We start from the raw sequence: 57,671 nt of genomic DNA, 5'->3' as shown, positions 1-57,671 counted from the left end.
GCGAGCGGGGCCGTCGTCGCACCGGCGGTGTCGTTGGCCAGCAGATCGACCTGGACGGTGCGCCCCGGAGCGGTGCGCAGGTCGTCGTCGCGCAGCACGGCCCCGGTGTCGGAGACCAGCGCGGTCAGCGTGCTGGTGGCGGTGGTGTCGTCGGCGTAGGAGCCGCTCCCCGTCAGCGAGACCTGGCTGCGCAGGCCGTTGCGGGCGCCCTGGACGGGATCGAAGGTCACCAGGCGGGAGTCCACGTCGATCTCCCAGGTGCCCTGGTCGGGTATGCGCAGCTCGCGCCCGCTGTCGTCGAGCTCCGCGCCGTCCGGCAGGTCCTTGTCCGAGAAGCGCAGCGAGTCGGCCTGGACGTAGTGGGAGGCGTCCATGGGGTCGAAGCCGATGGTGTTGCCGCCGGCACCGACCTCGGTCTGGTCCAGCATCGCGGGATACCCGGGGCTCAACGTGGCCACGCCTGCCGTGTTCCCGTCGTCGTCGCGGCCGGTCACACCGATGGGGTCGGCCTCGGTCACCCCGTCGTCCTCGGGGGTGAAGCGGACGCGCTGGTCCGAGCGGTCGAGGGTCCAGGTGCCCTGGCCCGCCACCTTCGCACGGGTGCCGTCATCGGTGACGGTGACGGCCCCGGAGCCCTTCGCGCCGTCGCCCGCCGCACCGCCGTCCGAGGTGGTCGCGCCGTCTCCTGCGTCGTCCGCGTCCTGCCCGCTGCCCTGGTCGCCGCCGGCCTGCTCCTGGCCGCCCTGCTCCCCGGTCGCGCTCCCGGAGTCGGACCCGCTCCCGGAGCCGCCGTCGGATCCGCTCGCATCGGAGCCGTCCGAGGTCTTGATGCTCTCCAGCGGGACCAGACGCAACGTCGAGGCATCGACGTCCTCCTGGTCCTCGCCGACCGCGAAGTCGACGGGGTCGCCATAGGCGGAGGCGCGCACCATGTCGGTGAGCACCGGGGTGCTCAGGCCGACGACGCCGGTGCTCAGGATGGAGCCGTCCTTCGACTCGGTGACGAAGCGGGCGGGCTCCGGCGAGCGGCCCAGGTGCCCGGAGGAGGGGATGAAGGTGAGCGAGCTGTTGTCCGGGGAGAGCTGCCAGATGCCCTCGTCGGCGACGAACAGGCGTCGCCCGTCGCCCGACAGCGAGCTGCCGGCGGGCATCGTGTCCAGCAGCAGCCGGATCCGCGCGGTCCCCTCGGGCACCAGCTTCCCGTTCAGCGGCAGGCTCACGGTGGTGCCGGCGGGGGCGGTGACGTCCTTCTCGGTGACGGCGCTGGGATCGACCTCCAGGTCGACCGCATGGGAGCGGACGCCGTTGGTGGCCTCCACGGTGATCGCTATCGGGGCGGGGTCGCTCCCGTCGGAGTCGGAGGCCGGGGTGTAGACCAGGCTCTCGCCCTGGACGGTCCAGGTGCCCTGCCCCTCGACCGACAAGGACGAGCCGTCGGAGGCGAGCGTCATCGCATCGAGCTGGGATCCGCTGGCCTCCGAGGGGACGGCCAGTCTCGCCGTGTCCAGCTGCAGCTGGTCCTCCGCGCCGTCCTCCAGCAGGCTGCTGAGGGGGACACGGTTGACCACGCCGGGAGCGACCGTGATCGAGTCGCGCGAGAGCGGCAGCTCGAAGGGACCCTTCTCCCCGAGCGCGAGGGCGGCCGACGGGCTGACGAGCGAGATCATCAGTCCGAGCACGAGGACCAGGCCGAGGCGCAGCGAACGCCTGCTCGCGGACCGGAGGGCCGCGGTGCGGCGCGGCGACTCGTCGGGCGGCGCGGTGCGATCGGGGCGTTCCCGGTGCGGGACGGGTCGCGGCAGCGCCACGCGCGCGGCGCGCGTGGGCGGCGGGGTCGCATCCGTGCCGGGCACCCGGTCACGGTACCAGCAGGAACGCCGCATCCTGCGGTCTCGTTCCCGGGAGGGGACGACGTCCCGGTGCCCTCAGCGGGGCCGCAGCAGGGAAGGGCGCAGACCACGGGCGACCTCCGCCGGTGTGGTGGAGATCGGGGTGTGCTCGGGACCCGGCAGGAACGGTCCGCTGTGGGCGCGCAGCAGGATCCGCGCGCCGACGACCACCTCGGCGCGCTCCCCCTCCCCTCCCTGCCAGAGGCGCTCATGGACCTCGCTGACGTCCCGGGCCCCGGCAGCACGCAGCCCCAGGTCCCCGGCGGCGTGGGCGGCACCCTCGAGGAGGCGTCGCACGGAGCTCTCCCCAGGGGCCGGGCCGTCGGAGGCTATCAAGGCGCTGACGTGCAGGAAGGTGGGGTCACCGCGCCACTGCAGACCGGTGGGACGGTCGCGCCCCGCCCGGTGCTCGGAGAACTCGAGGGCCGGGGTCGGCGCGGGCGCGCTCCGGCCGGTCTCGCGCAGCGCGGAGAGCAGGGCGCCGAGGATCTCACGCACCCGGGCACGGGCATCCTGCGGGGTGGCGATCCGCGGCAGCGCCGACGTGGGACCGGTGGGCACTCCAATCATCCGGCCACCTCCGCTCAGCGGCTCGCGCTCTCCCCCGGCTGCGCACCCGGGTCTGCGCGGGGCTCGCGCGGACGGCCCCACGCTATCCACGAGCACCTGCTGCTGCCGATGGGGAGAAGTCCCCATCGGCAGCGCGGCCGGCTCACTCGGCGGCGACGAACTCGATGGGGCTGATCTGGGAGTAGCGGTCCTCGCGGATCGAGACCACGCCCACGCCGCCGATGAACGGGGCCAGGGCCTGCGGGTTCTTGCCGGGGTTCGCCAGCACCACCTGGAAGCCGAAGTGGCGGAACGACTCCATCGCGGCGGTGATGAACTTGCCCGCGCCCTTCGAGAACGCCTCGTCGATGATGATCGGCGCGTAGCGGGGCACATCGATGCCGGTCCCCGCGAGCTGGTAGCGCAGGGCCGCGGCCAGGCAGAACGTGGTCAGCCGCTCGTTCTGACCGCCCGAGAGCGGGCCGCCGGACTCGTGAGCGTGGACGACGTTGCCCTCGCCGTCGACCTCCTCGGCGTGGAAGTGCACGTGGCGGCGCACGTCCAGGATCGCCCGGGAGACCTGGTCGTCCTTGGTGCGGGCACCGGCGATCAGCTCCATCAGGTGACGCAGGGAGACGAAGCGTTCCTCGGCCTTCTCCCGGTCCCGGGTGATGTCGTTCTCGATGGTCCCGGCGACGGCGTCCTCGAGGGCCTTCTTGAACTCGTCGAGCGCCGCCAGGTGCACCGGCCGCATGGACAGCTGCAGGTACCGGCCGGAATGGAACTCGACCTGCGAGAGCAGCGCGTTGATGCGCTGCAGGCGCTTCTTGATCTCCGCGGGCTCGCGGGCGATGGCGGTCGCCAGCGCCTGCACGTCCCCGAGGGTGTTGCCGGTGAAGAACTCGAAGAAGCGGTCCTCGACGTCCGGGAGCTTCTCCTCCTCGATGCGCTGCAGGATGGCGAGGTGGTCGCCGGCGGCGTCGAGGGAGACATCCGTGTCACCGGCCTCGGCGGGCCAGCGTCGGGCGAACTCGCGCATCGCGGTGCGCATGTCCTCCTCGGCCCGGGAGGTGCGCTTGGTCAGGTCCACCAGCTCGGCGTCCAGGGTCGCCGAGGCGTCCTTGGTGACCTGGTCGATCGTGGAGAGCACGATGGTGGGCGCGATCGCGTGGAAGCGCTCGGAGAGCTCCTCCTCGACCTCCGGGGTGAGCGAGCGCTCGCTCAGCCGCTCCTTGGCCTTGGCGAGCCGTTCGCCGGCCCGCTCGGCCTGCTCACCGAGCTTGCCGACACTGCGTGCGACCTCGAGGAGCTCCTCGTCGGCGTCGGTGATGGACTGCTCGACGTCGTCGATCTGCCGGGCGAGGTCGGCGAGGGCCTCGGAGCCGGACTCGGCCGCCCGCACCATGTCCCGGAGGTTCGCGATGCGCCGAGCGACCGACGCCGCGTCGATGTCGTCCCATTCCACGGCGGCGAGCGCCTGCAGGGCGAACAGGCGCTCACGGCGCCGCTCGGCCTCGTTCTCGACGTCCTTGCGCTGGGCCTGCGCCTCGAACAGGGCCTGCTCGGCGCGGGTGCGCTCGCTCTCGAAGACGGCGCGCTTGCCGCGGTTGTCGAAGCCCAGCACCCACTGGGAGCGGTCGTTGATCGCCCGGTCGGTGTTCTTCTCGTGCCGCGAGGCCGAATGCTTGATCTGTCCCGAGCGCAGCACGGCCCGGTTCAGGCGGGTGAACTCGCCGAGGTCCTCCGCGCACACGTAGTCCATGCGCGAGGCGATCTCCCCGCTGAGCCAGGTGTGGAACTCGCCGTCCTTGACGTCGAGCTTCGCCGCGAGCGTGGCCGGATCGATCCGCCGTGCGGGCCGGGTGAGATCGGTGTTGACCCGGTTGTAGGAGATGCGGCGGCGCAGCCGGGTGCGATCGATGACGCCGGCGACCTCCCGGTAGACCCGCTCGGGCACGAGGATCGAGCGGGCGAGCCCGCGCAGGGCCTGCTCGGCGGCGGCGGTCCATTCCTCCTCGCCGCTGCTGACCTGCAGCAGCTCGGCCGCGAAGGGGAGGTCGGTGGGGGCGACGCCGACCTCGCGGGCGATCATGTCGCGCACCGTGATGTCCTCGGAGTGCAGGTTGGAGGCGCGGGAGGTCAGCGACTCCAGCTCCGCGACGGTCTGCTGGAGGTCCTTCTGGAGGTCGCGGACCTTCGCCTCGGCCTGCCAGCGGTTCTCGTCGGCACCCTTCTCCTCGCTCTCCAGGGTGCGCCGCAGCTGGTCGACCTCGCGCTGGGTGGCCAGGAACAGGTCCTCGCTGACAGGCGTGCGCAGCTCGACGGTCGCGAGCTGGGAGGCGAATTCCGCGGCCCTCTCCTTACGGCGCTCGCGTTCGACGTCCAGGCCGGCGATCTGCTGCTTCCAGTCGTCGATCTCGCCACCACCGGCCCGACGGCGCTGCTCCTTGAGCTGGACGAGGTCGGCGCGGGAATCGGCGAGGTCCTGGGTCAGGCGACGCTGCTGGGCGCCCACACGGTCCCGCTCGAGCTGCAGGCGCTCCTGCTCGCCCTCGAGGAGGCGGACCAGGTGCTGGGCGGCGTAGACGTCGATGTCGCTGCGACGGTCCACGAGCTCCCCGCCCCGCTGGCGCATCTCCTTCCAGGAGGTGTGGGCGTCCCGCAGGCCCCGCAGCAGGTCCCGCTGCTCGCGCGCGGTGATCAGTGCGTCGTAGACCTCGGAGAGGTTGTGGAAGTTCGTCAGCGCCTGATCGGCGAGCTCGAAGGTGCGGGGCTCGTCGAGCATGTAGTCGCGCAGCAGGGCGTTGACGTCGCCGAGCTCCTTGGCGCTCTGGATCTTGTGGAGCAGGCCCAGCGCCTTCTCGTCGGGGATGCCCAGGAGCTGGCAGAACTTCGCGCGGTACTCGCGGAACTGGCGGAAGGTCTCGGTGCCGGGTTGGGCGGCCTCGAGGGCACGTCCCTCGATCTGACTGGAGACGAACTGGCGCAGGTCCGTCGTGTCCAGGGGCTTGCGGGCGATCACGTACAGGCTCTTCACGTCCGAGTCCGACGTGTGACCGGCCTGCAGCAGCAGCAGACGCGAGAGCTGGACGGTGCCGCCCTGCCCGTCCGAGAAGCGCAGCGTGAGGACCGTCAGCGTGGTCTTCTCGCGCAGCACCTCCTGGCTGAACTCGCCGGTCGCGGCGTCGTAGTGCATCGCCCAGGCGCCGCGCACGTAGCTGGCGACGGTGCGGCGGTACTTCGAGCGGGCGGGGCCGGCGTCCGACGCGGCGGCGTTGAAGTGGAGGGTGCGCGGCGGGGTGAGCAGCGCGCTGATCGCGTCCAGCAACGTGGACTTGCCGGTGCCGGGGCCGCCGGTCAGGAAGTAGCCGCGCGGGGAGATCTCGAGGTCGTGGGTGCCGTGGAAGGTCCCCCAGTTCGACACCTGCACGTGCACCAGGCGCCACTGGCCGGGGTGCGGGTGCTCCGGATCGGTCTGCGCGGGAGCGGCGCTCTCGCCGGTCTCCTCGGCGAGGCCCGGCAGGTCGAGGGTCGTTGCATCGGAATCCACCCCAGAAGGGTACCGGGGACGGCGGGGCGCGGGGTGCGGGCGGGGTGCGCGGGGCACGACGGGGCGGGCAGCCCCTGCGAGTGGGCAGACACACGCTCCAGGCTGGCGGGGAGTCTGCCCACATGGGCGCCCAGACCCTCTATAGGACAGTTCCGAGCCGAATCGGGGCCGATTTGGCTCGGAACTGTCCTATAGAAGTAGCCACGCGGTCCGGCATCGCGCTGGCCCACGCGGTCCGGCGGCGCGCCGGCCCGGGCGGGCCAAGCGTGCCGGCCCGGGCGAGCCAAGGGCGCCGGTCCGGGCGGGCCCGGCCGTCAGGCGCCGCGGAGCCCCAGCGACCCTGCGTGCTCTGCGTGCTCTGCGTGCTCTGCGTGCTTTGCGGCGACGTGTTCGGCGTACTCGGTGACGTTCTCGATGCTGCCCACGTCACTCGCCTCGGAATGCCTGGTCGGCTGGTATTCGGGCGACGGGGGCGATCACGACGTCGTGCACCTTCCAGTCCACGCCGCGCAGGGCCGTGCGCAGCTCCTCGCAGCGCGCGCCGGTCACAGCGGCCCCGGGGGCGGGGACCACGAACATCTCGACATGGAAGACATGCCCCTCGTCCCGCACACGGCTCGCGGCGTCGGCGACCCATTCGGCCTCCCGCGCGACCCGCTCGACCTCGTCGATCAGGGGATGGGGCGCCTTGTCGTCGAAGGTCCGCGCCTCGCTGTCGGTGAGGCCGAGGATCGAGGCACGCAGGTTCTTCACTCCGTCATGGAGGATCGAGATCGAGACCAGGATCGCGGCGACGGAATCGGCCCACCACAACCCCACACCGATGCCCAGCACACCGATCACCGTGGCCAGCGCCGAGGTCCAGTTGGCCTTGTTCATGTCGGCATCGGCGTACAGGACCTTGTCGTGCAGCGGCTCCGCGAGCTTCATCTTGGCGCGACCGATGAAGATCGGCGGGATGTTGGTGACGACCATGACCGCGATCATCGACCAGCCCGCCCAGAACCCGTGTCCGAGCACCACCGTGAGCCCCACTGATGGACGCTCGACCGTCACGAGCGTGGTCAGCGAATCCACCACGAGGAAGATCCCCATGCCCAGCAGCGCCGCCGCCGAGACCACGTGCGCCACACCGATCGAGCGGTGATGACCGTAGGGGTGGTGCCGATCGGAGCTCTTGCCGATCATGCGGGCGGCGACGAGGAAGGCGATCGGCGGCAGCAGCGACATCGAATCCTCGAGCCACGCCGCCTTCATGGCCTGGGACTGCCCCGACACGAGAGCGACCAGGGTGACCGTGACCGCGAGGAAGACCAGCGAGAACCACTCCAAGCGGATCGCCTTCCGGAGCACCCGTCGCTGTTCCTCCGGCAGCGCGTCACGCCCCGAGGGCGATGTCTTCTCCGGTGCCGGCTCACCGCGTCGGTTCCCGCTCACAGCTCTCCCGACCTCCTCGCGAGGAACCGTTCGAGCGAGACCTGCAGAGCGTTCTCCCCCGGGCGGACTCCGATCACGAGCTTCTGCTTCGAGCCGTCCGCGGAACGAACCGTTCGGTAGGGGCGGGTCGGGGCGATCTTGTCCGACCAGGGGGTGTCGGCCGCCAGCCCCCCGATGACGAGGTCGAGCTGGTCGTCCTTCATCCTCCGGGCCAGCTCGCTCACAGCGTCTCGCGTCCAGTGGATGCGAGCGCCGATCCCGGAGGCATAGTCCCTGATCAGATCGGCCTCAGGGCCGCTGACGGTTCCGTCGTCCGCGACCCGCGTCCACGGCAGGTTCTCGGCGGCGCCGACGTAGAGAGGCCCGTTGGTCGCGCGCTTCAGAGCCCCCTTCGCGTCGAGCGGCACGGTGCCGGCGCATCCTGACGAAGTCAGGGCTGTAGCTCCCGCGAGTAGCAGCATGGCGCGTCGGGACGGTATGAGCACGGTGGCCACTCCTTGTTCCTGCTGCGATGTGCCACCGACCCTATATCGTGGTGATTCAGTAACAGGAGGCCAGCCCGGCTGTTCGCCACGCCAACACGAAGGACACGGTGACCATGCTGATCCCCTCCGCACGGGGCTCTCTGAGCGGTGTTCTCGCCGACGCTCTGCGCTCCGGCAACCCACGGGACGTCGAGAACGCCCCCGCTCCTGACAGCGCGGAGGACAGCCAGATCGCCTTGTGGATCCTGTACGCATTGCACCACCAAGGCTTCGACGATGCGGTCGACGACCTCGAATGGGCTCCCGCGCTGATCTCGCTGCGCCGCGAGATCGAGCACGCATACGAGCAAGAACTGCGTGACCGCCAGCCGGAGATCCCGAGACCGGGACGGTTCGCCGAGGACTTCTTCGCGTTCATCGCCGGGCACGACGGCCCCTCCCTCGTCGGCCGGCTGCGGAGTTCAGCCACCGCCGAGCAGATGCAGCAGTTCCTGAGGCACAAGTCGATCTACTCGCTCAAGGAGTCCGACCACACGATGTGGACGGTCCCGCGTCTCTCACACCGCGTCAAGGCCGCCGTGGTCGAGCTGCAGTACGACGAGTACGGGGCGGGCGACCCGCACCGCCTTCACGCGCACCTCTTCGCTCGCGGGCTCGAGGCGAGCGGGCTCTCGGCCGCGTACGGCGCCTACATCGACGAGGCACCGCTCGAGATCCTCGAGCAGGACAACGCCATGAGCATGTTCGGGCTCAATCGCCGTCTGCGGGCGGCTTCGCTCGGCTTCCTCGCCGCTTTCGAAGCCACGAGCTCGGCTCCCTGCCGAAAGATCGCCGGAGGTCTCGCGCGTCTCGGTTTCCCACCCCAGATGGCCGCGTACTACACCGAGCACGTCGAGGCCGATGCCGTCCACGAGCAGCTCGCGGTCCGGAACATCTGTGAGCCGCTGCTGCAGGAGTCCCCCGATCATTACCCGAACATCTACTTCGGTGCCTGGACGTGCCTGCACGTCGAGGACCGGTACGCGACGCGCATGCTCGAGGAGTGGTCGTGATGGGTGCTGAGGGCACCAACGAGCCGGGACCTGATCTCGTTCTCTGCCCTGGCGGGCCCCTGCTCGTGCGGGGGGATCACCTCGTGCAGGACACCGAGGGCAACCAGCACGCGACCCGACGCCCGGTCAGCGCGGTCTGCATGTGCGGAGGGTCGGCCATCAAGCCATGGTGCGACGGTACCCACAAGGCGATGAAGAGGAACAGATCCTCCGGATGAGGCTCTGCGCTCTTCCTCCGGGGCGTCCCCAGGCGCGGCGCGGAGGAGCCAGCCCATCTCACGCACGCCGAGCGAGGTGCCGGCGTCGCCCGCTCAGCCGGCGTCATCCTGACTCGCGCACCCCTCGCCCGGCCCGGTCCTAACTGTTCCCGTCGTCACCGCTGCCCCGCGTACCTGCCGGCTCCGCCCCCTCGTCGTCACCCTCGATGTCGTCCGCGGATTCACGTTCTCCTTCCGCGCCGACGTGCTCGTCCGCGTCACTGCCCTCGTCGACGTCGATGTCCTCGTCGGCATCGGCCGGGTCGGCCAGGGTGTCGGCTCCCGCCTCACGGTACAGCGCGATGAACTCGCGTGCGGTGTCCGGGCCGATCATCAGGCGCAGCACCGGGGAGACCTCGTAGGAATCGCCCTGCTCCTCGAGCAGGCCGGCGCGCTGGATCTTGGTGATCGAGGCGCGCACCTCCTTGGCGAAGCCCGCCTCGTCGGTCGACGTGGAACGACGGTAGGCGGCGAGCGCCTGCTGGATCTCGGCCTCGGAGACCACGGCTCGCTGACCGCGGGAGGACTGCGTGAGCAGCATCTGACGCAGCACCAGCAGCAGCACGGAATCAAGTCGGTTCAGGCCCGAGAGGCGCCGCAGCAGCTTGGGGGCGTCGGGGTCCTCCTCGCTCTGGCGCACGAAGGCGACCTGGGCGTCGTCGTCCAGGACGAGCTCGAGGAACATGTCCGCCAGCCGCGCCTCGATCGCCGGGCGGTCCCGCAACAGCTGCCCGTAGCGCTGGGGCTCACGTCGGCCGTCGACGAAGGGCCCCTGCAGCAGGGCCACCAGGACGCGCCGGGAGTCGTCGACCAGTGCTCCCAGGCCCGAGGTGGTGGGTGCGGCCGGGTCCTGGTCCTCGTTCGCGGAGGACGACGAGCCGGGCATGGCGGAGGAGGTCGCGGTGGTCACGGTTCACGAGGGTACCTGCGAGACTGGGCGCCATGGACGATCTCACCGTGGAGCGCGTGCTGCGCACCGTCGAGGTGATACCGCCCGGCCGTGTCGCCAGCTACGGACAGGTGGGCGATGTGTGCGGGCTCGGCGCGCGCCAGGTGGGTCGGATCATGAGCCAGTGGGGCTCGGGCGTGCCGTGGTGGCGGGTGACCTCGGCCGACGGCGATCTGCCCGTCCCCCTCGTCGCGCGCGCCCGCGTCCGCTGGGACGAGGAGGGGATCGAGCTGAAGCCGAACGGTCGCGGATGCCGGATGCGGCGCTACCGGGCCGATCACGGCCAGCTCTCGGCCGACGCCGAGCGCGTCTGGGCCGACCTGCCCGAGCACGAGAACCCGCCCGAAGGCGCGGATCCGCCCGAACAGCCCGCGCCCGCGCCCGCGCCCGACGCCTGATCGATCACGCCTCGTTCGTCGCCCGTTCGCCCTGCTGTAACCTCGGATCGGTCCCGTCGGGCAGGCCCGAGGGACCCGACCGCCCGACCACTTCCACGCGTGTTCCGAGGAGGCCCCGTGCACGTCGGAACGACGCTGCAGCAGACCACCGGCGAGGACACCCCGCTGTGGGAGCAGACCTTCGCCGCCTGGGCCTGGCGCCCCGCGGTGGGCGCCCGGCCCGTGCAGGTCACGGCCCGAGCAGCCGACCCGAGCACGCCTGCGCGCCTGCTCGGGGGACGGGACGGGGTGATCGAGGATCTCGGCGAGCTCGGCGCGAACCCTCGCACCCTCGACCTCACGGACCCGACGACGCCCCCGTGGCTGTGGGTCGCCGGCGCCTCGAGCGTGCGCTGGAGCGTCGAGGTCTCGGACCGTGAGCCCGCCGGCAGCGCAGGAGGCGCCCGACGCGCGCTCACGCTCCCGCAGGTGACCGCCGTGGTCCCCACGTTCCGTCGTGAGCAGGACGCGACCGCGCAGGCGGCCGCCTTCGCGGCGATGGAGCACGTGGCCCGCGTGCTCGTGATCGACCAGGCCGGCACGCTGGCCTCCCACGCCCCCTTCACCGAGCTGCGGGAGCAACAGCCCTCGATCGAGCTCATCGAGCAGCCGAACCTGGGCGGATCGGGAGGCTACGCCCGTGGCATGCTCGCCTCCCTGAGCGACCCCTCCCAGGCGGTGTTCCTCTCCGACGACGACGCCGTGATCTCGGCGGAGTCGATGCGCAGGATCCTCACCTTCCAGACGCTTGCCGAGGCCCCCACGATCGTGGGCACCGGACTGCTCGCGGCCGACGCGCCCGGCACCCTGCTCGCCCACGCCGAGCACGTGGACAGGACCCCGTTCTTCTGGCGCCCCGCCGACGGCATGGAGGGCCCGCTGGACCTGCGCGGCACCACCCCCGCCGACTGGGACGCGCTGCTGCCCCGCACCGCACCGGACTACACCGGCTGGTGGGGCACGCTGCTGCCGCCCGGAGCGGTCGGTCTGCTGGGCCTGCCCGCCCCGTACTTCCTGAAGTGGGACGACGCCGAGTACGGCCTGCGGGCCACCCGCAACGGCTACAGCACGGCCGTGCTGCCCGGTGCGTCGGTCACCCATCCCTCGTGGGACGCCTACCGCACCCAGATGAGCTGGAGCGCGCGGATCCTGCACCGCAACCGGCTGGCGACCGCCGCCGCCTGCGGAGCGGGGCCGGGAGTGCTCGTCCACTCGCTGCTCCACCAGGCCAAGCACGTGCTCTCCGGACTGCACCTGACCGCGCTGCTGTGGGACGACGGCGCCCGCGCCGCGCTGAGCGGTCCGGAATCGTGGCTGGGGAAGGACCTCGGGCGTGCCCGCCAGGACGGCCAGCGGATCGTGGACGACTGGCGCGAGCGCCAGCAGGCACGCACCGCCGACCTCTCCCCCACCCGGACGGCACCCTTCTCCCTGCCCGCGGGCGCTCTGCGCGCCCAGCGCCGCCTGCTGGCGCCGTCCCGCACGCCCCAGGAGGTTCTCGCGCTGCCGGCCGAGGAGATCTCCTGGCGCACCACGCTCGGGGCGGACGGGGTGATCATCACCTCCCCGGACGGCGCGAGGATCGACGCCTTCACGATCGACGGCCACGATGATCGCGCGCTCCTGCTCCGGGTCCTGCGCACCCACGCGGGTCTCGGGGCGCGCTGGGGGCGCCTGCGCCGGCGCTACGCCCGGGCCCTCCCGGCCTGGACCACCGACGTGGCCTGGCGGCGGATCCTCGCCGACGCCACCGGCAACGGCAGCGGCAACGAGACCAGGGACGACAGCAACGGGAAGGGAGGTCGCTGATGGCCCCTCGCGGCAATTCTCTGAAGCGCAGGGTGCGCAGCACCGGCGGACGCCTCCTGCGCCGGTTCGGGCTGCTGCCCGGCGGCGTGCCCGACGGCCTGGGCGACGACGACCGCCTGACCGACACGGTGCTCGAGGGCGACGTCGTCCTCTACTTCCCCGACACCCTCGAGAGCCTCTACCAGCTGCGCGACTGGTTCGGCCCCCTCAAGGAGCTGCACGCCCGGCGCGGCGTCACCATCATCTGCATGGACTCGCGGGTCGCGGCACGGCTGCGCGACATGGTGACCATGCCGGTGATCACGGTCGCGCGGGACGCGACGCTGGATGCGCTGATCCTGCGCAGCAGCACCCGGCTGATCCTGTACGTCAACTACAACCCGCTGAACACGGCGCCGCTGCGCAGCCGTTCGGCGCTCCACGTCTCCCTCCTGCACGGTGACAGCGACAAGGGGGTCTCGGTCTCGAACCAGATCAAGGCCTACGACTTCTCCTTCGTGGCCGGGCAGGCGGCGATCGACCGCATCGAGCGCTACTCGACCCTGTTCGACGCCCGCACCCGCTGCATCCCCGTCGGCCGTCCGAGCCTGGACACCGACCGGGTGACCCTGCCCGCGCGCCCCGAGGGGTCGCCGCCCGCCGTGCTCTACGCACCGACCTGGGAGGGCGGGCAGGCGAGCGTCGCCTACTCCTCGCTGACCACGCAGTCCGAGATGATCGTCCACTCCCTGCTCGCCGCCGGGCTGCGCGTGATCTACCGCCCGCATCCGCTGACCGGCGTGCGCCTGCCCGAGTACGGGGAGGCCGACGCCCGCCTGCGCGAGCTGCTCGTCGAGCACGGCCAGGAGGTCTCGGAGGGCCACAGCACCCAGGAGGACTTCGCCCGCGCGGACCTGATGATCTGTGACGTCTCCGCCGTGGCGACGGACTGGCTGTCCACGCGCAAGCCGCTGATCGTCACCCGGGCCGCCTCCCCCGAGGGGCCGCGCGAGGCCGCGACCCGCCTGCTGCAGATGGCACCGCGCCTGAGCGCGCAGGACGCCCCGCGCGCCGGGGAGGTCGCGAACGAGCAGATCACGGAGGATCCGCTCGCCGACGAGCGTCGCGCGCTCACCGAGTACTACCTGGGGGACACCACCCCGGGCGCATCCCTGGAGCGCTTCCTGAAGGCCTGCGACGACCTCGCCGTGCTGCGGGACGAGCTGTGGGCCTCGATCCAGCAGAACCAGATCCAGGAGGACCCCCGGTGACCGCTCGCGGGCAGCGCTCTGCCCAGGGCATGGGCTGGATCACGGAGTCCCGTTCCCGCCGTCGCCATCCGATACCCACCGAGTACTCTCGCGGCGGTGTCCGTCCGGGCTGACCCCGGCCGCCGACACCACGCCGTCCGAGCACGCCTCACGATGCTGACCGCACAAGAAGGATCCCCCTCGATGACAGAATCCTCGAACCCCTCGGCAACGACGCACCGGATGTCCGTGCCGTGGCAGCGCATGGCCGGTCTGCGCCGGCGCCTGACCCAGACGATCTTCGCGATCGCCCCGTTCGTGCTGATGGCGATCGGCGTGCATCCGGCGATCGCCGCGATCCCGGCGGTCTACCCGTTCTTCATCCTGATCCGCCGCGGCTACCGGCGTCTGCGCAAGCACGTCGGCCGTGCCGCGCTGGCCGGGGAGCACGGGATCCGTCTGCTGCTGGGACTGCTGCCGCTGGCCATCTGCTGGGCCGAGGGTTCCACGGGCGTGGTCGGCTGGATCACCGCGACCCTGTTCGCCCTGGTGCCGCTCTCCGAGCCCGTCGTCACGAGGGTCGCCCCCGGCCGCAAGCTGCGGGTGGCGAACCTGCCGGGCATCCCCGATCACCGCGGTCCGGCCTTCCCCGTGAACGTCGTGCTGGTCGTCGACCTCTCGCTGACCGCCCTCGCCTCTCTCCTGCTGCTGGTGGGCGTGCCGGCCGGCGCCCTGCTGGTGCTGCCGCTGATCGCCCTCGCCGTCGCCGGCTACCACGCGCTGGATTCCTTCCGCCGCGTGCGCGACTCGGTGAACGCCGACAACAACCTCTACGCGGCCGTCGAGGCCTACGCTCCGAAGTTCGTGCTCTACTACGGCGTCCCCGCCGGGTCCGCCTACCAGGTGGGCATGTGGATCGAGTACCTCGAGCGGATCGGCGAGCCCTTCATCGTGGTGCTGCGCAAGACCTCCGCCTTCCGCGAGATCCGACGCCTGACCGACGCCCCCGTCGTGGTGCGCACGAACATCTGGCAGCTCGACGACGTCATCACCCCGTCGATCACCACCGCCTTCTACGTCAACAACTCGGCGCCCAACGTGCACCTGGTGCGCTACCCGCAGATCACCCACGTGCAGCTGCTGCACGGGGACAGCGACAAGGCCTCGAGCTTCAACCCCGTCACCGCCCTGTACGACAAGGTGTTCGTGGCCGGCCAGGCGGCGATCGACCGCTACGAGAACAACGGCGTGGACATCCCCCAGGAGAAGTTCACGATCGTGGGCCGCCCGCAGGTGGAGACCGTCGAGCAGCAGGGCCCGGAGAACCTCCCCGTGCGCACCGTGCTGTACGCCCCCACCTGGGAGGGGCACTACGCGGACACGAACTACGGCTCGCTCCCGGTGGGTCCGCAGATCATCCGCGAGCTGCTGGACCGCGGGATCACGGTCGTCTTCCGCCCGCACCCCTTCAGCTACCGCAACCCCGCGGCCCGCCAGAACATCAGCGCCATCAAGCAGATGCTGCGCGAGGACCAGGAGGCGAGTGGCCGCGAGCACCTGTGGGGCAGGGCAGCGGAGAAGGACCTCGACGCCTTCGGCTGCTTCAACGCGGCCGATGCGATGATCTCCGACGTCTCCTCCGTGGTGCCGGACTTCCTGTACTCCGGCAAGCCCTACGGCCTGGTCACGATGTCCTACTCGATCGCGGAGTTCGAGCGGATGTTCCCGCTGGCCCGCTCGGCGTACGTGATCGCCGAGGACCTCTCGAATCTCGACGAGATGCTCGAGGGACTGCTGGTCACCGACCCCAAGGGGAACCAGCGCAAGCAGACGCGCGTGGACTACCTGGGCCCGTTCCCGGCGGAGAACTACGCCGACGCCTTCGTCGATGCGGCCCGCAACGTCGTGCTGCACGAGCGCAAGCCCGTCGCGGCGCTGAACGCCGTCACCGAGGGCGCCGACGAGGGTGTGGACGAGTCCCGGAACAGCCGGGCCGCTGCGGCCGAGGACACCGGCAGCGCCGGCGAGGACGCCGAGGGCGAGAACGAGGACGAGGAGGACTGACCGTCCCCCTGCCCTGATCCCCCGGATCGACGGACGGGCCGTGCACCGCATCGGTGCACGGCCCGTCCGTCGTCGTGGAGTGGCTGGAGAAGCCGGCGTGGCCGAGGCAGGTGGGGCGCTCGCGCTCAGCGCCCGCCGAGGATCCTGCGGACGGCGCCGCGGATCCCGCCGCGCCTGCGATCGGTCTGCGCGTCTCCCTCGGCATCCGTCCGGTGACCCTCACGGTCGCGGTCCGAGGGGGCGGTGCCGCGGACGTCCGCGTCGGCCGACGTCGCCTCGGCCGGTGTCCCGGCGGCAGAGGGTCCTTCGGGCGTCTCCCCCTGCTCCGCTTCCGCCTGCTCCGCCTGCTCCTCCTCCGGCTCCTCCGGAGCGTTCGGATCGGGATGCAGCTGGAAGCCGATGTCGATCGAGAGGTTCGACGCCTTCTTGGTGAAGTAGACGATCCCGCGGGCACGACCGTCCGCGTCCGTCAGCTCCCGCTGCCCGGTCTCCACGTCGGCGGCCCGCGCACCGCCGAACCGTCGCACGGCCTCGGACTCCCCGGCGCGCTGGACGATCCAGGCGTCCCAGACGCCCTCGGGAAGCCGATCGGTCTCGACGGCGAGGTCGAACTCGGCCCCGACACCGTCCTTGTGCTCCTCGGCTCTCCGCAGGCGCGCCGCCACATCGATCACCTGTCGGCTCTCGCGCTCGCGCAGACGCAGGAGCGTCTGCGGTGCCGGGTTCACGGCGCGTCGGATCCGGGCCGCCCCGCGCACGAGGACCCTGTCGCCCTCCACCTCGATGCCCAGGAGCATCCCCTTCGCACTGAGGGGCGGCGGCGGGAGGCGCTCCGGGCCGATCTGGCGGGCGAGGTCCTCGGGCAGGTCGTAGGCCGCGCCGTCGTCGGTGAGCCGCAGCAGCCGCGGGGGCTTCAGACGCGGCTTCTGCCATTCGATGACGCGGCGGAGGGTGTCCGTCTCCCCCGCCAGGGCGAGCTCGGTCTTCAGGCGCAGCAGGGGCTCCTGGTGCTCCGCCGCGCCGGGCGTGTAGACCGGGGCGAGCACGGCACGGATCCTGTCCACCACGTACTGCTGGTCACGCTCGCTGCCCTGCAGGAACCGGGCGTCCAGGGGCTTGCCGAGCGACCAGGTCACCGAGCGCCACATCACCGCGTCGCGGAGCGGCCCCGGCTCGGTGTTCGCCACGACGACCTCCGTCAGCCGGGTGAAGGCGTCGACGAGCTCAACGGGCCCGCGCTTGGTGCGGGTGACGTTGCCGCCGTCCTCGCGCTGGCGCAGGTAGTAGTAGTCGCGGTCGGCACAGATGCTGATGACGGAGGCCGTGAGGTAGGCCTGGGCGACCAGCAGCTGGTCCTCCGCGACCTTCACGTCGGTGCGGAAGCGCATGCCGTGCTGCTCGAGGAGCTCACGTCGGAAGAGCTTCCACGGACCGAGGGTGCGGAAGATCCTGTCCTCCATCAGGTCCACGTGCAGGCGCGTCGCCGGGAACGTCGCTCCACGCGCGGAGCGCCCGTCGATGCCGTGCACCTGGCCGAGGACGACGTCGGACCCCTGCTCGTCCGCGACGGCGACCAGTTCGCGCAGGCCGTTCTCGGCGAGCAGGTCGTCGGCGTCGAGGAAGAAGACGTAGCGGCCCGTGGCGAGGTCGAGGCCCGTGTTGCGGGGACCGCCCGGGCCTCCCGAGTTCTCCTGGTGGATCACCCGGACGTTCGGATGCGCGGACGCGAAGCGGTCGAGCACGTCGGCGGAGCCGTCGGTCGATCCGTCGTCGACGGCGATCACCTCGATCTGCGTCGCGCCGAGGCCCTGCTGCATCGTCGATCCGAGCGCATCCTCGAGATACGTCCCGGCGTTGTAGACGGCCATGATCACGGAGACCTCCGGCCCGGTGCTCCCGGAGCCTTCCGGCTCGGTCTTCTCGGAGACCTCTGGCTGGGTCATCGTCTTCCCCCTCGGTGCAGGGAACCCGGCGCGTTCTCCCCCGCGCGGGCTCCTCGTGGTCACGGTGTCACGGGCACGGCGCCCGGACCACCCCTCGCGATCCCCTCGACTCCACCGCCACCCACCGGCGATGCGCGCGGGGAGCGCCGGCGGCACCGGCCCATGTCCGGTCCCGCCGCTCCCGTTCCCGGGATCACTTCTCCGCGGCGCGCTCCTCCGCGAGCTTCTTCGTCTCGTTGACGAACTTCTTGTAGTGCTTGCAGACCTCGTCCGCGGGCCCGTCCATGACGAGCTGCCCCTTGTGCACCCACAGCACGCGCTCGCACATGCTCTTCACGGTCGCCAGCGAGTGACTGACCAGGAACACGGTCCCGGCCGACTCGCGGACCTCGTTGATCCGGGCCTTGCTCTTGGCACGGAACCCGGCATCGCCGGTCGAGAGCGCCTCGTCGATCATCAGGATGTCGGGCACGGCGCTCGCGGAGATCGCGAAGCGCAGCCGCGCCCCCATGCCTGAGGAGTAGGACTTCATCGGCAGGTTCACGAACTCGCCGATCTCGGCGAAGTCGACGACGTCCTGGTAGCGGTCCTTGACCTGCTGCTGGGTGAGGCCCAGGGCGAGACCGCCGATCATGATGTTGCGCTCGCCGCTCAGGTCCCCCATCAGCACGGCGTTCACGCCCAGCAGGGCGGGATCGCCCGCGACGTAGACGGAGCCGGAGGCGGGCGGGATCAGCCCGGCGATGGCGCGCAGCAGCGTGGACTTGCCCGAGCCGTTGACGCCGATGATGCCGATGGACTCGCCGTGGCGCGCGCTGAAGGAGATGCCGCGCACCGCCTTCACCTCGCGCACGCCCTGCTGGGAGGCACCCCGGCTGAGGAACTTCTGCAGGGCGGTCTGCTTCTTGGCGGGGCCGTGGCCCACCTTCTTCGCGCCGAAGACGCGATAGGTCACGTGCAGGTCGTTGACCAGCAGGGAGAGGCGCTCGGAGTCGCTCTCGGCGACGGGAGTGTTGTCGAGGTCCTCGGCATCGACCTCGAAGTCGTCCTCGTCGGTGTCAATTGCGGCCATAGGTCTCTTCCCCCTGCCAGAAGTAGAGGAACCCGCCCACGAGGAACACGGCGGCCCATCCCAGGCCGACGAGCCACATGACCGGATCCAGCGGGTAGGCGGGTTCGTTCAGGATGCTCGATCGCGCGAGCGAGAGGTACACGGCCACCGGCTGGTACTCCATGACCCATCCCCAGGAGAACTTCCCGACGAAGTGGTCGATGGAGAAGATCACGCCGGAGGCGTACATGAGGATGCGCGCGCCGAAGGGGATCAGGTTGTCGATGTCCGGGGTCTGCGCGACCACGCGCGCCATGATGAAGGAGACGCCGGTGCAGAAGCACCACAGCAGCAGCACCGCCGGGACCAGCAGCAGCCACCGCCATGCGAGCGGCACCGCGCCCTCGTTGGGCAGCAGCCCGGAGAAGTAGGCGATCACGCACATGACCACCAGCGCCGGCGCCAGCGTGGTCAGCTCCGCCGCCACGCCCGCGATCGGCAGCACGGCACGCGGGAAGTGCACCGAGCGCACCAGGTTCATGTTGGTGCGGATCGCCTTGGAGCCCGCCGTCAGCGACATCTCGAAGAAGCGGAACATGAAGACGCCGACCACGATGAACGCGATCGTGTTCTCGATCCCCGCGCGGCCCACCTGCAGGATGAAGCCGAAGATGAGGATGTAGACGAAGGCGTTCAGGATCGGCGTGAGCAGCGCCCAGACCTGACCGAGGTAGGTGTTCTGGTTCTTGGCCTGGGCCTTCGAGATCGCCAGCACCCGGATGAAGGTGCGTCGCTTCCACAGCTCCGGGATGTACTCCCGCAGCGAGGGGCGCACGCCCATCCGATCCAGGCCGTTCTGCCGCGCGGTGGTCTCCACCCACTCCGGGGCGTAGGTGCGCTCCAGGGGTGGGGGCACAGCGGGGGTCGCCGGTTCGCTAGCAGTCAACAGGCCGTACCAATCTCCGAGGCTCCGGGGCAGGGTGGCCGTCCGTCGGCCGAGCGTTCCTCATCCTAACGCCGGCCCCACCACGGTCAGCGGTGGTATCCCGCACAGCGCGACACCCTCGCAGGATCTGCACAGGCCGTCTTGTAGGGTGACGGGCACATGTCCGGGAGGTGAAATCCCGGTCGACCGACGTAGCAGTCGCGTGACCCCGATGATGCGGCCAGTCCGCAGCGTCGTGGCGCGCGACCTCGACTGCCCGAAGGAACATCCATGTACTCACTGATCCTGCTGAACGGAGGGATCGGGACCCGCGTCGGCGCGAACCAGCCGAAGCAGCTGCTGAAGCTCCGCGGCATCCCGATCCTCGTCTACGCACTGGTCATGGCGAACCGTGTCGAGAAGATCGACCAGATCGTCCTGAACTACCCGCCGGAGTGGAAGGAGTCCGTCGAGCAGGTGCTCGAGGACTACGCGATCTCCACCCCGGTCACGCTCGTCGAGGCCGGCGACTCGCGCCACTCCTCCGTCGCAGCGATGCTCCCGCACTGCACGAACGAGAACGTGATCATCCACGAGGCCGCGCGCCCGCTGGTGACGAAGAAGAACTTCGAGGACCTCATCGAGGACCAGCACGCGAACGTCTCGCTGATGACCCCGATCTCCTTCACGGTGGCTCCGGTCGACCCGGACACGCGCGAGGTCACGGGCTCCCTGGAGCGCGATCAGCTGCGCAACGTGCAGCTGCCGCAGAAGTTCTCCAAGGCCGATCTGGTCGACGCCCACTCCCAGGCGGAGAAGGACAAGAAGGTCTTCACGGAAGACGCGACCCTGGTCGCCGTCGCCGGCCACCCGGTGTACTTCATCGACGGCTCGGACGTGAACTTCAAGGTCACCACGCCCACTGATCTGCGCATGGCGGGCTTCCTCCTGCGCCCGGAGGAGGAAGACGATGACTAAGACCGCTCTCGTCACCGGTGCTTCGCGCGGGATCGGTCTGGAGACCGTGCACCGCTTCATCCACAACAGCGAGGACATCACCACCGTCGTGATGTTCGCCCGCAAGTCCGACGACTTCGACGAGGCCGTCGAGGAGCTGCGCTCCTCGAGCCCCGTGGGCCGCAAGATCATCACGCGCTACGTCGACGTGGGCGATCGCGACTCGCTGATCGAGAACCTCGAGTCCGTGCACGAGGAGGTCGGCAACATCGACATCCTCGTCAACAACGCGGGCTACACGAACCCGATCCCGCTGCAGCAGGCGGAGATCGAGGACTTCGAGAAGACGATGAACGTGAACGTCTACGCGCCGTTCCTGATCGTCAAGACGCTGCTGAACAAGGGCAACGTCTTCAAGCTGATCGTCAACATCGCCTCGACCGCCGGCATCAACGGGCGCTCGGGCTGGCTCACCTACTCGGCCTCCAAGGCGGCCGTGATCAACATGAGCCAGGTGATGCGCGAGGAGCTCGCGATCTACGGCACCCGCGTGGTCTGCCTGTCCCCCGGTCGCACGGCGACGGCCCTGCGTCGCACGCTCGCGCCCGACGAGGACCCGGACACGATCATGCAGCCCGAGCACGTCGCGCGGGTCATCGAGACCTTCGCCTCGCCCGTGGGCCGCTTCATCGACTCGGAGAACATCGTCGTCCGCCAGTGAGCGATCGACGCCTCCGCGGCGGATGAGGAAGGGGCCGGGTGCAGCACACGCTGCACCCGGCCCCTTCCCGTTCGCCCTGTGGCGGGCGCCGGAGGATCAGGCCTCGTCGGCGTGGCTGCGGACCGTCCGGGCGAGCCCGGACGAGAGATCGACCAGCGGGCGCCATCCCAGCGCGAGCAGCCGTGCGCTGTCCAGGCCCTGCGCCTTCGCCGCCGCGTAGCGGCTGCCCGTGTCCGAGGGCTTGGTGTGCACCTGCAGACCGAGCTCGGGGCGCACGGTGGTGAACGCTTCCGCCAGACCGCGGATGGAGGTGAGGCCGTCGACGTCGGAGATGTTGTAGACCATCTCCTCCCCCGTCAGCAGGATGAAGAAGAGACCTGCGATCGCGTCGCCGACGTAGGTGTAGGTGCGCTGCGCGCTGCCGTCGCTGTTCAGCACGATGTCCTCGCCGGCCAGGACCTTCGCCGTGAACTCCGCCTGCACGCGACCGTCGTCCAGCGCCATGCCCGGACCGTAGATGTGCCCGAAGCGGGCGATCCTGCAGGTGATCCCGTGCTGCGCGGCGTACGCGGAGCAGAGGGTCTCCGCTGCACGCTTGCCCTCGGAGTAGCAGGAACGAGGGTTGAGGATGTCGAAGCCGCCGTAGCTGTTCTCCCCGATCAGCTCGACGTCCGCTGCTTGGGAGCCGTAGACCTCGGCCGAGGACATCAGCGAGAAGGTGCTGCCCGTGCGCGCGGCGAGGTCCAGGAGGTTCATGGTCCCCAGGAGGTTCGCCTTCATGGTGCCGATCGGATCCGCACTGTGCAGCGACGGCCGCGCCGCGCTCGCACCGTGGATGATCAGATCCAAGGGGCCCTCGAGATCCAGGGGCGCCGAGACGTCCTGCACGATCAGACGGAAGTCCGTCCGCTCGACGACGTCGGACAGCGCCCGATGAGCCTTCTCCTCGTTGCGCACGAGTCCGAGGACGGTGATCCCCGCCTGGTGCTCGTCGTTCAACCGGAGCAGTGTGCGCACCGCATAGGAGGGCAGCATGCCGCTCGCTCCGGTCACGAGCACCGTGGTGCCCGTCAGCTTCTCCCAGGGGAGGTCGCGGCCGATGATCTCGGCGATGTCATCGGCCATCACTCGTGTCGAAGCACTCATGGTCAGAACCCCACGATCTGCTGGTTCTCGATCAGCTCGAAGTACGTGCGGGAGACGTAGAAGTCCTCCGCCGTGGTGATCTTGATGTTGGAGACGGGGCCGTCGATCCTGTGCAGGGGCGTGGACCCGAAGTCCTTCATGACGGAGCACGAGTCGATGGTGTCGTCCTCCCCGCTGGCCACGGCCGCGTCGTAGGCGGCGAGGATCTCGCCGAGACGAAAGCTCTGAGGCGCCCGGGCGGCGAACAGGTTGCCGCGCGGGATGATCGATCCGACCTCGCCGTGATCACTGGTCACGATGGTCTCGTTGACCTTGCAGCAGGTGATCGCCGTGCCGTACTCCTCGACCCCACGGATGTTCCTGGAGATGAGGCCCTCGTCGATCAACGGGCGGACGCCGTCGTGGACAAGCACCACGGTGTCCGCCGGGCGCTCCTCCGACACGGCCTGCAGCGCACGGTGTCGGGACTGCTGGCCCGTCCCGCCGCCGTCCACGATCCACTTCACCTTGGTGAGCTCGTAGCGCGAGACCAGCTTCGAGAAGTGATCGCGCCACGCGGGCAGGATCGCCACGGCGACCGCCTCGATCTCGGGATGGTCCTCGAAGTGCTGCAATGTGTGGACGATGATCGGCCGCCCGTTCACCTCCAGGAACTGCTTGGGCAGTGCGCGGGAGTTCATGCGGCTGCCGATGCCCCCCGCGAAGATCACTCCGACGCTCATGATGCGGTCTCCTTCACGGGTTCGCGGGTCGTTCCCGTCGCGTCGGCGGCGGGATCGTTCAGCTCCTGTGCCTCGATCGCGCCCTCGCCCTCGACGGGGCTGCCGATCGGGCGACCGAGGAGCAGCCAGTCGATGACGCGGTCCGCCGAGTGCGTGTCGACGTGGTCGAAGTTCTCGCGCACGAACTTCTCCCGGCGCCACTGCTCGTAGTCCTCGTCCTTCATCGCCGAGATCAGCTCGTCGAAGGTGCCGCACACCTTGCCCGGCGCGGTCTCGACGTAGTCGCGGTGGAAGCCACGAGTCGTGGCGTACACGTCCTTGTCGTAGGCGAAGAACAGCATGGGGCGCTCGAGCAGCGAGTACTCGTAGATGATGGACGAGTAGTCGGTGATGAGCAGATCCACGACATGGAGCAGGTCGTTGCCGTCGGGGAAGTGGGAGAAGTCGCGGAGGCGATCGGCGTACTCGGGCGGGATCGGGATCGGCGTGCTGACGAAGTGGTGCATGCGGAACAGGGCGACGGCGTCGTCCCCGCAGTACTCGTACAGCGCGTCGAAGTCGATCTCGTCGAAGTCGTAGTAGCCGTCGTTGATGCCGCGGCCGCGGAACGTCGGCGCGAACAGGATGAGCTTCTTGCCGTGGAGGTCGGGATGCTCCCGGTAGAAGTCCTCCTTGACGCGCTCGGTGCGCTCAGGGTCGAGGAAGGCATCGATGCGCGGCAGACCGGTGGGGACGACCGCCTCCTCCTCGATGCCGAAGACCTCGGCGTAGACCGGGACGAGATGCTTGGAGCCCGTGATCGCGTAGGTGTAACGACGGTGCGCGTTCTGGAGCTTCGGCGAGCCGTAGTTGCCGAACCGGCTGTACCCCACGGCCTTGAAGCCGCTGCCCGCGTGCCAGACCTGGACGATGGTGCAGTCCTTCGCGAGCTTGAGGGAGTCGAACATCGCGAAGTAGTCGTCGATGAAGACGAAGTCGGCCTCGGCGAGCAGCTTGACGGCACGCAGGGTCGAGCGCTTGTCGCTCGTGCTGGGGATGCGGAAGGACTCGGTGAACTCGAAGTCCTTGTCCAGACCGCGCTCGATCATGCGGTCCCGGATGCGCAGCAGGTTGCCGCTGATGCGGGGGCGCTGCTCCGAGGCGAACAGGATCCTCGGCTTCCGGCCCTCCGGTCGGTGGCTGCGCACGTAGGAGTAGAACGAGGTGAGCGTCTCGGTCTTCTTCTTCCTGCTCGTCAGCCGCTTGCGCAGGGTCGAGGGGTACCGCTTGATGCGGGTGGAGAGCTTCGGCTTCTTCGGCTTCTTCGCCCTGCGGAACAGCTGGTAGACGCGCATGAGCAGGATCGGCGGATCCTCCGCCTCGGAGAACCCGAAGGAGATCGTGTACCCGGTCTTGTTCGAGTCGTACATGTAGACACGGGAGAGCTCCGGCAGCCGCTCCGCATCGGAGAGGCTGTAGGTAGCGGCCTTGCCGCGCTGCCCGGCAACCCGGGGGATGAGCCTCCAGGTGCCGTCGGGGAACTGCCGCCGGCCGTTGAAGCGGGTGATGTTCACGCGGATCTCGTAATCGCGACCGCCGAGGTGCGTCGCCTCGGCCCGCTGCACCTTCTTCTTGTCCACGAAGATGAACTCGACGGCGCCGGACTCGATCTGCTCCACCGAGGGGACGGCCACGGGATCGGTGGCGACCTCCTGCTCGACGGGCACCTCGACGACGCCCATCGCCTCGGCCTCGGTCGACTCGGTCTCGAGTGAGGCACCGTCTTCCGAGGGGCTCTCGACGGAACGACCGGTCCGCGTCGCCGCCTCGCCGGCGGCTCGCGCGAACTCCGGGGAGACGTCGGGGAGGCCGCTGGCCTCGGAGGCACTCCCGGCTGCGCGCGAGGATCGAAGCCCCAGGCGTTGATCCCCTACGGGCTGCGCTTCGTCCGGAACAGCGACGGGTGGATCCTCGATGCCATCGAAGGTGAGCCTGAACGTCACCCAGATATGACTCCACGAGATCTCTGCCACTCTCAAGCGTGCCGCCACTCGACAAGCCCCTTCCCTTGCTTCTTCCACGGACGACCACTCGCCCCCGGTCCCCTCACGGCACCGCTGCCGAGGCTGACAGTTGCCAGCTCGTTGAACTGCAGAAACGCGCGGCGCACATCACCGCGGGCAACGACGCCCGCGGCGCAGCCGCTTCCACGTCCAGCCCGCGCTGGGTACTGTACGTCCGGTAGACGCAAGCTGAACGCCAGGTGACATCGTAGCCGCCGACACCAGCTGAACAACGCGCGACAAGCCGGTGAACACGAAGATAACGGAGCAATAGTGCCCAAGTTCAAGGTCCTCCTGCTGACCAACAACGACTCGGACAATGTCGGAGATCAGATCATCGAGGCCTCGGTGATCGCACTGATCAAGGCCGCCATGAGGAATCTCGGTCGCGACGATGAATCGTTCGTCATCGACAGCCGTGCAGCGGGCATCATCAACAAGAAGTACCTGCAGCGGAACGACCCCAAGCACCTGTCGGCGGCGCGCAAAGCGATCTCGAACGCCGACCTCCTGATCTTCGGAGGCGCGCCGCTCTTCAACTACGCCTACCAAGTGTTCTATCGGAAGACCATCACGACTCTCGAGATTGCTCAGGAGTTCGGAGTCCCCGTGATCTTCTCGAGCATCGGCGTGGAGAAGTACGACGCCCAGAACGAGAAGTCCCAGCGACTCAAGCAGGCGCTGCAGCTGCCGGTGGTCCGCCAGATCACCACGCGCGACGACTTCGACTCAGTGCGTAAGTACACCGAGGAGACGGGCATTCCCACCGCACACGTCGCCGACCCCGCCGTCTACGCCGACATCGTGTTCGGACCGATCGCGGATCCCCAGGAGAGCAGCGCCGCCACGAACCTCGGCGCGCCCGTCGACGCAGGCGATCCCGCAGGCGAGGCACCCAAGCGGACGTCCGCGTCCGCACTCTCGAGAGCCGCATCGACCTCCCGCCGGCAGATCGAGCAGATCGCCCGCCGGACGGCGCACCGCGCACTCCCCCGCCTCGCTGTCCAGGCGCGCCGACGAGAGGAGGAAGCTGCGAGGGCCGCGACGCAGCAGGCCACGTCTGCGGGGGACTCGGCGGCTCCGAAGAAGACCTCGGGGCGACGAATCGGTCTCGTGGTCACTCGAGCCGGAATCTTCAAGGACAACAAGATCAACTTCTCGGAGAAGGATCAACAGGACTTCTGGCTCGATGTCATCGCGAAGCTCAAGGCGCGCGGGGACGACTACCGACTGTTCACCACCGGCCACTTCGCCGACGAGGTGTTCCTGGATAACATTGTCCGAAAGCGCGATGTCCCCATCAGCAAGACGATGTTCACCGTGAACTCTCCCGAAGAGCTGATCGGTGAATTGACCGCCTGCGACGGGGTGATCGCCTACCGCCTGCACGCAAGCATCACCAGCTTCGCGTATTCCGTCCCCTGCGTGGGGCTGTCCTGGAACTTCAAGGTGCCCTACTTCTACGACTCGGTGGGCTACGGACACCGGGCCATTCCCTCGGAGGATTGGAACGCGGACCATGTGATCGCACAGCTGGACCGCGCGATGGACGAGGGCGTCTCGAAGAAACCATCCGAGATGATGGACGTGTACCGGACGCTCTTCGAGGGCATCAAGGGCGTCGTCGCACCGCAGAGCGCAACACGCCCCTACACGTACGAGCAGCTCGAGAAGAACCTCCCCCGATACGAGGGCACCTCGCACGAGCAGTACCAGGGGAAGGTGCGACGGAAGCTCCGCCGCGGCTACGAGAGCTACAAGAAGAAGGACGTCGCGTTGGCACAGACGCGGAAGGAACTGGCCCAGGCACGCAAGGATCTGGCCGCCGCAGGCAACGACACGAACTGACCCACCGCTGAAGCGCGGCGACTGGGCGGGGCCCCGCTCCCCTGCTCAGTCGCCGTCCGCTCGGGTCACGTTCCAGTACTTCGTGCTCTTCTTGTGACCTCGTGGCAGCCCCGGGATGCCGGGCTCCCTGAAGCTCAGGATCGGGCGCTCCCAGGCGACGTCGCGCTTGACCACCCGCGCGGGCGCCCCGGCGGCGACGCAGTTGTTGGGCAGGTCCTTCGTCACGATCCCGCGCAGCCCGACGACGGAACCCTGCCCGATCGTCACGCCACCCATCACGACGACGTCCTTGCCGAGCCAGACGTGCTCCCCCACGTCGATGCAGCCTGCCGGGTTCGAACGTTTCCCAGTGCGGACGTCGTAGATCGCGTGCGAGTCGTCGGCCCGGAAGGCGACGCCCGAGGCGATCATGCAGTCCTCCCCGATCGTGACGGACTGGCCCTCCGAGACCCTGATGAACGACTTCGTCTCGGTGCCCACGTTCTCTCCGATCCGGACGGTGCACTCGTGCCCGAGGCGCATGGAGAATCTCAGCCCCGTGCGACTCTCCGTGGTGCCTTCGATGACGACGACCGCATCGTCACCGGAGAAATCGACCATCAGATCCACGATCTTCGCGTCCCGCGCGACCACGAGTCTGTTACCGGAACCACGGAGTTTGATGGTCACCTTCGCGGTCTCCGGCAGGTCACCGTCGTAGTCGATCGAGTTGCCGCGCACATCGTCGTACGGCATCAGCTCGCGGAGAGTCTCCACAGGAGAATTGCCTTTCTGTCAGGGCCGGGATACATCCGGTAGCCAGTACATCGTGAGTGGCGAGCAGATTCCGGTGTCCGCCGGTGCCGGCTCACTGTCTCCCTTATTCGCCATGGCGCCACGCGGCGAATCGACCCCATGAACGGACCGGCCACAGCTTCTGGATCTTGTCGAGGGTCTTGGCGTGTGCAGCAGTGCGACTCTCCGTCGCGGAGAGCCGCTTCTCGACGGCACGCAGCCGCTTCTCCAATGCTGCCGTGCCCCCTGCACCGGACGCCGCGGTCTGCGCGGTCGCGCTCGCGGGCTTGGCACCGGCACCTTTGCCGGTCGCGGCCTGAGTCTTCGGCGCTTTCGCTGCGGAGGCCTGAGCCTTCTTCTCCACTTTCGCATCATAATCGGCGATGAGGCCGCGCAGCACGTCCGCGATCTCCGTGGCACCCTTCGCCTCCGCATGATCGAGATTCGCCTGCGCGTACGAACGCTTGCCGTCGCTCGACACCTTCATGTCACGAATCGCCTGGAGCGAGATCGTCGATTCGAAGGTCTCGAAATCGGGGAGGACGCCTTCCACCGCGAGCGTGATCATCGTGCGCTTGCACTTCTCGCATTCACCACAGTTGTACTTGCCGGTGTTCTGCCAGCACACGCGCAGATGCCGCTGGGCGACAGGATCGCGGGAGAGGCCCACGATCTTCGTCACGCGATCCGACCCGTTGCCGTCGTCCACCACGGACAGACGATCAGTGGACCAGCGGTGGTCGAGGATGGGGTGGGTCCCCCACGCGAACGTGTCGGCGAACGTGTACGAGCCCGGCATGAGCATGCGTCCGAATCTGGCACTGAGCAGGTGCCCGACCGATGCCAGCGCCGCCCCGTGCGCGATCAGCGGCCATGAGCCCGCACGGTTCTGGAACCGGCGGATGTTCGTCGAGATCTCGATGAGCTCCTTGCCCGTTTCCGCCGCCACTTCCCGAAGATGCGACGACGTGGCATCACGGATCTCGGTGCGCGACAGCGCGATGTCGTAGCCGTGGACGTAGCAGATCGCGTCGATGTCGTCCCGGTTGTTGATCAGAGTGTCGAAAGAATCCGCCCCACCTGTGAAGCAGCTGAACGTGCCTCTCTGCGGGGCAGCATCTTCATCCCGTACGGGCGCGTCGACATCGAAGGCACGCAGCTTCTCCGGATACCACATCAGGAAGATGTCCTGGATCGCCCGCTTGTTGTACAACAGCCGCTTCGATACCGGTCGGTCGATCGTCAGCCTTCCATCGCTCCCCATGGCGAGGATCATGCCGATGGTGAAGAAAGCATCTGTCGCGGCCTCGAGATCTGTCCGTGAGTTCAGCGGGAGCCGATACCAGGCTTCACCCTCCTGATCAGGCATGGTGATGTTGGCGGAGACGACGAGCGCGTCCCCGTCTTCCCGAATACCTATTGATGAGATGTCGACCAATGGTCCCCTCGTTCCCCTCTGCGAATGAAATGCCGTCCGGGCGCACCCGTATCAGGTCCGAGGGCGCGCCTTCGCGCCCTGGAGCTCCGGCAGGCTCGGTCGTCGCACGTGGACGACGCTCCCGAGCCAACTCCGTGGCAGATTAACCGATTACAGCGCGTCGCCCGGCCCACGACTCGCGTGCATTCTGGTCGGGTCTGACGCGCCGCCCGGCGCGATCGTTTCCGCACATTCCTGATCGGTGATCGTGCGGCCACGACGTTTCGCCAGTCGGCCCGCACCGATGATGGATCATCCCGGATTCGCGGGTTGGCGACCCTCCCCAGGGCGCCTCAGGGGTGAGCTCCCCGACGCCCCGGAATGCCCCCCGACCCGCTCGCGTCGGGTCACGCCTCAGCTCACGCCGTCATGGATCCCTCGGTCGCCGTCATGTCGGCGAAGGAGTAGGGCGGCCACGGCCCCAGGAAGCGGATGCTGAGGCTCGGGTGCTCCTGCTGGATGCTCGTGAGCTCGGCACCCACGCCCTCGGTCTGCGCGGTCCGCACGAGGCACGCCGCCGTCAGCACGGGGACGAGTCCCGGATCCCGCGCAGCGCGGCGGTACTCCTCGATGTCCACGCAGTGCTGGGCGAGGCGCGTGCGCAGGTCCGGGTAGAGACCGTCGGCAGCTCGATCGGCGAGGTCCTTCTCCATCTTCTCCAGTCGCTTGGAGAGCAGTCGCCGCACGCCGGCGGGCCGACTCTCCATCTCCGCGGTGAGAGAAAGGACCTCGGGGTCCTCCGCCACGTGCTTCGCACGGTCCAGGGAGATCTCCACCCGCAGCTCCGTCGTCCCCTCCAGGTGCTCGAGACGTGGGCCCAGCAGGGAGGTGTTCGTCTCGAGCCAGTCGGCGAGCTGCTGCGCGGGGGTCGAACCGGCCTCCTGATCGCCGTGGACGATCACGTTGAAGGAGACGGGCAGCACCGCGCCGCACTGTTGCCAGGCGTCGTCGACCGCGTCGCTGTGCTCGAGGATCCATCGCTTCACGTCGTCGTCGGGACCCTCGTAGGGCCCTGCGGTGTGCTCGTGGACCACGGCCCGCAGGCCCGACGGCGCATCGACCACCTGCAGAGGCGCTCCGTCGATCCCGGTGGCGGTCGGCCGGTAGTCCCCGTCCCCCACCACGGCGTACACGTAGAGATCGGCGGCCTCGCTCATGTGATGTCCTTCCTGTTCTCCTCGGCCCATCGCGCGGGGTTGATCAGCTTGTCGACGACCTCGTCGACGACGTCGTCGAGACCGTCGTGGAGGTCGGTGACGGAGCGGGTGATCCCGTGCTCCGCCTTGATCTGGTCCATCGCCTCGTCCAGCTCCATCAGCGCCTCGCCGAGCCGGTCCTGCTCCTCCTCGGTGAGGTCGCCGCCCTCCATGCGCCGCACCGCCTGCGTCTCCAGTGCCTCCTGGATGACCTCGACGAGTGTGACCACGAGGGTCAGAACCCCGTGCTTGAGACTCTCCTCGTCAACCTCGAGCGCCATCTCCGGCCCCCTTCCTCGTCGTCAGCTCCTCGTGCCATCGGACCACGTCCGGGGCGGCGAGCCGCGTCGTCCCGGCCGCACTGTCGAGGACCAGGACCTGCTGCTCGTCGGTCGGGTTCTCGTGCTCCTCGAGCGTGTAGCGCGGGTCCTCCAGCAGAGAGGTGCGCACCCGGGCACGGCCGTCCAGCGGGGACTTCCAGACCAGGCCGTCGGCCTCGGTGAGGCTCGCGTGCCCGGCGCGCCAGGTGCCGCCCTCCGCGCGGGTCTCGAGGTACCACATGGGGCCCTCGAGCACGGGCCCGTCCGCAGCGCCCGGGAGCTCGTCCGCCTCCGCGGCGGGACTGTGCCCCAGCTGGCCGCGCACCAGCGATATCAACCGCTCCGGGTCGACCGCGGAGAGCATCGAACGGCTCTCGTCCTCGAGGGTCACATGGAGCCGCGTCCGGGACTCGCCGCCGATGGAGCGCTCCCGGATCGGCTCGATCGCCGTGATGGAGGCGAGTGGAGCCTGCCACAGGGTCTCCACGGGGTCCCGGCGATGGATGATCAGTCGCCGGTTGGTGAGGTAGGCGGTGCCGGGGCGCCAGGTGCGGTAGAAGCCCTCGTGGTAGTGGCCACCGGCCATCTTGGCGATCACCTCTTCGCCCTCGGCGAGCGGCAGGTGCGCCGAGAGGGACTTCTGGACCCAGGCACGGGTGTCGCGGTCCCAGGCGTTCATCATCCCGTACTCGAGCATGGTCTCCATGCCGGCGATGGTGGCCCGCAGGTTCACGCCGATCAGGGGCACGTCGGCGACGGAGATGATGAGGTCCAGGTTGAGGTGCACCCCCTTGTTCAGGAGCACCTCGAGCAGGTCCGGGAGGGTCGCCCGCGGATCCCGATTCGGCTGCATAGCGGCGGGTTCGTCCATGCCCCGGCCCGCTCAGTCCTCGCGCGCTGCCGAGACGGGGAGCTCCTGCTCGCCCTGCTCGGCGACCGCGGGCCCTGCGCTGTCGGCAGGTCCGTTCGCCTCGAGCTCCTTCGAGCGCGCGCTCTGCCATCCGCACCAGGGGCAGTACTCGTTCATGAGCTGCTTGAGTTCGGCGCGCTTGCCGCACTGCGGGCAGGTGTCCTTCGCCTCGATGGCTTCCTGCCACGCGACCGTGTCACGGTCCGTGCCGGCAGGGAAGTCCAGGCCGTAGCGGGCGGCGGTCTCGAACGAGGCCAGGGCCGCACGGATGCGGATCCCCAGCAGCTCCACTCCGGCGACCGAGACCATGATGTCCGCGTTCAGCACGAGGCCCTTGTCCAGCAGCGTCTCGACGACGTGCAGCAGCGTGCCCTCGCGGTCCCGCTGCGGTTCCATGGGCCCGCCGGTCGAATTGACGATGCTCATCCTTCACACCTTCTTCCCGTCTCGCCTGCGCAGATCATTCGCCGGGGCGGCCGCGCACGTAGCGATCCTTGCGGTCGTAGGAGGTGATGTGGCCCAGTCGGTCGAGCTCCACCTCGTACTCCGCGAGCAGGTCGGCCGTATCGGGGATCCGCCGGGACTCGACGACCTCGATGCGCACGCTCCAATGGTCCTCGTCCCAGCGCACCCCGATGACCGACTCCGGGGTGCGGTTGGTGAGCTCTCCGAACTGCGACACCGCCGTCTTGACGGCGTCCGCGGCCGAGACCCGGGCGACCTTCTTGCGCTTCCGGCCGTCGTCCGGTCCCTCCTCGTGCGTGTCGGCGTCGTGACCGCCGCTGTGCTCGGTGTTCTCGGTGTCCACGGACTCGTCCGCGTCCTGCTGGGCCTCGTCGGTGTTCTGGTCGTTCATGATCACTCCTTCGACGTGCTGCGTCGGGTGGAGGCGAGCAGGCGGCGCACGAGCGCCTTCTCCATGCGATCTGCTTCCTCCTGGCCGATCGTCCCTGCCTCCCGGGCGTCACCGACCTCTTCCAGTGCGCGGCGGATCGTCGCGGGGTCGTAGTACTGCCGCTCGGCCTCGTCGCGCACCTGCTCGGCCACCCACACCGTTCCCTTCACGGGAAGCAGCGGGGCGCTGATCAAGGAGGAGAAGATCCCCATCGGAACTCACCTCACATCTGCGGGACGAAGTCGTAGGGTGCCTGAGGCCCGACCAGGCGGAAGCGGAGACGCTCGTGGCGTTCCTCGGCGATCCGCTCCACCTCGGCCTCGAAGCCGTCGGCGGCATCGGGGCGCACGAGCACGGCCGCCTCGACGACGTCCTCGGCACTGCCGATCGACCGCACGGCCAGCTCGGAGACGGTGGGCTGCAGTCGGCCGAGGATGCTCTCGGACTCCGGAGGCCGCCAGGCCTCCAACGTCTGCACGACGAGCTCACCGAGCCGGATCCGCTGCGGCCTCGTCTGATCCTCACTGGTGCCCGCGATCTGCTCGCGCAGCCGCATGGCCTCCGGGTTCTGCTCGAGGATCTCGCGAAGTGCGGCGTCCCGATCGAACCTCACGCGCACCGTGTACTGCTGCAGTCCGCGCAGGCGCTCGAGCGCCGTCACGAACTCCTGTTCCCGGGGAGAGAGCAGATCCGCCGCGATGTCGCCATCGCCCGGGAGCACGGTCCCGAAGGCCATGGGCAGGACGGGATGCGCCTCGGCGAGGGCATCCAGCACCTGCGTGTGCGCCACGAGATCATCGGGATCGCCGAGCGCGTCCACCGGTTCCAGATCGCTGACCAGGGCGGCCAGCGATCCGGAGCCGACGACGCGAGGGGCGTGCCCGTGCACCCCCTCGACCGAGGGGGCCTCGCAGTCCGCCAGGACGATGCCGTAGAGGTACAGGTCCGTCTCCATGCCGGTGCTCCGATTCACTCGGAGTTCGAGCCCTGCTGGGCGTGCTGCTTGGTGCGGCGACGGGGCTGCTCCTGCTTCTGGGAGCTCTCGTCGCTGCCCGGCGTCACGGCGTCCTTGAGGCCCTCCACGGCGCCCTTGGTCTTGCCTTGCGCGCCGTCCTGGGCCATGCCGCCCATCAGCTCGGGGAGGTCGCGGCCTCCCTGCTGGGACAGGTCCAGTCGGTTCGTGGCCTCCGCGAAGCGGAGATAGGTGTCGACGCTCGCGATGACGATGCGTGCATCGATCGTGAGGATCTCGATACCGACCAGCGACACCCTGACGTAGGCGTCGATGACCAGTCCCTTGTCCAGGATGATCTCGACGACGTCGGCCAGCGAGCTGGACGACGGCCTGTCGACGTACCCTCCGCGGGAGCGTTCCATCGTGTTCGTGCTCATGACTACCTTCTTCCTCGGTCGGGACGCTCAGGAGCGCCCGTCGCGGTCCTCGTCGGTCTCGTCGGCAGGGACGTCGACGTACTCGTACTCGACGTCCTCGTCCTCCTCGGCGGGCTGGTCGTCCTCGTCGGCGGGCTGGTCGTCCTCGTCCACGGGCTCGTCGTCCTCGTCGGCGGGCTGATCGTCCTCGGGCTCGTCGCCCTCGACGGCAGGCTCGTCCGGATCTTCGTCCTGGTCCTCGTCCGCGGCCGGATCCTCCGGTTCGTCGGTCTCGGGGGCGTCCTCCGGTTCGTCGGCCTCAGGGGCCTCAGCTGCCTCGTCGTCCTCCGCGGCAGGGGCGTCGGCGTCGTCCTGGCCCTCGTCGACAGGCCCGTCCGCGGTCTCCTCGTCCTGCTCCTCGTGGTCGAGGGCCTCCTCGTGGGAGGTGACGAGCTCGCCGTCGTGGATCTCCCCGCGCCACCCCTCGACTGCCGAGGGATCCCGGATGACCTCGGTCATCGCGTGGTGGACGAAGAACTTCAGCTCCAGACGGAAGCGTCGACCGACGGCCCTCCAGATGTTCGCCGTCTTCTCGACGAACCCCTGGGGGTGGTACTCGCCGATCACCACCATGCGGGTCAGCCTGGGCGCCAGCTCGTGGAAGGTGACGCTGCCGCTGATGCTGCCCTTCTCCCCCGTGGAGTCCCACACGATGTGGGAGTCCGCGACCTGCTCGCTGATGGTCGCCTGCCAGGTGCGGTGGGACCACATGACCTGGCCCTTGATGGAGAGCGTCACGTCGTCGACCCACTCCACGTGCTCGACCTTCTTCATGAAGGTCGGCCAGTTCTCGAAGTCGGTGAAGGCGTTGTAGACGACCGAGAGCGGCAGGCCGACGTCCGTCCACTCCACGATGTTGGTGAACTTGAAGTCGCCGGACCCTGCTCCGCCACCGGAGGACCCGCCTGAGGTGTCGGAGTCGGAGTCGGAGCCGGCGCCGACGAGGCCGGCTGCCTTCTCCTTGACGCCCGTTCCCGCGGCGGAGACAGCGGCCTTGGCCGGCGACTCGCCTTCGGCGATCTTCTGCGCACCGGCCTTGGTCGCCTCGCTCTGCGCGTCGCCAGCACCGTCGAAACGGTCGGCGAGGGCGTCGACCCGGTTGCCGGCGGAGGCGATGGCCTTGCGGCCGAGGGTCCTCGCGAAGTCGGTGCCGTGTTCCTTGAGCCCGGCGAAGATCGAGTTCTCACTCATCAGAACCTCCCTGCTTCGTCGGCGTGCGCTTCGTGCTCTGCGTGCTGCGGGGCTTCTTCGTCGACGACGGGGAGGACTTCGAGGAGGTCGATCGCTTGCTCGTCGTGCTCCGGGTCGACGAGGATGATGTCCCGCCCGTGTCCGACCCTCCGGATGCGGAGGTCTTCGACCGCGCAGCGCTCTTCCCGGACGACGTCCTGGGAGCCTGCCTGGTCTGCGAGCTCGAGCGCCCAGCCCCCTGTGCGGGGGTCTTGCGAGCAGGCTCGCTCGTCGCCGCTTCCGCGTCGGCCTCCTCGCCCGCATCGTCCTGATCGCCGGCGGCATCGTCGTCAGCCCCGGCGTCGTCGTCAGCTTCGGCGCTCTCGCCGTCGGCGGGCTGGTCCGGTTCCTCCTGAGGCCCGGAGTTCTCCGTGCCGTCGTCCTCGGTGGTGGGATCGGCCTCCTGGGCTGCCTCGTCCAGCGACGCCTTCATCTTTTCGGTCCGGTCCTGCAGTCGCTGGCTGAGCTGGTCGACCTGCTTCGCCGCGAGTGCTCGCGCCGCGTTCTTGCCGGAGTCGGCGAGCCGCCCGGTCAGCTTGTCGCCGAGGTTCTTGAGCTCGGGCGAGGACTGGGCGACCTCTCCCAGCGACTGGGCGATGCTGCCCCGGTTCTTCGCGGCGGTCGTTCCTGCGACCGCTCCGGCCACGGTGAGGGCCAGCTTGAGCTTCTTCGTCCGACCCAGCAGGTAGCCGCCCAGGATCAGAGCTGTCACCGTCGTCTTGTTGTTCACGTCCGGCCTCCGAACGGTGCCTTCGGCACTCCATAGGTTCCGCCGAGGTGCTCGACGGGATCGGAACGATTCCACGGGCCCGCAGACCTGTCGCCTGCCCGTCGCCCGGCTCGACCGTATTATCGGCCCGAATCCGCGCGTGACCTGCACCGTTCCTCCCTGAAAATTCGAGCTGACCACGTGGTCAGCGCATGGGGTCCGTCATCCTCTTGCTCGGGCTGCGCGCGGCCTGATGAGGCTCTCGACGGCATCCCCCGCTCCGCCGCCCGGCGCGGAGATCTCTCGGCCCTGGGGAGGCCTCACCGCCGCGCGCCCGCGCTCCGCGGAGGACCTGCGGTCTGCTTCACGTCCCGCCATACGAGGGCCGTTTGTGGCGCCCGACACAGATTTCTGGTGGAATCAAGGCGCTGCGGCTGCCAGAGCAGTCGACTTCCCCGCCCCGGGAGACCGGGTCCGACCAAAGGAGAAGCACATGGGTAACCTGCCCGGCTGGGTCATCCCGGTCGTCATCGTGGTGCTCGTCGTCCTCATCATCCTCATCGTGCTGGGGGTGGTCAGCTCGAAGCGTCGCAAGGCCCGTCAGGCCGAGGCGGACCGTCACCGCGCCGAGGAGATCCGCAAGCAGGCCGAGCGGGACAAGGTCGAGGTGCAGGAGCGCGAGCTCAAGGCACGTGAGTCCACGCTCGAGGCCGACAAGGCCAAGCTCGAGGCCGATCGTCGCGAGCAGGCCGCGCGCGACCATCAGGACAGCGCGCAGGACGCGCGCGCCGATGTCGACGACCGCCTGCGTGAGGCCGACGAGATCGATCCCGACGTCGACACCAAGCACGGCCGTTCCCGTGACGACGCCCGTGATCCCCAGCGCGCGGACGACCGGACCGACGGCACCGGCGCCGCCGGGGCTGCGGGAGCCGGCGCCGGCGCCGCGGGTGCCGGTGCAGGTGCCGCTGGCGCTGGTGCCGCGGGCACCCGGGACGACGCCGACGTCCGCGACGAGCGCGGCGACCGCGGTCCCGAGGGTGACGCCCTCACGGGCCGCGACGGCGCACAGCGCGGGGGCGATGCCGCACCCCGAGCCGACCAGCGGGTCGATGAGGAGCGCTACGGCGACGACCGCGGCCGCACCGGTGAGCGCTCGCACCTCGATGATCGGGATCGTCTCGGCGATCAGGACCGCGTGGACGGGCAGCGCCCCGTCGGCGATCAGGATCGTGTCGTCGGCTCCGACGACACCGGTGGCCGTGCTCCGCGCGGCGCCGCCGACGAGGGCTACCGCGAGGACACCAGCGGTCGTGTGCTCGGCGACGACGAGATCTCGGCGCAGGGCGAGGGTCGAACCGGCCAACACGGCCGCCATGCGGCCGAGCCCGTCCAGGAGGGTGAGAGCCGTGGACTCCGCGATGACCAGGGCGTCCAGGGCCGCGAGGAGCCCCGCCAGGGCTTCGCCGACGACTCCCGGATCCACGATCGTCGCGACGACGAGACGACCGCCCAGCCGATCGCCGGCGGCCGCACCGATCAGGTCGATGGCCAGCAGTTCGATCGTCGCACCGCGCAGGGTCAGGGTCAGCAGTTCGATGACCAGCAGTTCGGTGACCGCCCGGTCGCAAGCGACGATCGCCCGGCCCCGGACGGCGAGCGTCCCCGCTCCGGCGGCGCGCAGGCCGCGGACCGTCGCGAGGACGACGGCCTGCTCTCGGACGACGATCAGCTGCGTCAGGGTCGCCGCGTCGACGAGCAGGGTCGCCCCTTGACCGACGGTGAGGGCGAGCCCCCGGTGGAGGGCGGTTCCCCGCGCGGGATCTGATCCCGTCCCACCGTCGTCGAGCGGGGGCAGTCCTGTGGACTGCCCCCGCTCCTCTGCGTCCGGGGGCGCTCAGACCGTCCACGACCCGGGTGCCCAGCGTCGCTCGCCGATCTCGCGTGAGGCTGCCCGCTCGGGGCCGCCCGGAGCCCCACACCGCGACCACGCAGGGGTAGCCTCGCCGCATGCTGCTGCCGCTCGAGCCCCTGATCGCGTTCTTCGCGGTGTCCGCCGTCGTCGTGCTGCTGGTGGTCGCCGTCGGTGTCGTCATCGGTCGGCGGCTCCGCCGTCGAGAGGCGGAGGAGGCCCGCAGGGACCGCACCGAGGACGCCCGGCGGACCCGTTCCCGCGGACACTCCCCGCGGTGACCCCGTGGCGGTGAGCATTCTCGGACCGCCCGTCACCCGTGCTCCCGGTCCCCACTGACCACACGCTGTCGGAATTGTCAGGAACCGTATCCGAGCGCGCGTACCGTGATCGTATGAATCGCTCCCCCGAGGACACCTCCTCCCCCGCATCCGCACCGCGGGACACCATCCCGCGCGGACTCCAGGTGGGCGCCGCGTACACCTGGCGGGTGCTCGTGATCGGACTGGGCATCGCCGCCGTGGTGCTGCTGGCCATCTGGCTCTCGGAGATCGTGGTCCCCTTCCTGATCGGGCTGCTGCTCTCGGCCCTGCTGGTGCCGCTGTCCTCCTTCCTCCAGCGCCACCACTGGCCCAAGTGGGTCGCGATCATCACCGCGTGGGTGGTCGTCTTCGCCGTGCTCACGGGGCTCGTGCTCGTGGTCATCCAGCAGGTGCGCGACCAGCTCCCCTCGATCGAGAAGCAGGTGCTGTCGTCCCTGAACTCGGCCGAGGCCCTGCTCGCCTCGCATCCGCTGGGCATCGGGATCTCCAGCGCCGACGTGAACCACTACGTCTCGGAGGGGACGGCCTGGCTGCAGAAGCACGCCTCCGAGATCGGCGCAGGCGCCGCCGAAGCCGGCTCGAGCGTGGCGCACCTCCTCGAGGGCATCTTCATCGTCATCTTCGTGACCCTGTTCGCCCTCATCGACGGCCGCCGGATCTGGGCCTGGACCGTCAGCCTGTTCCCGACCGCCGCCCAGGGACGCATCACGGTCGCCGGCGCGGCCGGCTGGCACACGCTCACCAACTTCATCCGCATCCAGCTCGTGGTCGCCGCGACCGACGGTCTCTTCATCGGCATCGGGGCCACGATCCTGGGGGTCCCGCTGGCGGTGCCGATCGCCGTCGTCGTCTTCTTCGGGGCGTTCGTGCCCGTGGTCGGCGCGATCGTGGGCGGCGTCGTCGCGGTGGGCCTCGCCCTGGTCTTCAACGGCTGGGTGTCGGCGCTGATCATGCTGGCGATCGTCGTCGGCGTGCAGCAGATCGAGTCCCATGTGCTCCACCCGCTGCTGACGGGCTCCGCCGTCAAGGTGCACCCGCTGGGCGTGGTCCTGGGCGTGGTCACCGGTGCGGCGGTCGCCGGGGTCATCGGCGCCTTCTTCGCCGTGCCCTTCATCGCGACCGTCAACTCGATGGTGGTCGCCGCCCGGCGGTGGACCCCGGAGACGGAGGCCGTGCCCGTCACCTCGGGACCGACGCCGGACGAGGTGGACGACGCCGTGGAGGACGGCGGGGAGACCCTGCAGAAGAATGCGGAGTCCGCCCGGTCCGCAGGCTCCGGGAGATCGGGGAGGGACGGCGAGTGATCCGCCGAGGCCTCAGACGCTGAGCAGCGCCTCGGCGATCCGCTCGTAGACGTCCTGGGCGTAGTGGAAGGGCGAGTGGCCCCAACGGTGCTCGGGGTCCGAGTGCACGTCCTCGACGTCCAGCTCGATCATGCGCAGCCCGAGGTCGCGCAGGTGGTCGTAGTAGCGAGCGAAGCGCTCGTTGGCGTCGGCCGGGGTGATGCCCATGCTGGCGGGGGTCTCGCTGCCGTCGATCGCGCACAGCGCCCACGGCACCGCGAGGACCACGGTGCGTGCGGTGAGGCCGGCCTCCTCGAGCGTCGCGTGCAGCGCGTCCGCCGAGGCCTTCCATGTCTCGAAGTGCTCGTCGTCGCCGAAGGGGACGTGCAGGGACCCCGTCAGCGCCGCCTTGACCTCGGGGGACTTCATGACGTCGATGCTGCGGGTGACCACGTCACCGTCCAGATAGGCCTGCACGCCATGGCGCTCGTCGGCCAGGTCCCACAGCAGGAGGTCGCTGTGGGGCGCCTCTTCGAGGATCCTCTGCGCGGCGTTGCCGGCGAAGTCGCCCTCCATCATCCGGCGCTGGAAGGGCGAGTCGATCGCCGCGTCCTGCGGGAAGCGGGCACTGGCGTCGTTCCCGATCGAGAGCACCGATTGGCGCGCGACGTATCCCGCGACCTCGATGCGGTCGTGGGCGGCGAGATCCACGGTGTCGCGCGAGACGCAGCTGCCGTAGATGGTGACCCGGAGCGGTCGGTTCCCGGTGGTCTCGGGCACGAGTCTCCTCAGGGGTGCGGGCATGGTCCTCCGCACGGCGCATGGCCTATACGGTGGTGAGCGTCAGGGTACTCGGCCCCGCCGATATGCCCCTTCCCCCCGCCGTCGCCTGTGCAGGAGACCACTGTGACCGAGTCCCGTTCGCCGCTGCGCACCGCGCGCACTGCCTTCTGGCACTTCCGCCACGGAGGCATCTCGCAGGTGCGCACGTGGAGGCGGCGCCAGAAGCTGGGCGTGCGCACGACGAGCGCCGCCGGCAGCCAGGAGGACGGCCGGATCCGCTTCCCCGCCGCCGAGCTCCCCGATCGCGCCCCCCACCTGCCCGGGCTGCGCGCTGCCGTGATCCTCGACGACTTCTCCATGCTCGCGTGGTCCTACGAGATGGAGACGATCGCCGTCACCCCGCAGGAGTGGCGCACCCAGCTCGCCGAGCAGAGCGTGGACCTGCTGCTGGTCGAATCGGCCTGGCACGGCAACTCCGACGCCTGGCAGTACCAGCTGACCGGGTCGAAGGCGCCGAGCACGCCGCTGCGGGAGCTGGTGGAGCACTGCCGCACCCAGGGCATCCCGACGGTCTTCTGGAACAAGGAGGACCCGCCCCACTTCGAGGACTTCCTGGCCACGGCGCGCCTGTTCGACCAGGTCTTCACGACCGACGTGACCCTGCTGCCGCGCTACCGCGAGGAGCTGGGGCACGATCGCGTGGCGGTGCTGCCGTTCGCCGCGCAGAGCGCCGTGCACAATCCGGTGCGGCCGCAGCACGGCCATCAGGCGCGGGACGTCGCCTTCGCCGGCATGTACTTCGCCCACAAGTTCCCCGAGCGCCGGGAGCAGATGGACATGCTGCTGGGCGGCGCGCTCGACGTCTCCTCCCGGATGGACCACGGCCTGGAGATCTTCTCCCGCTTCCTGGGCGATGATCCGCGCTACCAGTTCCCCGGCGAGCTCGCCGAGCGGGTGGTCGGCTCGCTGCCCTACTCGCAGATGCTCACCGCCTACAAGGCCTACAAGGTGTTCCTCAACGTGAACTCGGTGGTGACCAGCCCCTCGATGTGCGCACGGCGCATCTTCGAGATCTCGGCCTCCGGCACGCCGGTGGTGACGGCCCCCTCCCCCGCGCTCGGGCACTTCTTCCCCCCGGACGAGGTCCCGGCGGCGAGCACGCGCGAGGACGCCGCGCACCTCACCCGCGCCCTGGTGCGCTCCCCCGAGCTGCGCGACCGCACGGTCCACCTGGCCCAGCGACGCATCTGGGACGAGCACACCTACACGCATCGGGCGCGGACGGTCCTGGAGTCGGTGGGCCTGGGCAGGAGGGCCGGCACCGCCGGGCGGCCGGGAGAGGAAGGGCTGCCGCCGGTGAGCGTGCTCGCCGCGACGAACCGGCCCGGCCAGATCGACCACCTCTTCGCGCAGGTCGCAGCCCAGACCGTCGCCCCGCAGCTGGTGCTGGTCACCCACGGGTTCACGCTCGATGCGCGCACGATCGCGCGCGCTCACGAGGCTGGCATCGAGCACCTGGTCATCCAGGAGGCGGCCGCCGATCGCCCCCTCGGCTGGTGCCTGAACGCGGCGGTCGACGCGGCCGACGGCGCCGTGCTCGCCAAGATGGACGACGACGACCTCTACGGACCGCGCTACCTGCACGATCTGCTGCGGGCCCGGGAGTTCGCGGGCGCCGACGTGGTCGGCAAGCAGGCGCACTACATGTACCTCAGCGGCACCGACACGACCCTGCTGCGCTTCCCGTGGCAGGAGCACCGCTACACCGACCGGGTCATGGGCCCCACGATCACCGCGGCTCGCGAGGTGTTCGAGGCCCATCCCTTCGCCGAGGTCTCCCGCGGGGAGGACACCGCCTTCCTCGAGTCCGTCGCCCAGGGCGGGGGCGTCATCTACTCCGCGGACCGCTTCGGCTTCACCCAGATGCGCGGGGACGACTCGCACGGTCATGCCTGGTCCCCCGGCGATCGTGAGCTGCTGGCCACCGGGGACGTCGCCTGGTTCGGCCGCAACGACCACCACGTGATGATCTGAGGCCCCGATGCCGGCCACCTCCCCCTCCCCCGGCGGCAGCCGCGGCGGTGCCCGCCGCTGGTGGCCCGTGATCGTGCTGGTCGTCATCGCCCTGGTACTCGCCGCGGTGCTGGTTCCCCGACTCACCGGCGATCCGGACTCCCCGCGCCCCACCGCCTCCCCCACGGCCTCCCCCACCCAGGACCCCGCCGATCAGCTCCTGGCCGAGGGGTACGACCCCGATCCGGGACCGTTCTCCCTGCCGGATCCGGCCGAGGGCGAGAAGGCCGCGCAGGACCCGGTCTCGGTGCGTCTGCGGGCGTCGAAGGACGCGACGACCTGGGGTGAGAACCTGGGGCTGAGCTTCGAGGCCACGGACCTCGCCTCCCCCGTGTGGGGCTCGCAGGACTCGAACATCGACGAGATGCTCGGCGCCATGGACCATCCGGTGCTGCGGTTCGGCGGGAACTCCGTGGACCGGCGCATGTGGTGGACCTCGAGCGACGAACCGGCGCCCGACTGGGCCGAGGCCACCGTGACCCCGGCCGACCTCGAACGGGTCGCCCGAGCCGCGAGGAAGGCCGAGGCGACCGTCATCCTCACCGTCGATCTGGGGCACGAGGACCCGCAGCGGGCGGCCGACATGGTCGCCCACGCGAAGGACGCCTTCGGCGACCTCCTGCAGGGCGTCAGCATCGGCAACGAGCCCAACGGCTTCCACGACCCCCAGCAGAAGCACCTCGAGGCGCGAGGCAGCTCCTGGGGTCCGGCGGCCTACACGTCCCAGCTCGAGGACTACGCGAGCGCGATCCGGGAGGAAGCCCCCGGGACGCCGATCGTCGGCCCGGGCGCGTACGACGCCCCGTGGTGGCGCGCCTTCGCGGACTCCGGCGTCCGGGACAAGACCGCGATGACGATGCACTGGTACCCCCTGTGGGACTGCCAGGGGCCCGCGAGCTCGATCGCGAACCCCACGGTCGATGACCTCACCTCCCCGAAGCTGCGCGCCCAGGCCCGCAAGCTCGTCGGGATGGGAAAGGAGGCCGCGGACGCGGCGGATCTGCCGCTGTGGATGGGGGAGACCGGCCCGACCTCCTGCCCGGGGACGAACCAGACCTCTCGCACGCACGCACAGGCCCTGTGGACCGGTGACTACGCGCTGACCGCCGCGGAGAGCGGCGCGGAGCTGATGGCCTTCCACTCGACCCTGGGGGCGTGCCGGGGCGGGGCCCCGATGAGCCCGCTATGCGCCCGGGGCACGAAGGACGATCCCGCCCAGATCCTGCAGGGACGCACCAGCTTCCTCGCGCTGCTGCAACTGGGCCAGATCGCCGAGGGCCGCGTGCTGACCCCGACCGTCTCCGGCAGCGGACGTGTCATGGCTCACGGCGTGATGAGCGAGGACGGGACCCTGTCGATCGTCCTCGTGGACATGCGGGACCCCTCCTCCGACGAGGGGCCGGCCCCGGTGCGCATCAGCGCACCCTCCGGGGTCGGCAAGGACGCTCCGGACCAGTGGCATCCCGAGCAGGGATCGCAGCTGACCGGCGGCTCCCTCGAGGGACACAGCAGCACGCTCGGGGCGATGGCCCCGGTCGACGAGGACCTGAGGAGTCGGACCCTCTCGCGCGGGGATCCGATCACGCTGGAGAGCGAGCCCGGCAGCACGACGGTGATCCGTCTCGCGCCTGGGCCCCAGGCGTCGACCGATTAGGGGGCGTCGTGTGAGAGTGGTTGCGCATTCGCTGGCCCCGCCCGGTGCCGGTGCACCATTCATCCGCTTGCCCTCCTTACCCCCCTCAGGAGCTCCCCGATGACCACGAACACCCCCCTCGACACGGTCTGCGTGATCGGCCTCGGCTATATCGGCCTTCCCACCGCCGCCGTCCTCGCCCAGGCCGGCAAGCGCGTGATCGGTGTCGATGTGAAGCAGACCAACGTCGACGCCATCAACGCGGGCCAGGTCCCGTTCGTCGAAGAGGGCCTGGAGACCGTCGTCGCCGGGACCGTCGCGCAGGGCAGGCTCTCCGCCCAGACCGACACCCCGGAGGCCGACGCCTACATCGTCTCGGTGCCCACGCCCTTCAAGGGCGACCACGACGCCGACCTCTCCTACATCGAGGCGGCTGCGCGCGGCATCGCTCCTCAGCTGCACGGCGGCGAGCTGGTCGTCCTCGAGTCGACCTCGCCTCCCGGGGCCACCGAGTTCATGGCCGACGTGATCCTCGAGATGCGCCCGGAGTTCACCAACGAGCCGAACCTCCCGAACTCCCTGTACTTCTCCCACGCCCCGGAGCGCGTGCTGCCCGGCCGCATCATGATCGAGATGGTCGAGAACGACCGCATCATCGGCGGGCTCACCCCCGAGGCCTCCGAGATGAACCGCGACCTGTACGCGAGCTTCTGCGACGGAGAGCTGCTGCTGACCACGGCGCGCACCGCGGAGATGGCCAAGCTCACCGAGAACGCCTTCCGCGACGTCAACATCGCCTTCGCCAACGAGCTGTCGATCATCTCCGACCGCCAGGGCATCGACGTCTGGGAGCTCATCGAGCTGGCCAACCACCACCCGCGCGTGAACATCCTCCAGCCCGGCCCGGGCGTCGGCGGTCACTGCATCGCCGTGGACCCCTGGTTCATCGTCTCGGCCGAGCGGGAGACCGCGAAGCTCATCGCGACCGCCCGGAACGTCAACGACTCCAAGCCGCGCCTGGTGGTCGACAAGGTGATGGACAAGGCGAACCGCATCAAGGATCCCGTCGTCGCCGCGCTCGGCATCGCCTTCAAGGCGAACATCGACGACCTGCGGGAGTCGCCCAGCCGCAACATCGTCGGCGATCTCGCCGAGCAGATGGACCACGGCACCGTGCTGGTCGCGGAGCCGAACATCGACGAGCTGCCCTCCGAGCTCGAGGCGCGCGAGAACGTGCAGCTGGCCGAGCTGGAGGATGCCGTGGAGCGTGCGGACATCGTGCTCCTGCTCGTCGATCACGACCCCTTCCACACCTTCGACCGCGAGAAGCTCCAGGAGAAGGTCGTCATCGACACCAAGGGGCTGTGGCGGTGAGTCCTGCCGACAGGGACGGGGGCGCGCCCTCCGCGGGCGTGTCCCCCGCCCTGGCGCTGGCACGAGAGCTCGCCGGGACCCCCTCGAGCACCGAGCAGGCGCTGCTCGCGTATCGCGAGGCGGCAGCGGGCTCGGTCTTCGACCAGCCGGTGCTCCTGGAGTACGCCCGGTTCCTGATCGGGCACGCACGCGGCAGCTCGGCCGAGGAGGTCCTCGCCCTCTCCCTGGCGAGGAACGGCGCCCAGGTCGATGCGATCGAGCTCTACTTCGAGCTGCTCCGGGAGCTCGACCTGCCCTCGGACCGCAGGGAGTGGGCGCTGCGTCGCCTCGCGGCCGACATCGAGGCGGCCCCGGACCAGCACCGGGCAGCCCTCGACTACGCGATCCCGCACAGCCTCGATTCCGTCCTCACCGTGATCGGGGCCGCCCAGGACCCGGTGAGCCGCGCGATCGTCCGCATGAACGAGCTCTACGCCCAGGGCGCTGCGGACGACGCCTCGCTGGCCGCGGCCGGCGAGGGGCTCGGGGCGAACGACGCCCTGCGCGCGCACCTCACCGTCGTCCTCGGCAGGGGTGACAGGTCCTCGGCGTCCGAGCTCCTGAAGGATGCCGACCCTCGGGCCGTCCCCATGAACGCGCTGCGGCGGGCGATCCGTCGTGCGCGCGGCGCCGGCCGGGACAAGCAGGCGATCGAGTACCTCACCGCGTACCGGAGGCTCCGTCCCGAGGACGGGTGGGCCAAATCCCTCCTGGCCGACTACGAGCAGAGCGCGGTCAGCAACTACCAGATGGGCCGCAGCGGGTTCCCCTTCCCCGACATGCGTCCCTCCCCCGTCTACGAGCCCGAGCGCAGCAGGATCTTCTACCTCCTGCACAACTCGCTCCCGCACAACTCGGCGGGCTACGCGACGCGCACCCACGGACTCCTGTCCGAGCTGAACCGCGTGGGCTGGGACGTGGACGGCGTGACACGGCTCGGGTACCCCTACGACATGCCGGGGATGGCGGAGCTGCCGGACGTGCCGATGCGCGACGTCGTCGGCGACGTCACGTACCGGCGGCTGCTCACGGGACGGGAGATCGAGAAGAAGAACCCTCTCTTCTCCTACACGGAGCGCTACTCGGCCGCCCTCCTCGAGCTGGCCAAGCAGCACCGTCCCTCGGTCATCCACGCCGCCTCCAACCACTGGAACGGGCTGACCGCCGTGAAGACCGCCCGCAAGCTCGGTCTGCCCTCGATCTACGAGGTGCGCGGGCTGTGGGAGGTGACCCGGGGGTCGCGCAATCCCGAGTGGGCGCAGAGCAACATGTTCCGCTTCATCGCGCGGATGGAGTCCGACGCCGCGAAGGCTGCCACCTCGGTCTTCGCCATCACCGAGGCGCTGCGCGGGGAGATGATCGACCGCGGCGTCGACGGCGACAAGATCCGCGTCGTGCCCAACGGCGTGGACACCACCCGGTTCACGCCGATGGCCCGCGACACCGAGCTCGCGGCGAAGCTGGGGGTCTCGGGGAAGGCGGTGATCGGATACGTCGGTTCCATCCTCGACTACGAGGGCATCGAGCTGCTCCTCGAGGCGGCGCAGCAGCTGAACCGCAGCCGCGAGGACTTCCACGTCCTGATCGTCGGCGACGGCGCAGAGCTCGAGCGCTTCCAGAACATCGTCGAGGAGCAGGAGCTCGACCACGTCGTGACGTTCACCGGCCGGGTGCCGCACGAGGACGTCGAGCGCTACTACTCGCTGATCGACATCACGCCGTTCCCGCGCCTCCCGCTGCCGGTGTGCGAGATGGTCTCGCCCCTCAAGCCGTTCGAGGCGATGGCCATGGGCAAGGCCGTCGTCGCCTCGAACGTCGCGGCTCTCGAGGAGATCGTGACGCCCGGGCTGAACGGGTACCTCCACGAGAAGGGCAGCGCCGAGTCGCTCATCGAGCAGCTCAGCCACCTGCTCGACAACCAGGATCTCTCGCGCCGCATCGGTGAGCAGGCACGGGACTGGGTCGTCGCGAACCGCGACTGGACGATCCTGGCGCAGCAGATCGCGGAGGTCTACGACGAACTCACCCGGTGAGGTCGTCGTCGTCCGCCGCACTCACGACGCCCGTCGCCGCCGCTCGATGAGGAGGGAGGGTCCATGACGATCTCGAGCTTCTCGCCGCCGCGGGAGGAGTCCTTCGAGGGCTACGCCTTCGTGGGCACCGACTTCGTCGCCGGATCCGAGGGGTTCTCCCGGTTCCGCGCGAGCGGCGGGGACGTCGGCCCCGGGGCCGACGGCTGCTACGCGCTGCTGCGGCGCACGGGGACGACCTGGGAAGCCGGCACGGATGCTCGTGGGCTGCGCAAGCTGTTCCTCTACCGCGAGGGTGCCGCCTGGGCACTGGGGACGTCCCTCCACGACCTCGCCCGGCACCTGCGCGCGCACGGTGTCGACCTCACCCCGGATCTCGCCGTCCTGCGCGGGCTGGGGGTGCGCCAGGCGCTCACCGCGCAGCTCAACTCCTCGCGGACCATCTTCCGCCACGTCTCCCTGATGCCGTCCTTCTGCACGATCCGGATCCAGGACGGCGCACCCGTGGTGCAGCCGCTCCCACGGGCCTCCGCCCCGGACGACTACGAGGATGCGCTCGGCGAGCACCTGCGGATCTGGCGCGCACGCCTGGCCACCGTGATGACGGACCCGCGCACCACCTTCATCACGGACCTCAGCGGCGGACTGGACTCCCGGGTGGTGTTCGCCTTCGCGCACGCCGCCGGGCTCCTCCGGGATCCCGCGCGCGTCCAGATCGCCTCCCAGGAGCGCATGGCCACCGACTTCCGGGCGGCCGGCGAGATCGCACGCCGCTTCGACGTGACGCTGAACGGGCCGCCGATGCCGATGCGCACCGCGACGAGCCCCGAGCACGCACTGTCTGCCTGGGCCCATCACAGCCTGGGGGTCTACCTGCCGGTGTACCTGACCCCGCACGCGTTCGATCCCCTGAGCATCCGCTGCCACGGCGGGGGCGGCGGCACCTTCCGGGACATCTTCAGCTCCACCTCGCTCCGGGACCGGCTGCTGGGGACGCGGAAGCACTTCACCGATGCCGCGACCTTCGAACGGTATGCGTCCACGGTGCTGGAGGATGCGGAGGCCCTCAGCGCGATGCGCCCCGAGATCGACCCGCAGAAGCTGCACTACCGGGAGTTCCGCAACCGGTTCCACTTCGGGCACGCCCCGCAGACCCGCACGACCTTCTCGCCCCTGAACTCGATCCTCATCGATGCGATCGCCGACCGCCCGGGCGCGGACGACCGGCGGACGTACTTCGACATGATGGACGCCCTCGCCCCCGGGCTGAAGAACGCCCCGTACGACGATCCCGCCAAGGCGCCTGAGGATCCGTCTCCCTCCGCCTCCGCCCGCCGTGCGGCCCGTCTCCCCGCGGCGGACCCGGGAGGGGTCTTCGCGGACCTGCACGAAGGGACGGCCGACCGGGGGCACCAACGGCGCGCCTTCTCCCTGTTCTACGACAGGGCGGCGGAAGCCCTGGAACGCCCCGAGGTGCAGGAGGCCATCGGGGACCACGGCGTCGTCGCACGAACCGGCCGGTTCCTCCGCGACGTGCGCCGCCAGAGCTCACGCCCGCGAGCGAACGACCCCGGCCACCAGGACGCCTCCTACGTCCTCACGGCAGCTCTGGCCGCCGGGGCCCCGCTGGACCTCTGAGCGGGCTCGCGCCGATCGGCGAGCCCTGTCAGAGGTGGCTCAGACCCGGCTCAACGCGCTGTGGCGCCTCTGCTCGAGAGCGCCGACGTGGTCCGGGATCGCGTCGAGCACGTAGGCCTTGTTCAGCGTGGACTCGTGCGCCCCGTTGGCCTCCCCCGCTCGCACCTTCTCGAGGATGTCCGCGATGACGTCGTAGGGGAACCACTCCTGCCACGCCGTGCGCTCCTCCAGAAGACGTTCCAGCGAGCCGGGCGACGTGTCCCAGGTGCGGATGCCACGGGTGCGGCTGGCCGTCGTGGACTCCTCGAAGTTCGCCTTGTAGTAGGGGACGTCCTCCCACTGCGGGACGAGGGCGCGGGAGAGCGCCTTCTGCATGACCTTGCCGAGGCGCTGCTCGGGCGTGAGGTCCATGCCGGCGCGGACGAACACCGGGTTGAGCAGGAGGATGAAGGACCCAGCGCTGAGCTGGGCGTTGATCCAGCGCCGGAACTTCGAGTGCATCTGGAACACGTTCAGCGCGGTGGCGTCGTGCTGTCCCAGCCGGCGCGTGAAGTCGATCTGGTGCTCGAGGAACTCCATCGCCGCGGGGCGGGACCTCTCGGTGTTCGCGCGACCGGGGAAGGCCGCCCCGACCCTGCGCACCGGGTGGTCCAGCCCCCTGGCGATCTTCAGGATCGACTCGGTCGAGTAGTAGATCCCGTGCATCACCTCGCCGTTGGCACCACCGATGGTGAGGCGGTTCCGGGCCGGGGGCCGCCGGATCGCGGCCTTCAGGTTGCCCGGTGCGAAGTCGCCGTCCCACATCAGCATCGCCTGCTGCAGCCGGTCCTCGATGGAGAACGTGGACAGGCTCGCCCGGTTGGGCACCGTGATGTTGTGCGTGATCCCGCGGTCCTCGAGGGATCGCTCCGGCTCCAGCGCCGCGACCAGCTGCTCGGCGATGTCGACCTCGCCCTGCAGGGTCCCCAGGGTCTGGATGGTCGCGGGCTTACCGCCGGCGACCCACGCTGCGGCGGTGACGCGGGAGTCCTGGCCCCCGGAGAGATGGACCACCGGGCTCTGCTGCGCGATCTCACCGGCGTTGCCGGTCAGGACCGCCAGGGACGCGGCCACGGCGTCCACGTCCGGCTCCGCCTCGCGGTACCCGTAGAACTCCTCGTCGCTCGCGTAGCGATGCACGTGGACCTGGTCGTCGGGGCCCACGGTGATGACATCCGCCGGCCCGAGCCGCTTCACGCTGCGGACAGGAGAGACGTCCTCCGGCCAGAAGCCGAACTGCGAGAGGACGTCGCATCCGTACATGTCGACCTCCAGGGGCCGATCGGAGAACAGCGAGACCATCCCGATGTGGTTGCCGACGGCGACGAAGTGCTCGTTGCGCACGACGTAGCTGCGGCCGAAGCCGAAGGTGTCGTTCCATGCCTCGAAGGAGCCGTCCGTGCCCAGCTGCAGCCCGAAGTAGCCCGGCTGCACCGTCGCCCGTCCCTGGTCGGAGCGCAGCGTCTCGCGGGCCCATGCCTCCCAGTTCCCGAGCGTGACCGACTGCGTCACCGACACCGGCGGCTGGGACAGCGAGAGCACGCCGCGCTCGTCCTCGAGCCAGCCGGGGACCGACCACGTCCCCTCCGTCGCCCTGGCGTTGAGCAGACCCCGGGAGTCGGTCTTCACGCTCACCGCCTTCTCGAGGCCGTACGCGGAGGAGCCGAGCTCCACCGCTGCCGACCACAACGACGAGAACAGCGCCTTCCCCTTCTCACTGAGCGCCGCGACACCGAAGTTCACATTCACAGTCAGCCTTCTTCCGTTCTTTCACACAAACCGATGGAGGGCGCCGCGCCCGTGCGAGGACAGGCGCCGACGTCGGCGCCGGCCGTCTCCCGGTCGTCGGGGTCGCCCTCCGACTACGGGCGCCCTCCGCGGGCATCGGCGAGGACGAGCTCGTACGGCGACAGCGCCGCGATGGTCCCCGCCTCCCGGAGGCCCACGATGTGGTCGAGGATCGCTTCGAGATCCTTCACAGAGATCCTGCCATCTCTTCCCAGACGAGAGGGATGCAGCATCAGCTGCACGCCGCGCCGCTTCCGCACCGCGACGTCGATCCGGTGCAGGACCTCCTCGAGCGGGCGCGCGTCGATCGTGACGTGGGCGAGGCCGTCCCGCACCCGGCCGTCCAGGACGCGCTGCGTGGTGCCGGCGACGTGTCCCGAGACGACCGCGTGATGGGCGAGCATCGTCCGCCCCGCCGGCGAGGTCCATTCCGAGGGGTCGGCACCCTTCTCGAAGCCCCCGTACTGCTCCCCCGGCACCCCCGGAGGGTTGAAACCCCACACCCGGCCGGCGGCCGCAGGGATCTGCTCCTCGATCTCGGCGAGCGAGGTGACGATCTCGTCGTGGATCTCCGCCGGGGTGGTGACGCCGCGGTGCGACGCGGAATGGTTCCAGATCTCCACGTGACCGGCGCGGGCCCACCCGTCCACCTCGGCCGGCGAGACTCCCCGGTTCTCGGGGAGGTCCCAGTTCCGAGGGTTGTGCGCCTGCGCGACGGTGAGCCCGCGCGCGCTCGTCAGCGGCAGGACGTGTCGCGCGAAGTTCGCGAGCCCGTGGTCGCACCGCAGCGCGACGGCAGCGACTCCCCCGGTGTCCACGGGCCCGCCGAAGGCATGCTCGAACATCGTCCGGCGGATCTCGTGCTGGATCCACGCCTCGCCGACAGCGGGGATGGAGGCGTCCTCCGTCATCCCTGCGGACGTCCCGAGGGCCCGGGCCCCGGATCGGTCGCAGCCACGCCCTCGCGCAGGCCCCGCAGGCGCCATTCGCCCTGCTGCTCCTGTGCGGCCGCGTCCCGCACGTACTCCAGGTACTCCTGCGGCGGCGGCACCCGGTGCCCCGGCCCCAGGTAGGGCGTGTGGGAGGTGAGCCTCGAGGCGTTCGTCGAGCCCTCGAAGGCCTCCTGGAAGGGCAGGAAGTGGTCCTGGTAGTGCATGTCGTCGCCCGGGTTCTGGATCAGGACCACGTCCTGGTCGAAGCCGAGGCGTCGATAGCGCTCGATGAGGTCCATGCGCGGGGCGTTCACCGGATCGTCGGACACCGTCGTGCGCCCGAACAGGGCCCAGTGCGCGGTGTCCGCGATGCGGGGCACGTACCGGTCGATCTGGATCTGCGGGTTGAAGGACACCACGCGGGTCCCCTCGAGGTACGCGCCCAGCTGCAGAGCGGTGAACCCGCCCCCGGAGTTCCCCACCAGCAGGACCTTCTCCAGCCCCCGGTGACGGGCGTAGGCCTCGATCATGCGGGCGATCGCCTGGTGGAGGTCCACGTCCTCGTTCCCGACGTACCAGGAGAGCATCATGCGGGAGTCGAGGTCGAGGCTCGGGTCGGAGAAGAACATCACGGGCCCCAGGCCGAGCTGGGAGAGCGACCGCAGACGCTCGTAGCGGGGCATGGACAGACGCGACCTGTCCGTGGACCCGTGGAAGTAGACCGTGAGCACGTCCCCGGGGCCGTCGAGCAGGTACGTCGACGGCACGAGCTGGCCGAGGTCGACACTCCAGACCGAGGGCTCGGTGACGCCCTCGGGGAGCGCACCCGGATCCAGGGTGGTGCGCACGGGGACGGAGTAGGACGGCTGCACGAGATCCTGTCCCGCCCAGTCCACCAACGGGCTCCTGCGGACGTTGCCGACCAGGCGGTTGCCCTCGATCATCGCCGCGAGATCCGTGCCGGCGATGTCGATGAGCGCGGCGGCGAGGCCGTGGTCCCGCAGCCCTGTCACCCGCAGGTCCTCGGCGGCCTGGAGGAGCGTGCGCAGAGCCTGTTCGCGGGACGCGACGCTCTCCCCGGCCTCGCGGACCGCGTCCTTCGCGTCGTGGATGGCCCGCCGCACGGCCAGGCGCTGCTCGAGGGCCTCCTCCTCGGTCAGGGATCCGGCCGCGGCATAGGCGATCGTGCGCGTGATCGCCTCCTCGGGGTCGAGACCGGAGGGCACGATCGTCGAGAGCTCCGGCGTGACCACGAGGGTCTCGTCGAGCTGCTTGTCCGCGAGGTCGACCGTGAACTCCTTGCCCGAGTACGGGACCCTCCGGACACTGAACTTCTCGGGGTCCACGACGTCGGAGATGATCGCGATGGCGCGGGCGCTCGCGCCCTCCATCGGCACTCGCAGCCGCCAGGCGAAGCGGGTGCCGGACCCGTCGAGCAGCTCGTCGACGGTCTTCGCCTTCGAGGAGCCCGTCGAGGTGACGAGGGAGACGGTCTTCCCGTCGGCGTGGAGTCGGAACCCGTCCGGGACGACCTCCACCTCGACGTCGGGGGCGACGATCCACTGCTGCTGGGCCTGGAGCGGATCCCGGTGGCGGATCAGGTCGTCGACGACGACGTAGTTCCCCGTCCTCGCGTAGACCATGTGCCTCTGCCACTGCACCGCCAGGTGCAGCGAGGTCTTCACCACGAACCCGTCCAGACGGTCGTCGGCGTAGTGGCGCACCAGGTCGGCGCCGCCGAGGATCCGGTACCGGATGTCCTCGACGTGCACGATCGAATGCGCGTCGTCGCCGGCGGCCTCGGGGGCCACCGGATCGATGAGCCAGTCACGGCCCTGGGAGTGGTAGGTGATCCGCGCCGGATCGTGATGCGCCTCGCGGCCGCGCACCGGCCCGAGCAGCATGCTGACGTGGGTCTCCTCGCGGGCGTCGCGCTCGGTCTCGCCCCAGCCGCTGCGCAGCGAGACCAGACCCTCGGGGTCGACGTGGCGGATCGACTCCGGCGGCGAGCCCTCCTCGCCGCCGGTGACGACGTAGCGCATCTGCGAGCTCTCCGCCCCGGGGACCGGGTCCGGGAGCGCTCCGCCCATCGGGACGAGCGCGCCGTCGGGTCCCATGGCGGCGAGCCAGAAGTCCTCGGCGTGGAGCCTGGTGAACACCGGGGGGTCGGTGGGGACGTCGAGCGCTCGCAGCTCCGTCTCCCACTCCCCCGCGGTCTCCACGATGCCGGCGAGGTCCTCCGCCACGGCATAGCCGTTCTCGCGGAAGACCTCCTCGGCGGCCGCGACGGCGACCTCCCGGAGCTGCTCGTCGTCATCGCCCCGCCGTGCGCGCAGGGCGAGGTGGATCCGCAGGATCCGCAGGCGCTCCGCCGCCGTCGCCGCCTTCTCCTCGGATGCACCCAGCATCTCGAGGTGGCGCGGGATGGCCTCGATCGCCGCCGACCCGGCCGGCGCTCCCAGTGCGATCGCCACGCACCTCTGCTCGAACGGGATGAATCCCCAGGCGGCCGACTCCGGATCCTCGGCGGCGGACGACGCGGCCCAGGCCTCGAAGATCCGCAGCCAGGCGTCCTCCGCCCCGGGGCGATCGCTCCTCACGCGGCGCAGCACGTCCAGCCATCTGAGCGAGTGCAGGGCGAGGAGCTGGACCCGCGGGAGGTCCTCCGCGCGGTCGAAGACGCCGGGGTCGGTGACGTCGACGACGTCCTCGCCGAGCTTCAGGCTGCCGGCCAGCAGGGCGTCCGCGAGCCTGGCGTCCGCCGGGCGGGGCGCGAAGAAGCCCGTCGCCATCCGCTCGATCAGCTGGTCCCGGTTCATCACGCGCGCACCTCGCGGGCACGACGGTTCAGGTCGGCGACGTGCGAGTCGATCCGGTCGATCCACAGTGCGCGGTTGAGCCACGACTCGTGCACGGGGAGCGCCTCGTCCGTCCCGATGATGTCGAGGAATCCCTCGACCTTGTCCTGCTGGAGGAACTCGGGCCACAGGCGCGGGGAGCGGAACACCTCGTGGAAGTACTCCGGGTCCGTGTCGTACGTGGCCAGCTTGCGCTTCATGCTCCGCTTGGAGTCCGAGACCCCGGCCTTGTAGTAGCGGATCTGCGACCAGACCGGGAGAGCGCGCTTGACGATCTCGTCCGGGAAGATCTTGTCCACACGCTGCTGCGGCGTGAGATCGAAGCATGCCCGGATGTACGCCGGGCCCGAGAGCATGATCGCGGCCATGGACCCCAGGGCCTGGTTCCCCCAGCGCCGGAACTTCTCCGTGAGGTAGAGGTAGTCCAGGGACGCGATGTCAGGACGTCCGTGACGCACGGCGCGCTCGTAGTAGAAGTCGAAGATCCCCGTCATCGAGCCGTGCGCGAAGTCCGTGGCGAGGTTGCCGCGGAAGGCCCGCGCAGCGTGCGCGACGGGATTCTCGAGCTGCTCCACCTTCTCGAAGTCGCCCGGCCGCAGGTAGTAGTAGCCGTGCATGATCTCGCCCCCGACACCGCCGATGCTGAGGCCGGCCGAGCTGCCGGGGATCCTCGTGTTCGACTTGATGTTGGTGGGTGCCGCGTCGCCGTCCCACATGGCGAAGGCGTTCGCGAACCGCTCCTCGAGCGACATGGTGATCTGGCCCGGCGTCGGGATCATGATGTCGTGGGCGACCTCCTGACCCTCTCCGCTCTCGAAGGCAGCCATCAGCTCCTGGGCGATCTCGGCCTCGGCCTCGAGGGTCCCGAGGGTCTTGACCAGCGCGTTCCCGCCGCCGCTCAGCCAGATCGACGCCGTCATCCGTGAGTCCCTGCCCCCGCTGAGGTACAGGGCCGGCGTCTTCACGCTGAGGGCGTCGAGGTTGCGGGCGATGACGCGGGTCTGATCGACGACCCCGTCGAAGTCGGGCGCGTCGCTCCGCTGGCCGACGATCTCGGTCAGGTCGGTGTGCTCGGTGAACCCGACGCTCCCGTCCGCGCCGATGTCGAGGCACGCGGACTCCCGCAGCCGGCGGATGCCGCGGATGGGCGAGTCGTCGAGCATGAACCAGCCCGCGAGCACGTAGCGGCCCACGGCTTCCTTGTTGGTCTCCGCCGGCTCGTCCAGGAAGTGGGTGAGGATGCCGATGTGGTTCGAGGCCGCGACGAAGTCGTCGGTGATGACGTAGTAGCAGCGTCCCAGCCCGAGGGTGTCGGCCCAGACCCGGACCGAGCCGTCGGACGAGCGATGGATCCCGAAGTGGTTCGGGAGCAGACGCCCCATCTCCCCCCGTCGGACGGTCGGTGCGACGTCCTGCCAGTACGACTCCGCCGAGGTGTCGTGGTCCACGGGGATGGGGGGCTGGGAGACCGCGATGATCTCGGCCCCGTCCTCGTACCAGGTCGACGGGCGCCAGGCACCCGACATCCGGTCCGCGTTGAAGATCGCGACCCGCCCGTCGGTCCACTGGTGGTCCTCGGCCTCGCCGAAGATGGTCCGGGCGTCCTCGACCACGGCCTGGAAGAGACGCGGCATGCGATCGGCAGCTGCCTGATTCCTGGCGGCGCACACGAAGTTGATGTTCACGGCGGAGTGTCCTCTCGTCGCTGGCGGGGGGATGAAGTAGCCGCGCCTCAGGCGAGGCGGAGGCGCGTCTCGACCGACGCTCGGGTGTCGATGGGGAAGGTGAAGCCCAGGGACCAGGTCGGCTCCATCGAGCGGTCGTGGCGCGAGCGCCATCCCCTCATGGGGTCCTCCTGGCCGCGCACGGGCGTGATCAGCTCGCCCGGGCCGGTGATGACGAGCCGGGTGGTCTCGCCGTTGACCACGGAGACGAAGACGACCTCGTCCGTGGTGGTGTCCAGCTCGAAGTGCCCCGAGACGTTGAGCCAGAGGGTTCCCTCACGGGTCTCCGGGGCCTGGGAGAAGACCGAGTCCTTCAGGCGGAGCTCGCTGCCGGGGGTGTAGACCACCCGGCGACGATGGATGTAGTCGGCGTGGTGGACACGGGCGGAGAGGTCGAACACCCCGTCCTCGGTCCGCGTGCACTCACCCAGCGCGCTGCCGTAGGGCTTCCGCGTGCGCCGCTCCTGGTTGGCGCCGTCCATCATCAGGGTGTTGTGGGCCATCGTCCCTTCGACGTACCGGCGCTCGGGGGCGGCGTAGTAGAAGCCCTCCCGACGCAGCGGCGACTCCTGCGGCAGCAGATCGCCGTACCCGAAGCGTCCGCCGTCGGTGAGGATCTGCTGTCCGCGGTCGTACCAGACGACGTTGAGGTCGTCGGCATGCTTGTGCGCCCTGGAGTGGAAGGCCGCGCTGAAGGCGAGGTAGCCGCTCTCGGAGAGCTCCCCTGGCGCCGCCGGCTGCGGGGACCGCACGAAGGCGTACCCGCCCTCGTGGTACGCGGCGAGCTCCTCGGTGGGACGCTCTCCCTCCGCGCCGTCCGAGAGCAGGAACTGCGTCTGGGGGTCGATCGACCGGGCGTCGGGCTTGACGATGCGGGTCTCCGGGGAGTCCCCGAGCTGCACCAGGGTCCCGTCGGGCTGGATCATCCACCCGAGCACGTGCGCGGCACGCTCGACGCGGGCCTTCACGTCCGCGTCCTCGATCAGCGCGTCGTTGACCGCGAGCTCGAAGGAGTTCAGCAGCATCCGGTGGTAGTCCGGCGAATGCTCGAGGTGCACGCCGTCGGACGCGAACTGCGACTCCGCCATCTGGGCGAGGCGGGTGCGCCCCTCGCGCGCCGTGGCATCGGCCTCGGGGAACATCCAGGCGTACTTCGCGGCATGGATCTGGGAGACCGCCGTGTAGAAGCCGTGGTTGTTGTTCGGGTTGTAGGCACGGGACTGATGGAGCTCGTCGAG

At 69.9% G+C, this 57,671-nt stretch carries 47 protein-coding genes (2 of these 47 running past the window's edge); 17 read left to right on the top strand and 30 right to left on the bottom strand.

The features are described 5' to 3' along the window. From DEO23_RS05870 to DEO23_RS05850, 5 genes are all read right to left on the bottom strand, one after another. Nucleotides 1-1,853, bottom strand: partial view of an Ig-like domain-containing protein gene (locus DEO23_RS05870; RefSeq protein WP_133249849.1) — the 5' portion only. 430 nt of this gene lie to the left of the window's left edge; the window shows 1,853 of its 2,283 coding nt (coding positions 1-1,853); the start codon lies at nt 1,851-1,853; the stop codon falls past the left edge of the window. A 72-nt stretch (nt 1,854-1,925) separates the two neighbouring features. Beyond that, nucleotides 1,926-2,459 (bottom strand): hypothetical protein, encoded by a 534-nt coding sequence (locus DEO23_RS05865; protein ID WP_133249848.1) that lies wholly within the window; start codon nt 2,457-2,459, stop codon nt 1,926-1,928. Between the two features lie 142 nt (nt 2,460-2,601). Beyond that, entirely contained in the window at nt 2,602-5,988 is a 3,387-nt protein-coding gene (locus DEO23_RS05860) for an ATP-binding protein (RefSeq protein ID WP_109275085.1), read from the bottom strand. A gap of 426 nt (nt 5,989-6,414) precedes the next feature. After that, a complete protein-coding gene (locus DEO23_RS05855; protein ID WP_109275084.1) occupies nt 6,415-7,425 on the bottom strand; it encodes a cation diffusion facilitator family transporter in 1,011 nt (336 codons plus the stop codon). Further along, nucleotides 7,422-7,832 (bottom strand): transporter substrate-binding domain-containing protein, encoded by a 411-nt coding sequence (locus tag DEO23_RS05850; protein ID WP_240613237.1) that lies wholly within the window; start codon nt 7,830-7,832, stop codon nt 7,422-7,424. Before DEO23_RS05850 ends, DEO23_RS05855 begins: the two co-directional genes overlap by 4 nt. A gap of 191 nt (nt 7,833-8,023) precedes the next feature. Between DEO23_RS05850 and DEO23_RS05845 the strand changes: the two genes are divergently transcribed. Beyond that, nucleotides 8,024-8,962: an iron-containing redox enzyme family protein gene (locus tag DEO23_RS05845; protein WP_109275082.1), complete on the top strand. Its 939-nt coding sequence runs from the start codon at nt 8,024-8,026 to the stop codon at nt 8,960-8,962. Next, nucleotides 8,962-9,180, top strand: a complete 219-nt coding sequence (locus tag DEO23_RS05840) for a CDGSH iron-sulfur domain-containing protein (RefSeq protein ID WP_109275081.1) — start codon at nt 8,962-8,964, stop codon at nt 9,178-9,180. Before DEO23_RS05845 ends, DEO23_RS05840 begins: the two co-directional genes overlap by 1 nt. A 139-nt stretch (nt 9,181-9,319) precedes the next feature. Here the strand turns inward: DEO23_RS05840 and DEO23_RS05835 are convergent, their stop codons facing one another. Beyond that, a complete protein-coding gene (locus DEO23_RS05835; RefSeq protein WP_240613236.1) occupies nt 9,320-10,129 on the bottom strand; it encodes a DUF4194 domain-containing protein in 810 nt (269 codons plus the stop codon). Between the two features lie 32 nt (nt 10,130-10,161). Between DEO23_RS05835 and DEO23_RS05830 the strand changes: the two genes are divergently transcribed. The 4 genes from DEO23_RS05830 to DEO23_RS05815 all read left to right on the top strand — a co-directional run bounded on the left by DEO23_RS05830 (nt 10,162) and on the right by DEO23_RS05815 (nt 15,707). Then, a complete protein-coding gene (locus DEO23_RS05830; protein WP_109275080.1) occupies nt 10,162-10,566 on the top strand; it encodes an MGMT family protein in 405 nt (134 codons plus the stop codon). A gap of 117 nt (nt 10,567-10,683) precedes the next feature. Then, on the top strand, nt 10,684-12,414 hold the full coding sequence (locus DEO23_RS05825) for a glycosyltransferase (RefSeq protein ID WP_133249847.1): 1,731 nt from the start codon (nt 10,684-10,686) through the stop codon (nt 12,412-12,414). Further along, complete coding sequence (locus DEO23_RS05820) at nt 12,414-13,664, top strand: CDP-glycerol glycerophosphotransferase family protein (RefSeq protein WP_109275078.1); 1,251 nt, start codon at nt 12,414-12,416, stop codon at nt 13,662-13,664. The genes DEO23_RS05825 and DEO23_RS05820 overlap by 1 nt, the downstream gene beginning before the upstream one ends. Nucleotides 13,665-13,847: 183 nt before the next feature. Beyond that, nucleotides 13,848-15,707, top strand: coding sequence for a CDP-glycerol glycerophosphotransferase family protein (locus DEO23_RS05815; RefSeq protein WP_133249846.1), 1,860 nt, complete (start codon nt 13,848-13,850; stop codon nt 15,705-15,707). 125 nt (nt 15,708-15,832) lie between these two features. Here DEO23_RS05815 and DEO23_RS05810 read toward each other — a convergent pair whose 3' ends face one another. From DEO23_RS05810 to DEO23_RS05800, 3 genes are all read right to left on the bottom strand, one after another. Next, nucleotides 15,833-17,650, bottom strand: coding sequence for a glycosyltransferase family 2 protein (locus tag DEO23_RS05810; RefSeq protein WP_109275076.1), 1,818 nt, complete (start codon nt 17,648-17,650; stop codon nt 15,833-15,835). Between the two features lie 193 nt (nt 17,651-17,843). Beyond that, a complete protein-coding gene (locus tag DEO23_RS05805) occupies nt 17,844-18,722 on the bottom strand; it encodes an ABC transporter ATP-binding protein (RefSeq protein ID WP_109275075.1) in 879 nt (292 codons plus the stop codon). Further along, entirely contained in the window at nt 18,709-19,617 is a 909-nt protein-coding gene (locus tag DEO23_RS05800; protein ID WP_109275074.1) for an ABC transporter permease, read from the bottom strand. Before DEO23_RS05800 ends, DEO23_RS05805 begins: the two co-directional genes overlap by 14 nt. 300 nt (nt 19,618-19,917) lie before the next feature. On the opposite strand from DEO23_RS05800, the gene DEO23_RS05795 reads away from it, so the two are divergent. Then, nucleotides 19,918-20,604, top strand: coding sequence for an IspD/TarI family cytidylyltransferase (locus DEO23_RS05795; RefSeq protein ID WP_109275073.1), 687 nt, complete (start codon nt 19,918-19,920; stop codon nt 20,602-20,604). Then, a complete protein-coding gene (locus tag DEO23_RS05790) occupies nt 20,597-21,304 on the top strand; it encodes an SDR family NAD(P)-dependent oxidoreductase (protein ID WP_109275072.1) in 708 nt (235 codons plus the stop codon). The genes DEO23_RS05795 and DEO23_RS05790 overlap by 8 nt, the downstream gene beginning before the upstream one ends. A 96-nt stretch (nt 21,305-21,400) precedes the next feature. On the opposite strand, the gene DEO23_RS05785 is transcribed toward DEO23_RS05790, so the two are convergent. The 3 genes from DEO23_RS05785 to DEO23_RS05775 are packed head-to-tail and all read right to left on the bottom strand — an operon-like array spanning nt 21,401 to nt 25,154. Beyond that, a complete protein-coding gene (locus tag DEO23_RS05785) occupies nt 21,401-22,429 on the bottom strand; it encodes an NAD-dependent epimerase/dehydratase family protein (protein WP_240613235.1) in 1,029 nt (342 codons plus the stop codon). 23 nt (nt 22,430-22,452) lie between these two features. Next, complete coding sequence (locus DEO23_RS05780) at nt 22,453-23,172, bottom strand: IspD/TarI family cytidylyltransferase (protein ID WP_109275605.1); 720 nt, start codon at nt 23,170-23,172, stop codon at nt 22,453-22,455. Continuing rightward, nucleotides 23,169-25,154: a CDP-glycerol glycerophosphotransferase family protein gene (locus DEO23_RS05775; RefSeq protein WP_109275071.1), complete on the bottom strand. Its 1,986-nt coding sequence runs from the start codon at nt 25,152-25,154 to the stop codon at nt 23,169-23,171. The genes DEO23_RS05780 and DEO23_RS05775 overlap by 4 nt, the downstream gene beginning before the upstream one ends. 333 nt (nt 25,155-25,487) lie before the next feature. On the opposite strand from DEO23_RS05775, the gene DEO23_RS05770 reads away from it, so the two are divergent. Continuing rightward, a complete protein-coding gene (locus tag DEO23_RS05770; protein ID WP_165831743.1) occupies nt 25,488-27,062 on the top strand; it encodes a polysaccharide pyruvyl transferase family protein in 1,575 nt (524 codons plus the stop codon). Between the two features lie 45 nt (nt 27,063-27,107). Here the strand turns inward: DEO23_RS05770 and DEO23_RS05765 are convergent, their stop codons facing one another. The 12 genes from DEO23_RS05765 to DEO23_RS16055 form a co-directional block, all read right to left on the bottom strand. Beyond that, nucleotides 27,108-27,797 carry an acyltransferase gene (locus tag DEO23_RS05765; RefSeq protein ID WP_133249845.1) on the bottom strand — a complete coding sequence of 230 codons (690 nt, stop codon included), beginning with the start codon at nt 27,795-27,797 and terminating at the stop codon, nt 27,108-27,110. 124 nt (nt 27,798-27,921) lie between these two features. Then, nucleotides 27,922-29,274: a hypothetical protein gene (locus DEO23_RS05760; RefSeq protein ID WP_133249844.1), complete on the bottom strand. Its 1,353-nt coding sequence runs from the start codon at nt 29,272-29,274 to the stop codon at nt 27,922-27,924. Nucleotides 29,275-29,672: 398 nt separating this feature from the next. After that, nucleotides 29,673-30,470, bottom strand: a complete 798-nt coding sequence (locus DEO23_RS05755; protein WP_165831742.1) for a GvpL/GvpF family gas vesicle protein — start codon at nt 30,468-30,470, stop codon at nt 29,673-29,675. Then, on the bottom strand, nt 30,467-30,790 hold the full coding sequence (locus tag DEO23_RS05750) for a gas vesicle protein K (RefSeq protein ID WP_109275066.1): 324 nt from the start codon (nt 30,788-30,790) through the stop codon (nt 30,467-30,469). The genes DEO23_RS05755 and DEO23_RS05750 overlap by 4 nt, the downstream gene beginning before the upstream one ends. Then, nucleotides 30,774-31,682, bottom strand: coding sequence for a gas vesicle protein (locus DEO23_RS05745; RefSeq protein WP_109275065.1), 909 nt, complete (start codon nt 31,680-31,682; stop codon nt 30,774-30,776). Before DEO23_RS05745 ends, DEO23_RS05750 begins: the two co-directional genes overlap by 17 nt. Before the next feature lie 30 nt (nt 31,683-31,712). Further along, a complete protein-coding gene (locus DEO23_RS16500; protein ID WP_276309441.1) occupies nt 31,713-32,165 on the bottom strand; it encodes a gas vesicle protein in 453 nt (150 codons plus the stop codon). A 34-nt stretch (nt 32,166-32,199) separates the two neighbouring features. Further along, entirely contained in the window at nt 32,200-32,595 is a 396-nt protein-coding gene (locus tag DEO23_RS05735; RefSeq protein WP_109275064.1) for a gas vesicle protein GvpO, read from the bottom strand. 2 nt (nt 32,596-32,597) lie between these two features. Next, nucleotides 32,598-32,846 carry a gas vesicle protein GvpG gene (locus DEO23_RS05730; RefSeq protein ID WP_109275063.1) on the bottom strand — a complete coding sequence of 83 codons (249 nt, stop codon included), beginning with the start codon at nt 32,844-32,846 and terminating at the stop codon, nt 32,598-32,600. Between the two features lie 11 nt (nt 32,847-32,857). After that, a complete protein-coding gene (locus DEO23_RS05725; RefSeq protein ID WP_109275062.1) occupies nt 32,858-33,589 on the bottom strand; it encodes a GvpL/GvpF family gas vesicle protein in 732 nt (243 codons plus the stop codon). 14 nt (nt 33,590-33,603) lie between these two features. After that, a complete protein-coding gene (gene gvpJ, locus DEO23_RS05720) occupies nt 33,604-34,026 on the bottom strand; it encodes a gas vesicle protein GvpJ (RefSeq protein WP_109275061.1) in 423 nt (140 codons plus the stop codon). 27 nt (nt 34,027-34,053) lie between these two features. After that, a complete protein-coding gene (locus DEO23_RS05715) occupies nt 34,054-35,256 on the bottom strand; it encodes an SRPBCC family protein (protein WP_165831741.1) in 1,203 nt (400 codons plus the stop codon). Then, a complete protein-coding gene (locus DEO23_RS16055; protein ID WP_165831740.1) occupies nt 35,249-36,025 on the bottom strand; it encodes a hypothetical protein in 777 nt (258 codons plus the stop codon). Before DEO23_RS16055 ends, DEO23_RS05715 begins: the two co-directional genes overlap by 8 nt. A gap of 472 nt (nt 36,026-36,497) precedes the next feature. On the opposite strand from DEO23_RS16055, the gene DEO23_RS05705 reads away from it, so the two are divergent. The 3 genes from DEO23_RS05705 to DEO23_RS05695 all read left to right on the top strand — a co-directional run bounded on the left by DEO23_RS05705 (nt 36,498) and on the right by DEO23_RS05695 (nt 39,543). Then, the gene (locus DEO23_RS05705; protein WP_109275058.1) at nt 36,498-37,832 is read left to right on the top strand and encodes a hypothetical protein; all 1,335 of its coding nucleotides are present in this window, start codon (nt 36,498-36,500) and stop codon (nt 37,830-37,832) included. A 182-nt stretch (nt 37,833-38,014) separates the two neighbouring features. Continuing rightward, nucleotides 38,015-38,197, top strand: coding sequence for a hypothetical protein (locus DEO23_RS05700; protein ID WP_109275057.1), 183 nt, complete (start codon nt 38,015-38,017; stop codon nt 38,195-38,197). A gap of 113 nt (nt 38,198-38,310) precedes the next feature. Next, entirely contained in the window at nt 38,311-39,543 is a 1,233-nt protein-coding gene (locus DEO23_RS05695; RefSeq protein ID WP_109275056.1) for an AI-2E family transporter, read from the top strand. A 12-nt stretch (nt 39,544-39,555) separates the two neighbouring features. On the opposite strand, the gene DEO23_RS05690 is transcribed toward DEO23_RS05695, so the two are convergent. Continuing rightward, nucleotides 39,556-40,302 carry a DUF6270 domain-containing protein gene (locus tag DEO23_RS05690; protein WP_109275055.1) on the bottom strand — a complete coding sequence of 249 codons (747 nt, stop codon included), beginning with the start codon at nt 40,300-40,302 and terminating at the stop codon, nt 39,556-39,558. A 126-nt stretch (nt 40,303-40,428) separates the two neighbouring features. Here DEO23_RS05690 and DEO23_RS05685 point away from each other — a divergent pair, with 126 nt between their 5' ends. The 5 genes from DEO23_RS05685 to DEO23_RS05665 all read left to right on the top strand — a co-directional run bounded on the left by DEO23_RS05685 (nt 40,429) and on the right by DEO23_RS05665 (nt 49,092). Further along, nucleotides 40,429-42,339, top strand: coding sequence for a glycosyltransferase (locus DEO23_RS05685; protein WP_109275054.1), 1,911 nt, complete (start codon nt 40,429-40,431; stop codon nt 42,337-42,339). Nucleotides 42,340-42,346: 7 nt separating this feature from the next. Continuing rightward, nucleotides 42,347-44,032, top strand: a complete 1,686-nt coding sequence (locus tag DEO23_RS05680; protein ID WP_109275053.1) for a hypothetical protein — start codon at nt 42,347-42,349, stop codon at nt 44,030-44,032. 99 nt (nt 44,033-44,131) lie between these two features. Then, nucleotides 44,132-45,385 carry a UDP-N-acetyl-D-mannosamine dehydrogenase gene (gene wecC, locus DEO23_RS05675; protein ID WP_109275052.1) on the top strand — a complete coding sequence of 418 codons (1,254 nt, stop codon included), beginning with the start codon at nt 44,132-44,134 and terminating at the stop codon, nt 45,383-45,385. Then, nucleotides 45,382-47,457 (top strand): glycosyltransferase, encoded by a 2,076-nt coding sequence (locus tag DEO23_RS05670; RefSeq protein WP_133249843.1) that lies wholly within the window; start codon nt 45,382-45,384, stop codon nt 47,455-47,457. Before wecC ends, DEO23_RS05670 begins: the two co-directional genes overlap by 4 nt. Nucleotides 47,458-47,520: 63 nt before the next feature. After that, nucleotides 47,521-49,092: a macrolactam cyclase family protein gene (locus DEO23_RS05665; RefSeq protein ID WP_109275050.1), complete on the top strand. Its 1,572-nt coding sequence runs from the start codon at nt 47,521-47,523 to the stop codon at nt 49,090-49,092. A gap of 39 nt (nt 49,093-49,131) precedes the next feature. Here DEO23_RS05665 and DEO23_RS05660 read toward each other — a convergent pair whose 3' ends face one another. The 5 genes from DEO23_RS05660 to DEO23_RS05640 all read right to left on the bottom strand — a co-directional run. Next, nucleotides 49,132-50,880 (bottom strand): hypothetical protein, encoded by a 1,749-nt coding sequence (locus tag DEO23_RS05660; RefSeq protein WP_109275049.1) that lies wholly within the window; start codon nt 50,878-50,880, stop codon nt 49,132-49,134. A gap of 113 nt (nt 50,881-50,993) precedes the next feature. Then, entirely contained in the window at nt 50,994-51,830 is an 837-nt protein-coding gene (locus tag DEO23_RS05655) for a polysaccharide deacetylase family protein (protein ID WP_109275048.1), read from the bottom strand. Further along, nucleotides 51,827-54,670, bottom strand: coding sequence for a hypothetical protein (locus tag DEO23_RS05650; protein WP_109275047.1), 2,844 nt, complete (start codon nt 54,668-54,670; stop codon nt 51,827-51,829). Before DEO23_RS05650 ends, DEO23_RS05655 begins: the two co-directional genes overlap by 4 nt. After that, nucleotides 54,670-56,394 (bottom strand): hypothetical protein, encoded by a 1,725-nt coding sequence (locus tag DEO23_RS05645; protein ID WP_109275046.1) that lies wholly within the window; start codon nt 56,392-56,394, stop codon nt 54,670-54,672. The genes DEO23_RS05650 and DEO23_RS05645 overlap by 1 nt, the downstream gene beginning before the upstream one ends. Nucleotides 56,395-56,441: 47 nt before the next feature. Continuing rightward, on the bottom strand, nt 56,442-57,671 hold the 3' end of the coding sequence (locus DEO23_RS05640) for a glycosyltransferase (RefSeq protein WP_109275045.1). The gene runs 2,649 nt beyond the window's last position; 1,230 of the gene's 3,879 nt are visible here — the last part of the coding sequence; the start codon falls outside the window, past its right edge; the stop codon is at nt 56,442-56,444.

The sequence above is a fragment of the Brachybacterium endophyticum genome (genome assembly GCF_003130585.1).
Lineage (GTDB): Bacteria > Actinomycetota > Actinomycetes > Actinomycetales > Dermabacteraceae > Brachybacterium > Brachybacterium endophyticum.
Note: the sequence above shows the minus strand (reverse complement) of the source record. Positions and strands in the feature narration are given on the sequence as shown.

Coding starts and splice junctions, on each gene's coding strand:
- DEO23_RS05865 (WP_133249848.1), bottom strand. CDS start 2,459: ATGATTGGAGTGCCCACCGGTCCCACGTCGGCGCTGCCGCGGATCGCC.
- DEO23_RS05845 (WP_109275082.1), top strand. CDS start 8,024: ATGCTGATCCCCTCCGCACGGGGCTCTCTGAGCGGTGTTCTCGCCGAC.
- DEO23_RS05840 (WP_109275081.1), top strand. CDS start 8,962: ATGGGTGCTGAGGGCACCAACGAGCCGGGACCTGATCTCGTTCTCTGC.
- DEO23_RS05830 (WP_109275080.1), top strand. CDS start 10,162: ATGGACGATCTCACCGTGGAGCGCGTGCTGCGCACCGTCGAGGTGATA.
- DEO23_RS05820 (WP_109275078.1), top strand. CDS start 12,414: ATGGCCCCTCGCGGCAATTCTCTGAAGCGCAGGGTGCGCAGCACCGGC.
- DEO23_RS05815 (WP_133249846.1), top strand. CDS start 13,848: ATGACAGAATCCTCGAACCCCTCGGCAACGACGCACCGGATGTCCGTG.
- DEO23_RS05810 (WP_109275076.1), bottom strand. CDS start 17,650: ATGACCCAGCCAGAGGTCTCCGAGAAGACCGAGCCGGAAGGCTCCGGG.
- DEO23_RS05805 (WP_109275075.1), bottom strand. CDS start 18,722: ATGGCCGCAATTGACACCGACGAGGACGACTTCGAGGTCGATGCCGAG.
- DEO23_RS05795 (WP_109275073.1), top strand. CDS start 19,918: ATGTACTCACTGATCCTGCTGAACGGAGGGATCGGGACCCGCGTCGGC.
- DEO23_RS05790 (WP_109275072.1), top strand. CDS start 20,597: ATGACTAAGACCGCTCTCGTCACCGGTGCTTCGCGCGGGATCGGTCTG.
- DEO23_RS05785 (WP_240613235.1), bottom strand. CDS start 22,429: ATGGCCGATGACATCGCCGAGATCATCGGCCGCGACCTCCCCTGGGAG.
- DEO23_RS05780 (WP_109275605.1), bottom strand. CDS start 23,172: ATGAGCGTCGGAGTGATCTTCGCGGGGGGCATCGGCAGCCGCATGAAC.
- DEO23_RS05765 (WP_133249845.1), bottom strand. CDS start 27,797: ATGCCGTACGACGATGTGCGCGGCAACTCGATCGACTACGACGGTGAC.
- DEO23_RS05755 (WP_165831742.1), bottom strand. CDS start 30,470: ATGAGCGAGGCCGCCGATCTCTACGTGTACGCCGTGGTGGGGGACGGG.
- DEO23_RS05750 (WP_109275066.1), bottom strand. CDS start 30,790: ATGGCGCTCGAGGTTGACGAGGAGAGTCTCAAGCACGGGGTTCTGACC.
- DEO23_RS05745 (WP_109275065.1), bottom strand. CDS start 31,682: ATGCAGCCGAATCGGGATCCGCGGGCGACCCTCCCGGACCTGCTCGAG.
- DEO23_RS16500 (WP_276309441.1), bottom strand. CDS start 32,165: ATGAGCATCGTCAATTCGACCGGCGGGCCCATGGAACCGCAGCGGGAC.
- DEO23_RS05735 (WP_109275064.1), bottom strand. CDS start 32,595: ATGAACGACCAGAACACCGACGAGGCCCAGCAGGACGCGGACGAGTCC.
- DEO23_RS05730 (WP_109275063.1), bottom strand. CDS start 32,846: ATGGGGATCTTCTCCTCCTTGATCAGCGCCCCGCTGCTTCCCGTGAAG.
- DEO23_RS05725 (WP_109275062.1), bottom strand. CDS start 33,589: ATGGAGACGGACCTGTACCTCTACGGCATCGTCCTGGCGGACTGCGAG.
- gvpJ (WP_109275061.1), bottom strand. CDS start 34,026: ATGAGCACGAACACGATGGAACGCTCCCGCGGAGGGTACGTCGACAGG.
- DEO23_RS05715 (WP_165831741.1), bottom strand. CDS start 35,256: ATGAGTGAGAACTCGATCTTCGCCGGGCTCAAGGAACACGGCACCGAC.
- DEO23_RS05705 (WP_109275058.1), top strand. CDS start 36,498: ATGGGTAACCTGCCCGGCTGGGTCATCCCGGTCGTCATCGTGGTGCTC.
- DEO23_RS05700 (WP_109275057.1), top strand. CDS start 38,015: ATGCTGCTGCCGCTCGAGCCCCTGATCGCGTTCTTCGCGGTGTCCGCC.
- DEO23_RS05695 (WP_109275056.1), top strand. CDS start 38,311: ATGAATCGCTCCCCCGAGGACACCTCCTCCCCCGCATCCGCACCGCGG.
- DEO23_RS05680 (WP_109275053.1), top strand. CDS start 42,347: ATGCCGGCCACCTCCCCCTCCCCCGGCGGCAGCCGCGGCGGTGCCCGC.
- wecC (WP_109275052.1), top strand. CDS start 44,132: ATGACCACGAACACCCCCCTCGACACGGTCTGCGTGATCGGCCTCGGC.
- DEO23_RS05665 (WP_109275050.1), top strand. CDS start 47,521: ATGACGATCTCGAGCTTCTCGCCGCCGCGGGAGGAGTCCTTCGAGGGC.
- DEO23_RS05655 (WP_109275048.1), bottom strand. CDS start 51,830: ATGACGGAGGACGCCTCCATCCCCGCTGTCGGCGAGGCGTGGATCCAG.
- DEO23_RS05650 (WP_109275047.1), bottom strand. CDS start 54,670: ATGAACCGGGACCAGCTGATCGAGCGGATGGCGACGGGCTTCTTCGCG.